This window comes from Plantactinospora sp. B5E13 (genome assembly GCF_039871775.1).
Taxonomy (GTDB): Bacteria; Actinomycetota; Actinomycetes; order Mycobacteriales; family Micromonosporaceae; genus Plantactinospora.
On the sequence record NZ_JBDPLT010000054.1, the window covers coordinates 1 to 57297 of the forward strand.

The 57297-nt window shown below is 71.1% G+C and carries 45 protein-coding genes, 1 pseudogene and 1 riboswitch; of the genes and pseudogenes, 24 read left to right on the top strand and 22 right to left on the bottom strand.

Features of this window, described 5'->3' with window-relative positions:
* Nucleotides 1-363 precede the first annotated feature (363 nt).
* The 6 genes from ABGB05_RS31495 to ABGB05_RS31520 all read left to right on the top strand — a co-directional run bounded on the left by ABGB05_RS31495 (nucleotide 364) and on the right by ABGB05_RS31520 (nucleotide 6006).
* Entirely contained in the window at nucleotides 364-1452 is a 1089-nt protein-coding gene (locus tag ABGB05_RS31495; protein WP_347657584.1) for an S-(hydroxymethyl)mycothiol dehydrogenase, read from the top strand.
* Entirely contained in the window at nucleotides 1452-2081 is a 630-nt protein-coding gene (locus ABGB05_RS31500) for an MBL fold metallo-hydrolase (RefSeq protein ID WP_347657585.1), read from the top strand. The genes ABGB05_RS31495 and ABGB05_RS31500 overlap by 1 nt, the downstream gene beginning before the upstream one ends.
* 158 nt (nucleotides 2082-2239) lie before the next feature.
* The gene (locus tag ABGB05_RS31505) at nucleotides 2240-3235 is read left to right on the top strand and encodes an ABC transporter ATP-binding protein (protein WP_347657586.1); all 996 of its coding nucleotides are present in this window, start codon (nucleotides 2240-2242) and stop codon (nucleotides 3233-3235) included.
* A complete protein-coding gene (locus ABGB05_RS31510; RefSeq protein WP_347657587.1) occupies nucleotides 3232-4008 on the top strand; it encodes an ABC transporter permease in 777 nt (258 codons plus the stop codon). The genes ABGB05_RS31505 and ABGB05_RS31510 overlap by 4 nt, the downstream gene beginning before the upstream one ends.
* Before the next feature lie 125 nt (nucleotides 4009-4133).
* On the top strand, nucleotides 4134-5333 hold the full coding sequence (locus ABGB05_RS31515; protein ID WP_347657588.1) for a histidine kinase: 1200 nt from the start codon (nucleotides 4134-4136) through the stop codon (nucleotides 5331-5333).
* A gap of 43 nt (nucleotides 5334-5376) precedes the next feature.
* A complete protein-coding gene (locus ABGB05_RS31520) occupies nucleotides 5377-6006 on the top strand; it encodes a response regulator transcription factor (protein WP_347657589.1) in 630 nt (209 codons plus the stop codon).
* Between the two features lie 132 nt (nucleotides 6007-6138).
* Here the strand turns inward: ABGB05_RS31520 and ABGB05_RS31525 are convergent.
* Both ABGB05_RS31525 and ABGB05_RS31530 read right to left on the bottom strand, forming a co-directional pair.
* A pseudogene (locus tag ABGB05_RS31525) lies at nucleotides 6139-6369 on the bottom strand (SLC13 family permease); the annotation flags it as partial.
* A gap of 288 nt (nucleotides 6370-6657) precedes the next feature.
* Nucleotides 6658-8487: a copper resistance protein CopC gene (locus ABGB05_RS31530; RefSeq protein WP_347657590.1), complete on the bottom strand. Its 1830-nt coding sequence runs from the start codon at nucleotides 8485-8487 to the stop codon at nucleotides 6658-6660.
* 91 nt (nucleotides 8488-8578) lie between these two features.
* Between ABGB05_RS31530 and ABGB05_RS31535 the strand changes: the two genes are divergently transcribed.
* A complete protein-coding gene (locus ABGB05_RS31535; RefSeq protein WP_347657591.1) occupies nucleotides 8579-10669 on the top strand; it encodes a prolyl oligopeptidase family serine peptidase in 2091 nt (696 codons plus the stop codon).
* A gap of 65 nt (nucleotides 10670-10734) precedes the next feature.
* Here the strand turns inward: ABGB05_RS31535 and ABGB05_RS31540 are convergent, their stop codons facing one another.
* From ABGB05_RS31540 to ABGB05_RS31550, 3 genes are all read right to left on the bottom strand, one after another.
* Nucleotides 10735-11376: a GNAT family N-acetyltransferase gene (locus ABGB05_RS31540; RefSeq protein ID WP_347657592.1), complete on the bottom strand. Its 642-nt coding sequence runs from the start codon at nucleotides 11374-11376 to the stop codon at nucleotides 10735-10737.
* Nucleotides 11377-11487: 111 nt separating this feature from the next.
* Nucleotides 11488-11874 (bottom strand): VOC family protein, encoded by a 387-nt coding sequence (locus ABGB05_RS31545; protein WP_347657593.1) that lies wholly within the window; start codon nucleotides 11872-11874, stop codon nucleotides 11488-11490.
* 152 nt (nucleotides 11875-12026) lie between these two features.
* Nucleotides 12027-12560: a hypothetical protein gene (locus ABGB05_RS31550; protein ID WP_347657594.1), complete on the bottom strand. Its 534-nt coding sequence runs from the start codon at nucleotides 12558-12560 to the stop codon at nucleotides 12027-12029.
* A 366-nt stretch (nucleotides 12561-12926) separates the two neighbouring features.
* Here ABGB05_RS31550 and ABGB05_RS31555 point away from each other — a divergent pair, with 366 nt between their 5' ends.
* The 3 genes from ABGB05_RS31555 to ABGB05_RS31565 all read left to right on the top strand — a co-directional run bounded on the left by ABGB05_RS31555 (nucleotide 12927) and on the right by ABGB05_RS31565 (nucleotide 14579).
* A complete protein-coding gene (locus tag ABGB05_RS31555; RefSeq protein WP_347657595.1) occupies nucleotides 12927-13454 on the top strand; it encodes a DUF6244 family protein in 528 nt (175 codons plus the stop codon).
* Between the two features lie 47 nt (nucleotides 13455-13501).
* Nucleotides 13502-13948, top strand: coding sequence for a SitI3 family protein (locus ABGB05_RS31560; RefSeq protein WP_347657596.1), 447 nt, complete (start codon nucleotides 13502-13504; stop codon nucleotides 13946-13948).
* A gap of 121 nt (nucleotides 13949-14069) precedes the next feature.
* Nucleotides 14070-14579 (top strand): FBP domain-containing protein, encoded by a 510-nt coding sequence (locus tag ABGB05_RS31565; protein WP_347657597.1) that lies wholly within the window; start codon nucleotides 14070-14072, stop codon nucleotides 14577-14579.
* Nucleotides 14580-14685: 106 nt separating this feature from the next.
* On the opposite strand, the gene ABGB05_RS31570 is transcribed toward ABGB05_RS31565, so the two are convergent.
* Together ABGB05_RS31570 and ABGB05_RS31575 are read right to left on the bottom strand one after the other, a co-directional pair.
* Nucleotides 14686-14910 carry a DUF397 domain-containing protein gene (locus tag ABGB05_RS31570; protein ID WP_347657598.1) on the bottom strand — a complete coding sequence of 75 codons (225 nt, stop codon included), beginning with the start codon at nucleotides 14908-14910 and terminating at the stop codon, nucleotides 14686-14688.
* Complete coding sequence (locus tag ABGB05_RS31575) at nucleotides 14910-15770, bottom strand: helix-turn-helix transcriptional regulator (protein WP_347657599.1); 861 nt, start codon at nucleotides 15768-15770, stop codon at nucleotides 14910-14912. Before ABGB05_RS31575 ends, ABGB05_RS31570 begins: the two co-directional genes overlap by 1 nt.
* A gap of 370 nt (nucleotides 15771-16140) precedes the next feature.
* On the opposite strand from ABGB05_RS31575, the gene ABGB05_RS31580 reads away from it, so the two are divergent.
* The 4 genes from ABGB05_RS31580 to ABGB05_RS31595 all read left to right on the top strand — a co-directional run bounded on the left by ABGB05_RS31580 (nucleotide 16141) and on the right by ABGB05_RS31595 (nucleotide 18859).
* Entirely contained in the window at nucleotides 16141-16395 is a 255-nt protein-coding gene (locus ABGB05_RS31580) for a hypothetical protein (RefSeq protein WP_347657600.1), read from the top strand.
* Nucleotides 16392-17423 (top strand): hypothetical protein, encoded by a 1032-nt coding sequence (locus ABGB05_RS31585; protein WP_347657601.1) that lies wholly within the window; start codon nucleotides 16392-16394, stop codon nucleotides 17421-17423. Before ABGB05_RS31580 ends, ABGB05_RS31585 begins: the two co-directional genes overlap by 4 nt.
* A 67-nt stretch (nucleotides 17424-17490) precedes the next feature.
* Entirely contained in the window at nucleotides 17491-17931 is a 441-nt protein-coding gene (locus ABGB05_RS31590) for a hypothetical protein (RefSeq protein WP_347657602.1), read from the top strand.
* Nucleotides 17932-18010: 79 nt separating this feature from the next.
* A complete protein-coding gene (locus ABGB05_RS31595; protein WP_347657603.1) occupies nucleotides 18011-18859 on the top strand; it encodes an inositol monophosphatase family protein in 849 nt (282 codons plus the stop codon).
* Here ABGB05_RS31595 and ABGB05_RS31600 read toward each other — a convergent pair.
* The 3 genes from ABGB05_RS31600 to ABGB05_RS31610 all read right to left on the bottom strand — a co-directional run bounded on the left by ABGB05_RS31600 (nucleotide 18832) and on the right by ABGB05_RS31610 (nucleotide 22404).
* Nucleotides 18832-19578 (bottom strand): hypothetical protein, encoded by a 747-nt coding sequence (locus ABGB05_RS31600; protein ID WP_347657604.1) that lies wholly within the window; start codon nucleotides 19576-19578, stop codon nucleotides 18832-18834. The two genes, ABGB05_RS31595 and ABGB05_RS31600, sit on opposite strands and share 28 nt — an antisense overlap.
* A complete protein-coding gene (locus tag ABGB05_RS31605) occupies nucleotides 19505-21172 on the bottom strand; it encodes a hypothetical protein (protein WP_347657605.1) in 1668 nt (555 codons plus the stop codon). Before ABGB05_RS31605 ends, ABGB05_RS31600 begins: the two co-directional genes overlap by 74 nt.
* A gap of 275 nt (nucleotides 21173-21447) precedes the next feature.
* Nucleotides 21448-22404, bottom strand: coding sequence for a L,D-transpeptidase (locus ABGB05_RS31610; protein WP_347657606.1), 957 nt, complete (start codon nucleotides 22402-22404; stop codon nucleotides 21448-21450).
* Nucleotides 22405-22537: 133 nt separating this feature from the next.
* On the opposite strand from ABGB05_RS31610, the gene ABGB05_RS31615 reads away from it, so the two are divergent.
* The gene (locus ABGB05_RS31615) at nucleotides 22538-22951 is read left to right on the top strand and encodes a VOC family protein (protein ID WP_347657607.1); all 414 of its coding nucleotides are present in this window, start codon (nucleotides 22538-22540) and stop codon (nucleotides 22949-22951) included.
* Nucleotides 22952-22998: 47 nt separating this feature from the next.
* Here the strand turns inward: ABGB05_RS31615 and ABGB05_RS31620 are convergent, their stop codons facing one another.
* Nucleotides 22999-24213 (bottom strand): MerR family DNA-binding transcriptional regulator, encoded by a 1215-nt coding sequence (locus ABGB05_RS31620; RefSeq protein WP_347657608.1) that lies wholly within the window; start codon nucleotides 24211-24213, stop codon nucleotides 22999-23001.
* 804 nt (nucleotides 24214-25017) lie between these two features.
* Here ABGB05_RS31620 and ABGB05_RS31625 point away from each other — a divergent pair.
* The gene (locus ABGB05_RS31625; RefSeq protein ID WP_347657609.1) at nucleotides 25018-28176 is read left to right on the top strand and encodes a LuxR C-terminal-related transcriptional regulator; all 3159 of its coding nucleotides are present in this window, start codon (nucleotides 25018-25020) and stop codon (nucleotides 28174-28176) included.
* A gap of 61 nt (nucleotides 28177-28237) precedes the next feature.
* Here the strand turns inward: ABGB05_RS31625 and ABGB05_RS31630 are convergent, their stop codons facing one another.
* Together ABGB05_RS31630 and ABGB05_RS31635 are read right to left on the bottom strand one after the other, a co-directional pair.
* Nucleotides 28238-28795 carry a DsbA family protein gene (locus ABGB05_RS31630; RefSeq protein ID WP_347657610.1) on the bottom strand — a complete coding sequence of 186 codons (558 nt, stop codon included), beginning with the start codon at nucleotides 28793-28795 and terminating at the stop codon, nucleotides 28238-28240.
* A 114-nt stretch (nucleotides 28796-28909) separates the two neighbouring features.
* Nucleotides 28910-29587 (bottom strand): BON domain-containing protein, encoded by a 678-nt coding sequence (locus ABGB05_RS31635; RefSeq protein ID WP_347657611.1) that lies wholly within the window; start codon nucleotides 29585-29587, stop codon nucleotides 28910-28912.
* A 279-nt stretch (nucleotides 29588-29866) separates the two neighbouring features.
* Between ABGB05_RS31635 and ABGB05_RS31640 the strand changes: the two genes are divergently transcribed.
* The gene (locus ABGB05_RS31640) at nucleotides 29867-31945 is read left to right on the top strand and encodes a hypothetical protein (protein WP_347657612.1); all 2079 of its coding nucleotides are present in this window, start codon (nucleotides 29867-29869) and stop codon (nucleotides 31943-31945) included.
* Between the two features lie 126 nt (nucleotides 31946-32071).
* Here the strand turns inward: ABGB05_RS31640 and ABGB05_RS31645 are convergent, their stop codons facing one another.
* Together ABGB05_RS31645 and ABGB05_RS31650 are read right to left on the bottom strand one after the other, a co-directional pair.
* Nucleotides 32072-32506, bottom strand: a complete 435-nt coding sequence (locus tag ABGB05_RS31645) for a hypothetical protein (protein WP_347657613.1) — start codon at nucleotides 32504-32506, stop codon at nucleotides 32072-32074.
* Between the two features lie 273 nt (nucleotides 32507-32779).
* On the bottom strand, nucleotides 32780-32923 hold the full coding sequence (locus ABGB05_RS31650) for a hypothetical protein (RefSeq protein WP_347657614.1): 144 nt from the start codon (nucleotides 32921-32923) through the stop codon (nucleotides 32780-32782).
* Between the two features lie 505 nt (nucleotides 32924-33428).
* Between ABGB05_RS31650 and ABGB05_RS31655 the strand changes: the two genes are divergently transcribed.
* Complete coding sequence (locus ABGB05_RS31655) at nucleotides 33429-33797, top strand: STAS domain-containing protein (RefSeq protein ID WP_347657615.1); 369 nt, start codon at nucleotides 33429-33431, stop codon at nucleotides 33795-33797.
* 175 nt (nucleotides 33798-33972) lie between these two features.
* On the opposite strand, the gene ABGB05_RS31660 is transcribed toward ABGB05_RS31655, so the two are convergent.
* Entirely contained in the window at nucleotides 33973-34800 is an 828-nt protein-coding gene (locus ABGB05_RS31660) for a 5'/3'-nucleotidase SurE (protein ID WP_347657616.1), read from the bottom strand.
* Entirely contained in the window at nucleotides 34797-35774 is a 978-nt protein-coding gene (locus ABGB05_RS31665) for a PfkB family carbohydrate kinase (protein ID WP_347657617.1), read from the bottom strand. Before ABGB05_RS31665 ends, ABGB05_RS31660 begins: the two co-directional genes overlap by 4 nt.
* 293 nt (nucleotides 35775-36067) lie before the next feature.
* Between ABGB05_RS31665 and ABGB05_RS31670 the strand changes: the two genes are divergently transcribed.
* A complete protein-coding gene (locus tag ABGB05_RS31670; RefSeq protein WP_347657618.1) occupies nucleotides 36068-36214 on the top strand; it encodes a hypothetical protein in 147 nt (48 codons plus the stop codon).
* A 74-nt stretch (nucleotides 36215-36288) separates the two neighbouring features.
* Here ABGB05_RS31670 and ABGB05_RS31675 read toward each other — a convergent pair whose 3' ends face one another.
* A complete protein-coding gene (locus tag ABGB05_RS31675; RefSeq protein WP_347657619.1) occupies nucleotides 36289-36621 on the bottom strand; it encodes a YnfA family protein in 333 nt (110 codons plus the stop codon).
* Nucleotides 36622-36945: 324 nt separating this feature from the next.
* On the opposite strand from ABGB05_RS31675, the gene ABGB05_RS31680 reads away from it, so the two are divergent.
* Nucleotides 36946-38205: a cellulose-binding domain-containing protein gene (locus tag ABGB05_RS31680; RefSeq protein ID WP_347657620.1), complete on the top strand. Its 1260-nt coding sequence runs from the start codon at nucleotides 36946-36948 to the stop codon at nucleotides 38203-38205.
* Between the two features lie 120 nt (nucleotides 38206-38325).
* Here the strand turns inward: ABGB05_RS31680 and ABGB05_RS31685 are convergent, their stop codons facing one another.
* From ABGB05_RS31685 to ABGB05_RS31695, 3 genes are all read right to left on the bottom strand, one after another.
* A complete protein-coding gene (locus tag ABGB05_RS31685; protein WP_347657628.1) occupies nucleotides 38326-39333 on the bottom strand; it encodes a hypothetical protein in 1008 nt (335 codons plus the stop codon).
* 100 nt (nucleotides 39334-39433) lie between these two features.
* A riboswitch (cyclic di-AMP (ydaO/yuaA leader) is annotated at nucleotides 39434-39562 on the bottom strand.
* Between the two features lie 243 nt (nucleotides 39563-39805).
* Nucleotides 39806-40720 carry a cation diffusion facilitator family transporter gene (locus ABGB05_RS31690; RefSeq protein WP_347657621.1) on the bottom strand — a complete coding sequence of 305 codons (915 nt, stop codon included), beginning with the start codon at nucleotides 40718-40720 and terminating at the stop codon, nucleotides 39806-39808.
* Between the two features lie 143 nt (nucleotides 40721-40863).
* Nucleotides 40864-43380: an FtsX-like permease family protein gene (locus ABGB05_RS31695; protein WP_347657622.1), complete on the bottom strand. Its 2517-nt coding sequence runs from the start codon at nucleotides 43378-43380 to the stop codon at nucleotides 40864-40866.
* A 337-nt stretch (nucleotides 43381-43717) separates the two neighbouring features.
* Between ABGB05_RS31695 and ABGB05_RS31700 the strand changes: the two genes are divergently transcribed.
* From ABGB05_RS31700 to ABGB05_RS31715, 4 genes are all read left to right on the top strand, one after another.
* Nucleotides 43718-44698, top strand: coding sequence for a superoxide dismutase (locus tag ABGB05_RS31700; RefSeq protein WP_347657623.1), 981 nt, complete (start codon nucleotides 43718-43720; stop codon nucleotides 44696-44698).
* A gap of 219 nt (nucleotides 44699-44917) precedes the next feature.
* Entirely contained in the window at nucleotides 44918-46816 is a 1899-nt protein-coding gene (locus tag ABGB05_RS31705; protein ID WP_347657624.1) for a BTAD domain-containing putative transcriptional regulator, read from the top strand.
* Nucleotides 46817-47036: 220 nt separating this feature from the next.
* Nucleotides 47037-55649 carry a DNRLRE domain-containing protein gene (locus tag ABGB05_RS31710; RefSeq protein WP_347657625.1) on the top strand — a complete coding sequence of 2871 codons (8613 nt, stop codon included), beginning with the start codon at nucleotides 47037-47039 and terminating at the stop codon, nucleotides 55647-55649.
* Between the two features lie 36 nt (nucleotides 55650-55685).
* Nucleotides 55686-56270, top strand: coding sequence for a hypothetical protein (locus tag ABGB05_RS31715; protein WP_347657626.1), 585 nt, complete (start codon nucleotides 55686-55688; stop codon nucleotides 56268-56270).
* Between the two features lie 68 nt (nucleotides 56271-56338).
* On the opposite strand, the gene lepB is transcribed toward ABGB05_RS31715, so the two are convergent.
* A complete protein-coding gene (lepB, locus tag ABGB05_RS31720; RefSeq protein ID WP_347657627.1) occupies nucleotides 56339-56833 on the bottom strand; it encodes a signal peptidase I in 495 nt (164 codons plus the stop codon).
* Between the last annotated feature and the right edge of the window lie 464 nt (nucleotides 56834-57297).

Here is a 57297-nt window from a genome sequence, read left to right on the forward strand (position 1 = left end):
TGATCACGACCGAAAACCGGACACCACACCCAGCCGGGCGCAACGGCCCCACCGGTCAACCTGGTGTCGCCTGCTGCTGCGGTCGTACGGGGGATACAACCGGGCCGGCCCGCGAGATGTTCCCCCGCACCGGCACCGGCGGTCCGCCTTTCGCCTCCGGTCGGGAGTGTTCCGTCGGACAGAACGGAGGTTGTGGTCGGCCGGATTTCCTGGTGCGCTTTCGGCTGATCGGTCGCGGCCGGGCGCAGACCGGTCGGACGGCGTCGCCCGGTGCCGGCGGTACGTACGGCGTGGCCCCGGCGCCGGTCGGGACGAGCGTGACAAGCTACGACGGATCTTGATCCAGGATCGTGAGGAGGCAGCGTGAGCCAGGAAGTGCGCGGGGTTGTCGCCCGGGCCAAGGGCGCTCCGGTCGAGGTGACCACGGTTGTCGTACCGGACCCGGGTCCGGGCGAGGCCGTGGTACGGGTGCAGGCGTGCGGCGTCTGCCACACGGACCTGCACTACCGCGAGGGAGGCATCAACGACGACTTCCCGTTCCTGCTCGGTCACGAGGCCGCCGGCATCGTGGAGCAGGTCGGGGCGGGAGTCACCGACGTCGAGCCGGGTGACTTCGTGGTGCTCAACTGGCGGGCGGTCTGCGGCACCTGTCGGGCCTGCCGCAGGGGCAAACCGTGGTACTGCTTCGCCACCCACAACGCCACGCAGAAGATGACCCTGGCCGACGGCACACAACTCTCTCCGGCGCTCGGCATCGGCGCCTTCGTGGAGAAGACCCTCGTCCACGCCGGGCAGTGCACCAAGGTGGATCCGGCGGCCCGACCGGCCGCCGTCGGGCTGCTCGGCTGTGGGGTGATGGCCGGGCTCGGCGCGGCGGTGAACACCGGCGGGGTGACCCGGGGCGACTCGGTCGCGGTCATCGGCTGCGGCGGTGTCGGCGACGGCGCGGTCGCCGGTGCGGCGCTGGCCGGGGCGACCACGATCATCGCCGTCGACACCGACCCCCGGAAGCTGGAGTGGGCGAAGGGCTTCGGCGCCACCCACACGGTCAACGCCAGGGAAACCGATCCGGTCGAGGCGATCCGGGATCTCACCGGCGGGTTCGGCGCCGACGTGGTGATCGAGGCGGTCGGTCGACCGGAGACCTGGAAGCAGGCCTTCTACGCCCGCGACCTGGCCGGCACCGTGGTCCTGGTCGGCGTGCCGACCCCGGAGATGAAGGTGCCCGACCTGCCGCTGATCGACGTCTTCGGCCGCGGCGGCGCGCTCAAGTCCAGCTGGTACGGCGACTGCCTGCCGAGCCGCGACTTCCCGATGCTGACCTCGCTCTACCTGCAGGGCCGGCTCGACCTCGACGCGTTCGTCAGCGAGGAGATCAGCCTCGACCAGGTGGAGGACGCGTTCGGCAAGATGCACCACGGCGACGTACTCCGGTCTGTGGTGATCTTCTGATGGCGGCCCGGATCGACCACGGGGTCACCTCGGGCACCTTCTCGCTCGACGGGCAGACCTTCGACGTCGACAACAACGTCTGGCTGGTCGGGGACGACGCCGAGTGCGTCATCATCGACGCGCCGCACGACGTCGACACGATCGTCACGCTGGTCGGCGGCCGGCGGGTACGCGCGATCCTGGCGACCCACGCGCACGACGACCACGTACGGGCGGCGCCGGACCTGGCCAGGGCGACCGGAGCGGAGGTGCTGCTGCACCCGGCCGACCGGGTGCTCTGGGACATGGTGCACCCGCAGACCCCGCCCGGTGGCGAGCTGCGCGACGGGCAGTTGATCGACGTCGCCGGGACGGTGCTGCGGGTGCTGCACACGCCCGGGCACAGCCCCGGCGCCTGCTCCTTCCACGTCGCGGACCTCGGTGCGGTCTTCACCGGTGACACTCTCTTCCAGGGCGGACCGGGCGCCACCGGCCGGTCGTTCAGTGACTTCGGCACCATCGTCGGGTCGATCCGGGACCGGCTGTTGACCCTGCCTCCCGAGACGGTGGTGCACACCGGGCACGGCGCGGACACCACCATCGGCGCCGAGGCGCCGCACCTGGACGAGTGGCTGGCCCGGGGACACTGAGCTGTCCGGGGTGACCAGGGGGCCGGCCGGGTCGCTGCCGGGCCGGCCCGCTGCCCGGCCCCGCCCCGGCCGCTGCTGATCATGGCTGACAATTGTCATGGTCAGGACGTGACGCGCGAGCCGGTCACACCATCCGCTCGGCCGGCAGCATTGCCGGCATGCAGACACGTACACCAGCGGTCGAACTGACCGGACTGACCAAGAGGTACGGCGCGGTGACCGCCGTCGACGGACTGAGTCTGCGCATCGAACCCGGCGAGGTGGTGGCCTTCCTCGGCCCGAACGGTGCGGGCAAGACCACCACGGTCGACATGCTGCTCGGGCTCGCCCGGCCGACCGCCGGCACCGTACGGGTCTTCGGGCAGGCGCCGACCGACGCGGTGGCGTACGGCCGGGTCGCCGCCGTGATGCAGACCGGCGGCCTGTTGAAGGACATGACCGTCGCCGAGACGGTCCAGATGACCGCCAACTTCTACCCGCACTCCCGCCCGGTCGCCGAGGTGCTGGACCGGGCCGGGATCACCGACATCGCCGGCCGTCGGGTGGGGAAGTGCTCCGGCGGCCAGCAGCAGCGACTGCGGTTCGCGATGGCGCTGCTGCCCGATCCGGACCTGATGGTGCTCGACGAGCCGACGACCGGGATGGACGTCGAGGGACGCCGGGACTTCTGGACCGCGATCCGCCGGGACGCCCGGGACGGCCGTACCGTCCTGTTCGCCACCCACTACCTGGAGGAGGCCGACGCGTACGCCGACCGGATCGTGCTGATCCGGCAGGGGCGGATCGTCGCCGACGGCACCACCGCGCAGGTGAAGAACCTGGCCTCCGGTCGCCAGGTCCGGGCCACCCTGCCCGGCGCCGACCAGGTGGTGCTGGCCGGGCTGCCCGGCGTGGAGTCGGTCGAGGTGCGCGGCGACACCGTGCTGGTGCAGGCCGGGGACTCCGACGTGGTGGCCCGTTACCTGCTGACCCAGACGGCGGCACGGGATCTGGAGATCACCGCCCGCAACCTCGAGGACGCCTTCCTGGCCCTCACCACCGACGCCGGCACCGCGGGCGCCGACGCCGGCAACACGACCGGCAACCACACCACGACCGGCACCGGCACCACGGCCGGTGCGGTGAGCGACGGCCTGCAGGGGAGTCTGCGATGACCACGACCGCGATCGACCGGCGCCGTCCGCCGCTCGGCGGGTTCAGCACCGCGAATCTGATCATGGAGATCCGCCGGGTGCTGCGGAACCGCCGTACCCTCGTCTTCACCCTGATCATGCCGGCGGTCTTCTTCCTGCTCTTCGGCCTGCCGAACAAGGGACAGCTGCTGGACAACGGTGCCCAGGTCACCGCGTACATCATGATCAGCCTTGCGGTGTACGGCGCCATGGTCGCCACCACCAGCGGCGGCGGCATGGTCGCGGTGGAACGGGCCCAGGGGTGGAGCCGGCAACTCCGGCTGACCCCGCTGCGCCCCGCCGCGTACGTCGCCACCAAGGTCCTCACCGCGATGGCGCTCGGGCTGCTCGCGGTGCTTGTCGAGTTTGTCGTCGGTGCCGCGTCCGGGGTACGGATGCCGGCCCACGTCTGGCTGCTCGCCGGACTGGCCGCCTGGCTCGGCTCGCTGGTCTTCGCCGCCTTCGGCCTCTTCGTCGGCTATCTCGCCCCGGCCGAGAACGTGATGCAGTTCCTCGGACCGATCCTGGCCATCCTGGCGATGTTCGGCGGCCTCTTCGTTCCGCTGGAGGTCCTGCCGCACGTCATGCAGGAGATCGCCAGGTTCACCCCGGTGTATGGGGTGGGCGAACTGGCCCGGGCCCCGCTGACCGGCGACGGGGTCAGCGCCGGTGCCGTACTCAACCTGGTGCTCTGGACGGTCGCCTTCGGGTTCGGGGCCAGCCGGCTGTTCCGCCGGGACACCACCCGGGTATGACCGCCGATCCCGGCGACCCGACCGGTCCGACGGCCTCGTCGGGCCGGTCGGGCACGGTGGTGACCGGAGCCACCCCGACACCGATTCGACCGGCCGCTCGGAAGCACCCGGATAGCGTGACCGGTGTGACCCAGCAGGCGGCCGACGGCGACACCGGCACCGGCACCGGTCGGGGACGCCGCCGGTCCGGAGCCGAACTCCGGGCCAGCCTGGGGATCGGCGCGGGTCGCGGCCGGCTCGGATGGCTGGTCGCCGTGGTGTGGCTGGTCTACCTGGGGCAGCCGTTCGGCACCGTCTGGGCGCACCCGCCCGGGCCGGCGCGGGTCCTCGGGCTCGTCGCGCTGGTCGTCTTCGGTGCCGGCTACGTGGCCCTGTTCGGCTGGCTCCGCCGGGCGGTCTGGCAACGGGAGCGCATCCCGCTGCGCCAGGCGGTGGCGGCCCTGGTCGGGCTCTTCGTCGTCGGCACCCTGACCATCCCGGCGGCCGGCGGCGACTGGCTGGTCACCCTGGTCTACCTCTCGGCCGCGGCGACCCTGCTGCTGCCGACCAGCGCGGCCCTGGCCCTGGTCGCCGTCCTGGCCGCGGTGCCGATCGTCGCGCCACACTTCGTCCCCGCCTGGGAACCGGAGACCGGGGTGGCACTCTCCGTACTGCTCGCCGGGGTCGCGGTCTTCGGCTTCAGTCGACTGGTGGACCGGCAGGCCCGGCTGCTCGACGCCCAGCAGGAGATCCGCCGGCTGGCGGTCGCCGAGGAACGGGCCCGGACCGCCCGGGACCTGCACGACATCCTCGGCCACTCGCTGACCGTCATCACGGTCAAGGCGGAACTCGCCGGACGGCTGCTCGAGGTCAACCCTGCCCGGGCCGGTGCCGAGGTGGCGGACCTCGAACGGCTGGCCCGGCAGGCACTCGCCGACGTCCGGTCCACCGTCGGGGCGTACCGTGAGATCACCCTCGCCACCGAACTGGCCAGCGCCGGAACGGCGCTACGGGCCGCGGGCATCGCGGCCGAGTTGCCGGACGCCGTACCCACGCTGCGGCCCGGCCGGGGCGAACTCTTCGCCTGGGCGGTGCGGGAAGGGGTGACCAACGTGGTACGACACAGTTGCGCGCGACGCTGCGTCGTCCGGATCCGGCCCGACGAGATCGAGGTACGCGACGACGGTCGCGGCCCGGTCGCGGCGTGCTCCGACGGTGCCTCCGGCCACGGACTGCTCGGACTCCGGGAACGGGCCGAACAGGCCGGCGCCCGGCTGGTCGTCGGCCGGGGCGTCAATCGCGAGGGGTTCCGGCTGCTGCTCAGCTTCCGGGAGCCGGCGTCGTGACGGCGCCGATCCGGCTGTTGCCGGCGGTCCGGAGGTGGGCGTCGTGACGGCGCCGATCCGACTGTTGCTCGCCGACGACCAGGCGCTGGTCCGGGGTGCGTTGGCCGCGCTGCTCTCGCTGGAGCCGGACCTGACCGTGGTCGCCGAGGTCGGTCGGGGTGACGAGGTGCTGGCGGCGGCCCACCGTGCCCGGCCCGACGTCGCACTGCTCGACGTCGAGATGCCCGGTCTGGACGGGATAGCCGTCACCGCCCTGCTCCGGGCCGAGCTGCCCGGGTGCCGGGTGCTGGTGGTCACCACCTTCGGCCGCCCCGGCTACCTGCGGTTGGCGATGGAGGCCGGCGCGGGCGGTTTTGTCGTCAAGGACACCCCGGCCCGGCAGCTCGCCGACGCGGTTCGTCGGGTGTATGCCGGGCTGCGGGTGGTCGACCCGACCCTGGCGGCGGAGACCCTGGCCAGTGGGGAGAGCCCGCTGACCGGCCGGGAGACCGAGGTGCTCCGGGCGGCCCGGGGCGGAGGTACCGCCGCCGACCTCGCCCGCCGGCTGCACCTGTCCGAGGGCACGGTCCGCAACCATCTCTCCGCCGCGATCGGCAAGACCGGGGCACGGACCCGGGCCGAGGCGGTCCGGGTCGCCGAGGAGCGTGGCTGGCTCCTCGGCGACCCGCACTGACCCTGCTCGGCCCACCCCGCGTCGCACCGACGCCGCTCGACCCGCCCCGGCCGGGTCGTCGATCGCCCAGGTGCCGATCGCCCAGGTGCCGATCGCCCCGATGACGCCGGTGTGCACCAGGCCGCCGACCATCACGAACAGGCCCATGAAGAAGACCAGCGCCGGCCACTCCACCTCCTCCAGCACGTCCGACACGTCGAGTCTGGAGACCAGCAGCATCACCCCGGCGCCGACCATGGCGATGACCGACGGGTCGATGTGCACCAGGAAGTCGGTGAAGGTCAGCCCGGCCCGCGCCCCGATGATGATGTTCGGCGGGTCACCGATCAGCGTCGCCGCGCCACCGATGTTGCTGGCCAGCACCTCGGCGATCAGGTACGGCTGCGCCGGGGAGGCGCTGCGGGCCGGCGCCTCCGGGTACGTGCTCAAGCCGGTCGCCGACCGTGACCTGCTGGAGGCGTGCCGGGCCGCGATGCGCGGCGAGCCGTTTCGCTATCCGGGCGCGGTCACCGCGCTGATCCGCGACTACCTGCACCGCGACCGGCAGGGGGAGCGGCTGCCGGACAGCATCCTGACCCCCGGATGCGGGACCGGATCGACCTGACCCGGTACGCGATCCGGGCCGGCCTGGTCGAACCCTGAGTACCGCCGTCAGCGCACCGGTACGACGGTCCGCACCGTCGCCTGGTCGACCTCGGAGAGCCGTACGGTGAACCGCAGTTCCCAGTCGCCGGGGACCGGGAAGCTCAGCGCCCCGACCGCGTGGTGCGGGCTGATCCCGAGCATCGGTGTCTCGGTCGGTTCGATACCCCGCGCGGGCAGGGCGGTGCTGACCGTCCACTCCACCACCGGTAACGGGGCGCCGTCCGGGGTGTAGACGTACGCGTGCACGGTGTTGGCGTCGCCGAGCTGCACCGGATAGACGTCGAACTGCAGCGTGTAGAGCGGGGAGTCGAGGGTCTGGGCGAAACCGTCCGAGGCCGCCACCGTCGCCTCGATCCCGGCGTTGCGGGCCGGGGTGGTGTGCACCAGCACCGCGCTGACCCCGAGCACCACCAGCCCGAGCGTCACCTCGACCGCGACCATCCGGCGCATCACGGTGAGGCTTCCGGTGGCGGAAAAGCCCCGGCCCCACCGTCGGACCGCGCGGCGGGCGTACCCGGCGGCGATCAGCAGCAGGATCAGCAGGCCCAGCTTCACCAGCAGCAGCCGCCCGTAGTCCGTACCGGTCAGCTGGCCCACGGCACCGACCTCGACCACCGCCAACACGCCACCGCCGATGACGAGCCAGAGTACGGCGAGCGTCGCCCACCGGGACCAGACCGGCAGGATCACGCCCAGGACGCGGGGGTGGGCCGCCGGCAGCAGGGCTGCGCAGATCGCCACCAGACCGCCGAGCCAGACCGACATGGCGGCCAGGTGCACGACGTTCGCCAGTCCGCTGGCCAGCGGCACCGGTGCGGCGGCGGCGTGCCCGGCCAGCGGCCAGGTGGCCAGTCCGGCCAGGGTGAACAGGAGCAGCAGAAGGCCCCGCCACCGCCCGACGTCCCGCCCGGACGGGGTGGTGGGCTGCGGCGAGGTGTCGGTGGGGCCGCCGGGCGTGGTGGGCTGCGGCCGCGTGCCGAGGCGGAGTACCGGGGCCAGCAGGATCGCGACCAGGAGCAGGATGCCGAGTCGGGCGGTCGTCGCCAGGCCGAAGTCGGAGCTCAGCACCTGGGTGAGTTCGGTGGTGGAGACGTCGAACAGTCCGGCGCCACTGGTGTACGGCGCCTGCACCCAGAGCCCGGTCAGGGTACCGGCGCCGAGCAGGACGAGTCCGGCCCGGACCAGCCGGGACACCCGGCGTCGGCTGAGCCGGCGGGGCCAGAGCCGGGCCAGTAGCAGGGTCGGACCGATGGCCAGGACCAGTCCGGCGTACCCGAGGTATCTGCTGACCGGGACGGCGACCCGGACGACCGGCTGCACCCCGACGTCGGCCGGTTCCGGCGGGCCGGCGGAGGCGGCCCCGACGGAGAAGGTCCAGCTGCCGGCGACGGGGTGACTGTCGGCGGAGATGACCCGGTAGCTGACCAGGTAGGTGCCGAGCGGGCGGTCGGCGACCCGGATCGGGATCCGCAGCGTGGCGCCCCGGACGCTGGCCTCTCCGGCGTTGATCCGTTTACCGTCCGGGGCGAGGACCTGGGAGCGGCCGGGCAGCAGGGCGACCGGCTCGCTGAAGGTGACCGTGACCTCGGTGGGGGAGTAGCCCAGGACGGACCGCTGCTGCGGCACCGTGGCGACCACGGCGGCATGCGCCGACGCCGGCTCCGCCGGGCCGATCAGCACGGCCAGGCCGGCGAGCCCGGCGACCAACGCCATCACCAGTCCGCCGACCAGTCCACCGAGCAGGCCGTCCGCCGGTGCGGCCGGCCGGGGGTGTCGGGTCCCGGAGCGGGGTACGCGGTGACGGGTGGAAGAACGGTTGATCCGGAGCGCTGCCACCTTGGATAGTTCGGGCGACCGGCCCGAGAGGTTCAATCTGTTCTCCGGCGGATCGGTAACATTGTTGACGCCGTGTGGTAGTAATCGGCCCGTGCCTCCGAATTCCGACGACGATTTTCGATGGCTTGAGGACCTGGCCGGTCCGGCGGCAACCGACTGGGTCCGGGCGCGTAACGCCGAGACTCTCGCCGGCGTGGCCGACGCCCCCTCGTTCGACGAACTGCGTACCGCGCTCCGGCAGGTGCTCGACGCCGCCGACCGGGTGCCGTACGTGTACTGGGACGGCGGACACCTCTACAACCTCTGGAAGGACGAGGCCCACCCCCGTGGGTTGTGGCGTCGCACCACGCTGGAGCAGTACCGCCGGGCGGAACCGCAGTGGCAGGTGCTGCTCGACGTCGACGCGCTGGCCGAGGCGGAGGGCGAACCCTGGACCTGGCAGGGGGCCGTCGTACAGCACCCGGAGCACCGACGGTGTCTGGTCCGGCTCGCCCGGGGCGGTGCCGACGCCCGGGTGGTACGGGAGTTCGACCTGGAGAGCCGGACCTTCGTCACCGACGGTTTTGTGCTGCCGGAGGCGAAGAGTGACGTCGGCTGGATCGACGCGGACCACATCTACGTCGGCACCGACTTCGGTCCCGGCTCGCTGACCGCCTCCGGATATCCCCGGGTGGTGAAACGCTGGCGGCGGGGCACCCCGCTGGCCGAGGCCACCGTCGTGCACCAGGGCCGGGACGGGGACGTCGCGGTGTACGCCGTACATGACCCCACTCCCGGCTTCGTCCGGGACTTCCTCGGGCGTCGGCTCGACTTCTTCCGTCGGGAGGAGTTCCTCCGCACCGGTGACGGCGGACTGGTCCGGATCGACGTACCGGAGGACGCCGAGACCGACGTACACCGGGAGTGGCTGCTGATCCAGCTCCGCTCGGACTGGTCGGTGGCCGGTCGGACGTACCCAGCGGGCGCCCTGCTGGTCACCCACCTGGACCGGTTTCTCGCCGGGGAGCGGGATCTCACCGTGGTCTTCGCCCCCACTGCGGACACCGCGCTGAGCGGGCACGCGTGGACACGTAACCACCTGATCGTGAGCAGCCTGGTCGACGTCCGCAGCCGGATCGAGGTACTCAGCCCGAGCCCGGACGGCTGGCGGCGGGCGCCGCTACCGGTCGACGAGGCCGACCGGCCCGCAGGAGCCGCCGCCGCTGCCGCTGGCGAGGCCGGCGGGCTGGCCGAGGCGGCGGGGGAGCGGCGTCACGTCGCGGTCGTCGACACCAACCCGGAGTACAACGACGAATACCTGCTGGCCAGCACCGGCTTTCTGGAGCCGACGGCGCTGCACCACGGCACGGTCGGCGCAGGGGTGGAGACGCTGAAGCGGGAGCCGACGTTCTTCGACGCGGCCGGCATGGAGGTACGGCAACTCTTCGCCCGGTCCGCCGACGGGACCCGGGTGCCGTACTTCGTGGTCAGCCCGCCCGGGCACGACGGCGGTCCGACGCTGCTGACCGGGTACGGCGGCTTCGAGGCCTCCTGGACCCCCGCCTACAGCGGCATCATCGGGCGGGGTTGGCTGGCCCGGGGCGGCTGCTACGTGGTGGCGAACATCCGGGGCGGTGGCGAGTACGGCCCGCGCTGGCACCGGGCCGCGCTGCGGGAGAACCGACCCCGGGCGTACGAGGACTTCGCCGCCGTGGCGACCGACCTGGTCGCGCGCGGTTTCACCGTGCCGGCGCGGCTCGGCATCGAGGGCGGCAGCAACGGCGGGCTGCTGATGGGGGTGATGCTGACCCGCTGTCCGGAGCTGTTCGGCGCGGTGGTGGCCCGGGTGCCGCTGCTGGACATGCGCCGCTACCACCGGTTGCTGGCCGGCGCCTCGTGGATGGCCGAGTACGGTGACCCGGACGATCCGGCCGACTGGGAGTTCCTCCGCCGGTACTCGCCGTACCACAACGTCCGGGCCGACCGGCGCTATCCGCCGGTCCTGCTGGTCACCTCGACCCGCGACGACCGGGTCCATCCCGGGCACGCCCGGAAGATGGCGGCCCGGTTGCGCCGGTACGGCCACGACGTCTCCTACTACGAGAACGTCGAGGGCGGGCACGGGGCCGCCGCCGACAACGCCCAGTTGGCGTTCAAGTGGGCGTTGATGCTGACCTTCCTCTGGCGGCGCCTGACCGGCTGACGCCGTCGTCACCCGGCGGTCCGTCCCGTGCTGTCCCTTACCGTCCCGGTCGCCCGGTCACGGGGTCAGGGGTTCCACACCATCGTCTGCTGGTGGAGTCGCCGGCCGCCGCTGCGGGTGCCGGGGACCGGCGGAGTCGGGCCGTGCCTGACAAAACCCATCCGTTCGAAGAACCGCACCGCGCGGGTGTTCTCGACCAGGGTCTGCAGGTGGCAGCCGGGGGTGCCGGTCTCGCTGAGCCGGTCGAACCACCTGGTCATCAGCCCGGCGGCGGCGCCGGTGCCCCGGGCCGCCGGGGCCAGGTTGATGTGCAGGTGCGCCGGCCACCGGGGATCCTCGAAACTGCCGGCGGTCGACTCTCTCCGGGCGGTGGCCACCACGAGGTCGACCATGGCCCGGGCGAGGAAGGCCGCGGGCCGGGGGCGGAGCACCAGCCGGTGCCTCCGGATGGCCTGCTCCATCCGTTTGCCCTCGCTGGGAAGCGTCGAGCTGTCGAGACAGCCGGCGAGGTAACCCACCAGCGCCCCGTCGGCCACGGCGACGAAGAGCGAGCCCGGGTGCAGCCGCAGGTACGGGTCCAGGTAGATGGCGGCTTCCGATTCCTCGTGCCCCCACAGGGAGGCGGACGGAGCGTCGGCGCAGGCCCGACCGAACAGCCCACGGAGCTCAGCTTGATCACCGTCGGCGATCGCGCGAATCGTCACCATCTCGGTCAACTTCCCGGTCGACGCCCTCTGGGCCGACATTCTTGCAGGTCAACGGCCTGATTGCCCATCATGATCTCGTCAATCGACGCTGGTCGGCGCCCCGGATCACGATCACAGCGACTGGACGATCTGGATCGGGTTGCCGTCCGGATCGGCGGTCCAGGCGATCAACAGCCGGTCGAGCCACCTGTGCGGTGCCGCCAGGGCGGGTGCCCCGTCGGCGGTGACCGAGGCGTACGCGGCAGGGGTGTCGTCGGTCCAGAGGATGACGGCCGCCCGCTGGCCCTCCGGCACCGGGTCCAGGCCGTGGTCGGTGCGGCTGGAGTCGACCGAGGCGATGCCGATCCGGTAACCGTCGAGGACAAGGTCCACGTGAATCGGCTCGCCCCTGGTGGGCACCCGGAACGTCTCGGTGAAGCCGAGCCGGCGGTAGAAGTCGGCCGCCCGGGAGACGTTCTGGCTGAACAGGATGACCTGCGGTGATCGGAACCTGGACACGGTGCGACCGTACCAACGGGGCCGGACAGTGCACCGCGTGCCGGATGGCTCGCGCCACCATCCGGTGACGGGCCGCTGTCCGGCGGCCGCCGATCAGCCGCCAATCAGTCGCCGTCGGTCAGCCGCTGTCGGTCAGCCGGGGCGCCGCCGGGTCAGCCCCGGGTCAGCGGACACTCGAAGTCGAGGCTGAAATCGACCTCGGAGCCGGTGATGGCGTGCTTCGCCGTACCCTTCAGCGAACCCGACGTCCGGTCGCCGCTCTCGCTCCGCTCACCGGTGAACGCCACCGTCTGGTAGGTCTCGTCCGCGCCGCCGAGCGTCAGCGGCACCGTCGCCCCGTCGCTGTCCTGGTCGAACGGGCCGGGCGCGAACGGCAGGGACATTTCGATGCTGGCATCCTCGGTGCTCAGCGAGAAGAGTTTCGTCGGCACCTCGATGGTCGAGCAGTCGTCGGTGACGAAGCGGTACTTCCTGCCGTCGGCGGTGATGCTCAGGCTGCCGGTACCGCCGGCCGGTGCTCCCGGTTCGGCCCGGTCGCCGCTCGGCGTGGCGCCGCCGTTGCTGGTGCCGCCGTCGGAGCCGACGGTCGGGGCCGGGTCGTCACCGCACGCCGTCACCCCGCCCAGCAGGGTGAGGCCGAGCACCGCGCCGAGCAGCACCGGCCGCCTCCCAGTCCAGGTACGCATCTGTCCTCCCCGATTTCGGTGATCGCAACCGATTCATCCTGGTCGGCCGGCTTCGGGTCCGGTTCAGGAAACGTTCGGGTACGGCGGATCGGCCGGGGATCACGGCTGACCTGCGGGTCCGATCGGCTCAGCAGTCCGGTACGTCCAGCGGCCGTCTGGCAGCGTGACGGCCCGACGTACGTCCAGGGACCGGTGCGGGTGATCGGCCGCGACATCTACGACCTGGACCGGGCCGGTGACGGCTGAGGCTGTGACGACTGACCTGATTCGACACCGAAGTCCGCGTTGATCGCATACCGGAGCCGACCGGCCCATGCCGTAGCGTTGGATCACCCATCTGCAACGGATTCGAGTGAGGTCGGTCAGGTGTCTCAGGTCGAGGAGATCGCTACTGAGCTGGGTGCGCTCACCGCAGGGGTGGAGCAGGCGCAGGGTCAGGCCGCTGCGGCGGGCCGGCAGGCGGAGGAGGTGGCCCGCCAGGCGGCCGGCGCCGGTTTTGTCGCGGTGGCGACCGGCATGCTGGCTGTGCAGCAGGCGATCGCCGAGATCCAGGGCAGGCTCGGCAACCTCGGTGGTCTGATCGGCGAGGCGGCCAAGGCGACGGCGGCGGTCCCGCAGGAGGGTTCGCCGCAGGAGTCGATCGCCGGACTGACGCCCGTGCAGGAACGGTTGGACCGGGCCCGGGAGGCGGCGTCCGCCACGATCGAGCAGGTCGACAAGACGCAGCGGCTGGTCACCGTGACCCTGCAGGGTGGACAGCCGGGGCCGATGCTCTCGTCGTTGCAGAACATCACCCAAGTCCTGGTGCCGTTGACGCAGCGGATGAGCAGTGCCCGACAGTCCACCGACGTGGCGATCGTCCGGGCCCGACAGCTGGGCGCCTCGGGAAACTGACCGGGCCCGGCGGATCCGTCAGGCGAGACCGAGGATGGGTGGTGTGGGTGTCGATTGATTATCGACTGACGCTGTCCGGGGACATTCCACTGGACGAGGTGGCGGCCCTTGCTGCGCCGGAGGCGGTCGAGACGTCGACGTCGCGGGGTGAACGGATGTTGACGGCGGCGCTCTACGACGAGCGCGGATACGTTGTCGACATAACATCCGGAAGCTCCGGCTACTACGACGCCGAAGACGATGGTGCCTTATGGGTCTGGGAACCGGACTCGTACGTCGACGTCGACTTCCATATGCGGAAAGATTCTCTGATGGACCTGGGGGTGCCCAACATGTTGGCGGCCGTCGCCCGGGTGCTGAACGGCCGGACAGAGGATGCCGCGCTGGTGCTTAACGGCAACTGGCTGCTGCTCAGCCGCGTCAACGGCAGTATCCACAAGAGCAAGGCCGGTGAGGGCTACGACGAGAGGTACGGCAAGGTTCTGCCCGGGTAGGTGGTCAGGCGTCCGGGGCAGGTCGACGGCGGTGATCACGGTCACGTGCGGCGGGTGAGCCGCTCCCAGGGCGCCGGAAATGAGGGTGACCTGCGGTGACGGGTCGGCTAGCTTCGCGCCCATGGAGCCAATCGATGAACGGACGATCCGGTCATCCTTCGTGAACTGCAGCAAGGGCGAGGCGAGCCGGATCCGGATGCCGGCCGGCTTCGCCGACGGCGGCGTTCCCTGGGCTGACCTGGACTTCCTCGGCTGGACCGACCCGGGTGCCGAGTTGCGGGCGCTGCTGGTCGTACCCGGCGACGACGGTCCGACCGGTCTGGTCCTGCGTCGGCCGGAGACCCGCAAGGTCAATTCGATGCGGTCGAGCATGTGCCGGATCTGTCTGACCGACCACGGCGGGTCGGGGGTGTCGCTGTTCGTGGCACCGCTGGCCGGCGCCGCCGGACGGCAGGGCAACACCGTCGGCGAGTACGTCTGCGCGGACCTGGCCTGTTCGCTCTACCTGAGGGGCAGGCGCAAACCGAAGATGCGTCTGGTCCGCCGGGAGGAAACGCTCACCCTGGACGAGCGGGTGGACCGGACGATGGCCAACCTGAACGCCTTCGTCGGCCGGGTCATCGCAGGCTGATGAAGGCGACAGCCGCGAGATGCGGCCTCGGACAGGCCGGCAGAAGATCACGCCCCGTCGTTCCCAGCGAGAACGACGGGGCTTTTCCGTTTCTGCCCGAGGTCCGTCAGGCCGGATCGGTGAAGTCGAACTCGCCGTCCTTGACCCCGGCGACAAAGGCGTCCCACTCGGCGCGGGTGTAGACGATGGTCGCGGCCTCCGGCGTCTTGCTGTGCCGCAGCGCCACCCGCCCCGACCCGTCGAGCAGTGGCCCAGCCTCGACACAGCTGCCACCGGTGTCGGCACTTCGGGTGCTGATGTGCCAGGCCACCGGCGGAAGGGCTTCATCCATCACAGTTCCTCTGCGATCGTCATGATTAACTTCGCTGACTCCTGGGAGTCGAGTGCGACCTTGCGAAGGCGATCGTACGCGTCGAGGTAGCCGCCGGACTTGGGCTGCTCGAAGTACATCTGGCCGGCACGACTCTCCAGGTAGGCCACCTCCGGATAGGGCCGGGGCATCCTGAACAGCCAGAAGGACCCGTCGAGCCCAGGATGCAGCCAGATCTTGGTGGGCAGGACCCTCACCTCGACCTTCGAGCGCTGTGCGATCTCAAGGACATGGGCGAGCTGTGCGCGTTGGAGTGCCCGGCCTCCGACGAGGCGGCGCAGGGCCGCCTCGTCAATGATCGTTTCGAATCGGGGACCGTTCGGATCATCGAGCACCCGTTTCCGCTCCATCCGAAGGTCCAGCCATCGCGTCATTTTCTCCTCGGTGGCATTGGCCCCTTCGATACACCGGATGACGAGATCGGCGTACTCGCGGAGTTGGAAGAGGCCCGGGACGACCATCGCGTGGTACGAGCAGACGACGTTCGCCCGGGATTCCAGCCAGGGAAAGTCGATGAAGGACGCGTCGACCACGTCGCCGTAGTTCTCGGTCCAGCGGTCGGTGCGCCAGACCTCCTCGGCGAGTGCGAGCAGCTGGGCGCGTTCCGAGGCGCGGTGGAAGCCGTAGAGGTCGAGCAGGGCGAGCACGTCGTGCCGTTGGATCGGCCACTCGGCCCGTTCGTACCGGCCGAGTGCCGAGCGGTCCCGGTCCAGGTGTTCGGCGACCAGTTCCAGGGGCATGCCGCGCTGCTCACGTAACTCACGGAGTCGCTGACCAAGCCACTGGGCCCGCAGCGTACGAATGAACGGCCGGTGAGCCATCGTCACGTCCCCTTCACACGGGATCGGAAAGGCGACCGGGAACGGTTACTCCCGCCCGGTGTCGCCTGACAACCTGTCGGCAGGAGAAGTGATCGAAAGGGGGTTGTCGCCAGCTGTGCCGTTATGCCGATAACCGTCGTACCACAGGTGTTTAGCACGGCGGGACCATCCGCGCGACCCCGCAATACAACGGATTTCTCGATCGGCCGGCGAACCGGCCGATCTGCCCCGACGCGTGCTCAAAACCAGGTGTCCCTGCTGCCGTACCCGCCGATCGAGGCTGCGGTGGCAGGGCGGGGCGGCCTGTCCGACCGACGCCCTCCGGACGGGCCGCCCCTTCCACATTCAGCGACAGGAAAGAGGTCGACGCATGAGTGAGCCGCAGCGGTTTGTGCTCCACCTGCCGTTCACCGCCGCCGGTCTGGACGCCGCCAAGCTCTTCGCCCGGACCGCCGGCCGGTCCCTGGAGTTCCTCACCCAGCTCGACATCCCGGAGACCACCGTCTCCGAGGAGGACAACCAGGGCGTCCGGCACCGGATCTTCTGCGACCGGCTGCTCGGCGACCGGCGGCGCTGCGTACTCCGGGCCGAGCACTCGGGCGACTGCGCAGCGGTGCGGCGATGACCGGGACACCGACGGCCACCGTCGCCTGCCCGGCCTGCCAGGGCAGCACGCTCCGGCTGCTGCCCTGCCGCTGCCGCGACAATCGTGGCCCGTTCCCGATCGCCGGTGGGCGGGTGCCGGCTCCGCGCCGCGACTGCCAGCTCTGCGACGGTACGGGCAGCAAGGCGCTCGCCTGCCTGACCTGTTGCGGATACGGTCGCAGCCGCGCCCAACTCGTGCTCACCGTGGCGAACGTCGACACCGGCACGGTCGCCTCCCGCGAGGTCGTACCGGGATCGGTGGCCCCGTGCCGGAACCCGGACGGTGGCTGGGTGCTGCCCCTGACCGACCTGCTCCGCGACCTGGCCGCCACGGTCGGCGTCGACAGCGTCGACCACGGTGCCGCAGCGGGACGGCGGCCGGTCGGGCAGGACCTACCGCTTCCGTCTTGGTGGCGGCCCGAGCTGCCGCTGGCACGCCGTCGCGAGCTGGAGGCGGCAGTGCTCGCCGGCTGGCCGCGTATCCCGTGGCAGGTGTACCTCGGCGGCTCGTCCGCCGCCGAACCGGCGGCGGTGCCGCCGCTGGCGAACCTGGTCCGGCTCGGTCTCGGGCTCGGCCTCACCGTCTCGGTGACGATGCTGCGCCGTCGACCCGACGCCCCCACCGGATCGGCGCCGCGACCGGCCGAGGGGTGGGGCGTCACTTTCTCCGCCGGCACCGCGCCGGCCCTGCTGCCGATCCACCCCACGGTGCAGGTGGCGGTCGCCGACTGTCTCGCACAGCTGGACCTGGTCCTGGCCGAGACGGTGCCGGTCGACCCGGACATCCCGGTCGTCGTACCGGTCACTCCGGTGCCGTACCAGGTCACCGACCCGGTGCCGGTCCTGGCCCGGCTCGCCGCCCAGCAGGCCGGTCATCCCATCCTGCTCCGGTACGCCCCGACCGACCGCCAGCCGCACCTGCCAGAGCGGTTCGACCCCGACCCCACGCCATTGCGGCCGATTTCGACCCGGTCGTGCGTTTTGTCGACGAGATCCGGTGACGGATAGTCGATCCTGGACTTGCCAACGCTTCGCATCACCGGCACCGTCGCGTCGGAAGTAGGGAGGCGCGGTCATGCTCGAATGGTTGACGCCGCTGGTGTCGCTTGCCGGTCCGACACTCGTGAACCTGGCCACCACCGAAGCCTGGCAGTCCGCCCGGGGCGGACTGGTGCGGTTGTTCGGACGCGGCGGAGAACGCCGCCAGGCAGCCGCCGAACGATGGGTGAGCCAGACCGTTGCCGAAATCGAGCAGGCACCGGAGGAACGGCGGGCGGAGGTCCGCGAGCGGCTGGCGGTGGCCTGGCAGCAGCGGCTGACCGACCTCCTCGACGAGTACCCGGAGGCGGCCGAGGAGCTGCGCGTCTGGGTCGACCAGGCGCGAACCCAGCTGCCTGCCACGCAGCAGGTCCAGGTGAACACCTTCGTCGCCCGGGACAGTGCGACCCAGTACAACTCACCAGGCGGATCGATCACCGTCACACACCACCACGACCCAGCCCGCCGGACGGCCTGACCTCCCAGGTGCCGCTGCGGCCGGCGGGTCGACACGTCACGGCCGGTCAGGTCGGAGCGCTGCCCGTATGATCCCCAGAGTGGACGCCGGAAGACTGTGGGACGAACTGGCAGAGTCCCTGCCACCGCTGCTTCTCGGCTACCGGTCCCGACTCGACACTCTTGTCGTCTCCGCAAAGGCCGACCAGACGCTGCTCTCGGAGGCGGACATCGCGGTCCAGGAGCACATCGTGGCCCGTATCCGGGCCCATGACCCCGACGCGGTCATCGTGGCCGAGGAAAGCGACAAGCCGCCGGGGAACAGCCGGGTCGACGCGAGACGCGTGTGGATCGTCGACCCCATCGACGGCACCGCCGAATTTGTCCGACCGGATCGGCGTGAGTATTGCAGCGTCGTCTGCCTGTTGGAGCAACGGCGACCGGTGGCGGCGCTGGTGGTCGCGCCACAGATCGGGGTCGGTGGCTCCACTGTCTGCGTACGGGTGGCCGGTCGAGGAGCGCCGATCGAGGTGAATGGTCGAGCCGGTCGGGTCGTTCCGTCGCCGGGTCCACGGCGGGCCTCGGTCACCCGGAGTTCCAGCCTCCCCCCGCGACCCTGGGAGCGGTTCATGTCCGGGGCCGGCTTCGAACTCAAGACCCGTACCACGTCGCAGACGCTGGACATGGTGCGGACCTGTGTCGACCTCTCCGCAGAGACCGGCGCCCAGCTGTCGCCGTTCGCGCTCTTTTATCGGGAGGCGCAGAAGGTGTGGGACGGTGCGGCGGGCATGTGTCTGGCGCAGACCGCCCAACTGAGGGTCTGTGACGGCCAGGGGCGGGACCGGCCGATCGTCGATCTGGACCTCGGCACCGCCGAACCCACGTTTCCCAGTACCCTCGTGGCCACCCCGGCGCTCGTCGATCAGTTCCTCACCTGGTCGTCCGGTTGACTCTCCGGGGCGGTCCCGGTGGCGGCGTCGCCGATCAGGCGGGCCGTGGCAGCGAGCCGCACGAGGCTGTCGCCGACGAGTTCCACATCGTGCGGCTGCGTGACGAGGAGCTCTCTGGCCCTGGTGAGTGACGCCTGTGCCTCGGCGAGCGCCAGGCGCGCCCCCTCCCGGTCGCCGGCTGACCTGAGCGTCTGGCAATGATCGGTCAGCACCTGACCACGATGGAGCAGGGTCCGGCCCTGACTGATGAGATCACTGGCCGCGTCGAAGGTGGCGATCGCCTCGTCGAAGCAGGAAAGCGCGTTCGGCAGGTCTCCCTTCCGAAGATGCAGGTCGCCGAGATGACGTAGCGCGTAGCCCTTCAGGCGGGGATGGCGAGGACGTCCATGCTGGTTGGGCTCGCGGCTGTAGAGGAGGCTGGCGCGGGTGTACGATTCCGCCCGTTCCAGCGCGATGACATCCCCTTTCTGGGCGTACGACATACCGAGTGCCAACCGCAGCGAGGCGAGACCGTTGTTGTTGCCGAGCTGCGTATAGGCGTCTTCGGCCGCCCGATAGGCCTCGATGGCCTTTTCGATCATGTCAGCCGCTCCGGTGTCGGCCCGCAACCGGTAAAGGTCGGCAAGTTCGCGTAGCGTCGTGGCCTTACCGGCCAGATCGCGCCGTTGACCATGCTCGGCGTACCCGGCCTGGTAGAGGTCCCGGCTGCGCTCCAACATGTCGATGGCGTCGAGGTAGGTGCCCGCTGGCTGCCGGACCGGTGACGGCGGCCTCGTCCCGTCGGTGCCGATCGTGCTGCATTTCTACCAGGTTGATCCGGCCTCTGTTCCGGAGAGACCGCGCCTGGTCATGACGGTCACCATGGTCGAAGGCGACGCGCGCCGCGATCTTCTCCACCTCGATCCAGTCGGCGATGTGCCCGCCCGTCTCCAGGAAGTAGAAGAGTGCGCAGGCCAGCCGTGGCGTCATCGGCAGCGGTGGCTCGATGGCGTTCAGTGAGCGAACGAGCGCGAGGAGGTTGGGGCGCTCCTCCGCGAACCAGACGGCCGGGTTCGCGGCGGTCTCGACCGAGGCAACCCCCGCCGGGTCCCGGTCGCGCCACTGCGCGAGGAATTCGGAGTCCACCATCGGATTTGCCTGGTTGACCTGGTCGAAGGCATGGTTGACGCAGCCGTGGTAGGCGACGGTGAGCCGGTCGAACGCCGCCCGTCGTTCGGCCGCGTGTTCGGGCTGGTCGACCAGGTGCCTGGCGTACAACTGGAGCAGGTCGTGCCGGCTGTGGTAGCGGTCGCCGGTTCTGCCGATCAGGTTCTCGCGCAGCAGGAGTTCGAGGAGATCCTCCGCCGTGTCGAGATCCACCCCGGCGAGCCGGGAGATCGAGTAGATCCCGGCAGTTTCGCCGGCTGCCGGATGTAGGCCCAACAGCCGGAACAGTCGCTGGGCTGCCGGAGGCAGGGTCTGATACGACACCGAGAACACCGCTTCCACGTTGGTCTTCCGGTCGTCGGGATGGCCCAGACGGTGTAGTCGTCGTTGTTCGTCAGCCAGCCGACGCACCTGACCGGCTATCGAGCTGCGGGGTTCGTTGACAAGACGTGCGGCGGTGGTGTGCAGGGTCAGGGGCAGGTATGCACAGTAGCGGGCGAGCAGTTCGGCCGCGGCCGGCTCCTCGTCGACCCGCACGCCGACCCGGGCGCGCAACAGTTGGATGGCGTTCTCGCGGGAGAGTTCGTCGACGGGTATGGACTCGGCGCCGTCACTGAGCAGACCGTGCAACTGGTTGCGGCTGGTTACGAGCACCAGGCTGGATCCGGTTGCCGGAATGAGCGGACGCACCTGGTCGGCGTCCGTGACATTGTCGAGGACCACCAGGACGCGTCGACCCGTGGTTCTGCTGCGGAACAGTCCCGCTCTGCCGGGCAGTGACGCGGGGATGTCGACGCTCCGCAACCCCCAGCCGTCGTAGAGCCAGTCCGCCAGCACCTCTTCCGGCGGAACCGGACTGTCGCCCGGGCCGGGTCCGTGACCACGTAGGTCGCGAAAGAAGTGGCCATCCGGGTAACTGTTGGCAACCTGGTGTGCCCAGTGCAACGCGAGACCGGTCTTGCCGGTACCGGCGGGGCCTGACAGCACGGCCACGACGGCGGGTCGGGGCGCGGGGCGGCCCCCGGCCACTCGACGGAGGGCATCCAGTTCGGCGTCCCGGTTGACGAAGTAGAGCGGCGGATTCGGCAGCTGGCGCGGTGCCGGCAGGTCCCGGGAGGCGGGATCAAGCTGGTTGACCGTGATCGAGCCGCCTGGCGCGTTGTACATGGCGGATCTGTCGCGGGAGACGTACGAGGAAGGACCGTCGGGGCCCACCTGTGCCATGGTCGCTACTCGCCAACGGGCGACCGGGACAAGAGCCATCCTGTAGAGATCGGCGTGAGCATATCTGGCACCACCCTCGGCGTCGGTGGACATGCTGTGCGTGACGACGATATGGCGTAACCCGCCAGCGGCGCCACGGCCCGACGTGACGAACAGGCCGCAGCGACCTCGGCATGACGATCACCGCACGGAGCACGGGCGCCAGGGGCGGCGGACGCTCAGACGGCGGGTGGTCCGGGCAGCCGGGCGGGGGCGGTGAACCGGTCGAGCACCAGCAGTTCGGTGCCGGGATCCAGCTCCGCGAGCAGTCGCTGCTGCGCCCGCCGGCTGATCCGGACGCAGCCGTTGCTGTTCGCCCGGCCCAGGTCGGCGTCGCGGTACCAGGCGTGCAGTCCGATGTGCGCGCCGCGCAGCCCGGTCGGCACCGACTCCGGGTCGTCCGGTACGGCACCGAGCGCGAACACCTCGGTGTCCGCGTACACCCGGCCGGGCAGGGATGATCGGCCGAGGATGAAGGTACGACCCAGCGGGGTCGGGGTGGCCCCGGCGCCGACGCTGACCGGCCACGATTTGACCAGTCGGTTGTCCCGGTACCAGTGCAGCCGCCGACCGCCCCGGTCGACGACGACCAGGTCGGGCAGGGCCGTGGTGGTCCAGGTGCCGGGCGGCACCCAACCGATGGTCCGGTTCGCCGACGGCAGGAGCACCGCGACCCAGCCGGAGCGGCGTTCGACGATCGGCATGGTGACCGGGACGCCGCTGATCGTCGGGGCGAGCCAGGCGCGGGGACGGCCACCGGGCGCGTCGTACGCGGCGACCCGCCGGATCGGCCGCAAACCCTCACCGAGCCGGACCGTCGACATCGGATCCGGGTCGGCCGGAAACCCGCGCGGCGCCGGCCCGTAGTCGATCACCGGCAGGTTGGCCGGGGGCGGAGGTGCCGGCAGCGGCGGTGGGTCGGCGGGGAGTACGGCGCCGGCCGTCGAACTCGGACCCACCGTGGGCGGTCCCGGTTCGCCGCCGCCGGGCGTGGGCCCGGCCGTCCGTCGGGGATCTGGCACGCCGCCCAGCACCAGCGCGGTGGCGAGCAGCCCACCGAGTACGGCGAGCGCCACGACACCGATCCGGCGGCGTACCCGACCGGGAGCAAACGGATTGAACCGGACAGAGCCCATGTGGTTACTCTAGGTGTCCTGGCCGTCTCGACCTGTCAATCGTCCGTAGGTGTGTCCCCGACTCCCCGGTGGCCGGGCGGATGTGGCGCCGTACGGTCCGGGCACGGCCCGGTACGGCTGGCAGACTGGGACGATGACCGATCGACCTGCCGTCCGCCAACTCCGGCTCGTGGTCACCGCGACCGACTACGACGAGGCGGTCCGGTTCTACCGGGACGTTCTCGGCCTGCCCGAGCGCGGCGCCTTCTCGTCACCGGACGGCCGGGTGGTCATCCTCGACGCGGGCCGGGCCACCCTGGAGATCACGGATCCCGGCCACGCCGAGTACATCGACGAGGTGGAGGTGGGGCGGCGGGTCGCCGGACACCTCCGGGTCGCGATCGAGGTCGACGACGCGGCGACCACGACCGCGACCCTGGCCGACGCCGGGGCGACGGTGCTCGCCGAGCCGCGACGGACGCCGTGGAACTCGCTGAACTCCCGGTTGACCACACCCGGACACCTGCAGCTGACGCTCTTCACCGAACTGGGCGAACTGGGGGAGTGATCGCCGCCGTCATGCCATCCGGAAGCCCGACGGTGTGCGACGGCGGCTCAGAGTTGGACCGGCATCAGGATCGAGAAGGCGCGATCGTTGCCGGCCCGGCGTACCGCCAGCGGACGGATCGGCCCGTTCAGGTCGAGCAGCAGTTGTCCGCCGCCGGTGGCGTCCCCGGCCTCCAGCGCGTCGAGGGCGTCGAGCAGGAACTCCCGGTTCACCCCGATCCGTAGCACGTCCGGCTCGGCGACCCGTTCGGCCGGACCGTCGCCGACGGTGAGTTCGCCGGTGGAGTCGACGGAGAGGACACTGACCGCGCACCGGGCGCCGTCGCCCGGGCGTACCACCGTCCGGGCCGGCGCGGTGGCCAGCCAGGATCGCAGCCGGGACGCGTCGACGGCGACCCGCCGGCCTGCCGGGTCGTCGGCCGCCTCCCGGAGCAGTCGCCGGTAGTCCGGGACCTCGTCGTCGAGTGGGGTGGCGGTGATCCGGCGTCCCCGGGCGTGCAGGCTGATCCGGTCGGTACCGAGGCTGACGGTCGTCGGTCCACCGGTGGTCGGATCGTCCGACTCAGCCAGCAACGCGCGGGCCTCGTCGACAAAACCGACCGGGGCGATCACCGCCCGTCGGGGGCCGTCGCGGGTCGGCACGCCGTCGAGTTCGGCGACCGCCATCCGGTACCGGTCGGTGGCGATCAGCCGCAGCACGTGCCCGTCGGCCTCGAACCAGACACCGCCGAGCACCGGCAGGGCCGGATTCAGCCGGGCGGCGAACCGGACCGCGTCGACCGCCGCCGCCAGCTCCGCGCCCGGCACGGTGAGCCCGACCCGGAAGCCCACCCGCCGGGGTTCCGCCGGAGGGTGCGGCGTGCCGTCCGGCACCGGGTCGAGCAGGAGCGTACGCAGTCGGGTGATCTCCCGACGGGCGTCGGCGAGTCCGTCCTCGAGGCGGCGCAGGTGGGCGTCGAGCAGGGTCGACGCGGCGATCGGGTCCGATCCGCGCAGGTCGAGCAGTCGGCCCAGGTCGGCGAGCGGCATGCCGATCCGGCGCAGTCCGGCCAGCAGGCGGGCATCCGGAAGTTGGCGGGTGGCGTACCAGCGGTAGCCGGTGGCCGGGTCGACCAGGGCGGGTGCCAGCACACCGGCGCTGTCGTAGAACCGCAGGGCGCTGACCGTCAGGCCGCTGGCCCGGGCCATCTCGCCGATGCTCAGCAGTTCGTCTCCGGCCTCCACATCCGGCGATTCTGCCCCCTCGACCAGGTCGAGGGTCAACCGCCGGTCCGGCCGGTGACGATCCGAGCGGTACGTCCCCCAATGCGCCAGGGTAAGGGCCGTACCGCTCAGATCATGGTCAGCCCCGGGCGGGGCACCGCCTCCGTCCGCGTGACGTTTCGGGTAATGGCCCGCCCCCACCCGCCTCGGCCAGTTGTTTGGCCTGCCAGAGGGCGGACCGGACCGCCGTGTGCCGGTCTTCACCGGTGAGCCAGGCCGACAGTACGGCGAACACGCCCGGTTCGCCCTCGCGAAGCCGGACCCGCAGCTCGGTGCTCCGGCCGTCCGCCGCCGGTCGTACGGTGACCGCCACCCCGGCGCCCAGACTCGCGACAGCTGGGGGAAGCCGGCCGTTCGGTGCCAGCTCCGACGGCGGTCGATCTATCGTGATCGCGTACGACCTGGGTCGTGACCGGCGGCGGGTCAAGATTCCGACGGCTACCGCCGCCACCGTCAGCACACCCCCGGTCAGCCAGGCCATCCAGGTGACCTCCCCACTCGACACCAGTGCCGTCGCCCATCCGGCGGACCAACCTCGCCCGGCCCAGCCGGCCCCACCTGGCACGGCCCTACCCGGTCGAGCCCCACGCAGCCCAGCCGGCTCAGCCCAGCCGGCTCAGCCCAGCCGGCCCTGTCCGGTACACCGCTTGGCCGACGCCGTCCGTTCGAGGCCGGCGGGGTGGTTGTCCGGGCCGTCAGCTTCCGCCGCGACCGAGTGAATCCGGCTCGTCCGCAAGGGGTGAACACCGGCGGGCGGGGTATCCGCCGCCGCAGAGGGCGCGGCGAGCTGCGGAAGGAGGGGCCGTGTCGAGGGAACCACTGCTCAGTGCCAAGTTGGCGGTCGTGCCGACACCCGGCGCGGTGGTACTGCCCCGCCCGCGGCTGTTCCGCCTGCTCGACGCCGGAACGGCCGGCCCGGTGACGCTGGTCTCCGCCTCGGCGGGCTGGGGCAAGACGATGCTGCTCAGCTCCTGGTACCAGGCGCGGAGCGGAGCAGCGGGCCGGTCCGGCGGCGGAGCGGCAGGTCACCGGTCGACCAGCGGGGCGGTGGCTGACCAGCCCAACGGCGGCGCGGACGGCCACGGGACCACCGGTGCCGGCCGGACCCAGCTGGGATGGCTCTCGGTGGAGCCGGGCGACGGGGGAGCGCGACTCTGGACGTACCTCTCCGCCGCACTACGCCCACCGCACAGCGAGGACGTGGGGGACGGCCGGGACGATCGGGGCACCGGGTATGGGCTGCCGCATCTCGCCGAGGAACTCGCCGGACGCGACGTACCGGTCACTCTCGTCCTGGACGACCTGCACCAGGTCGACGACCCCGAGGTGGTCGAGGGACTGGAGTTCCTGCTGCGGCACGCGGCGGGCCGACTGCGCCTGGTGATCGGTTGCCGGACCGATCCCGGGCTCGCTCTGCACCGTTGGCGACTCAGCGGTGAACTGACCGAGATCCGTGCCGCCGACCTGGCGTTCCGCCCGGACGAGGTGGCCGAACTGTTCGCCGCGTACGGCGTACCGCTGTCGGCGGACGAGACTCACGGACTCTGGGGTCGTACCGAGGGATGGGCGGCCGGCCTGCGGTTCGCCGCCCTGGCCCGATCCGGGCACCCCGATCCTGAACGGTTCGTCGAGGAGTTCACCGGAGAGCATCCGGATGTCGCCGGCTATCTGACCGAGGAACTGCTCGCCAGCCTCTCCGTCGAAGCTCGGGAGGCACTGTGCCGGGCGTCCTTGACGACGGCTTTCTCCGCCGACCTGATCAGCGCGTTGGCCGACCCGGCCAGCGACGACCGGGCTGATGGTGGTCGGGCTGATGGTGGTCGGGTCGACGGCGGTCGGCTGCTCGGCGAACTCGACCGGCACGGCGGGTTCGTGGTGCCGCTCGGCGGACGGCCGCCGACGTACCGGATCCATCCGATGGTCGCCCAACTGCTCCGTGCCGAGCTGGCCCGCCGGCCCGCCGCCGAACGCGCCGGACTGCACCGACGGGCGGCGGTCTGGTCCGCCGCGCACGACCTGCCCGGCGAGGCACTCCGGCACGCGCTCGCCGGCGCCGACTGGCGGTACGCCTCGACGATCCTGCTCCGGCACTGGCCGGACCTGATCCCGTACGGGCAGACCGGGCCCGCCCGGACGACTCCGCCACCACCGGCGCCGGAGGTTCTCCGCGCGACTCCCGAACTCGCCCTGGCCTGTGCGGCGGACCGGCTGGACGCCCGGGATCCGGTCTCCACGAGCGGTTACCTGGACCTCGCCGCCGACCTGACCGGCCGGCTCGACGACGAGGCCCGTCGGTACCGCCTGGGCCGGATCGGTGTCGCGCTGCGGCTCGCGTCGGCCCAGGCGACCGGAGACCTCGCCACCGTCGAAGCGGAGACCGCCGGTCTGCTCGACCTGCACCGGATCGACCCCGACCGACCGGGCGGCGCCGGACTCACCGCCGACGACCCGGGTGCCGACCCGAACCGCGTCGCCACGGGTGCCGACCCGAACCGCGTCGCCACGGGTGCCGACCCGGGCCGCGCGGCCACGGGTGACGGCCGGATCGGCGTCGCCACGATCGACGTCCCGGGAGTTGCTCCGGAGCGGTTCGCGCTGGACCGGGCGGAGGTGGCGGTCGCCCGGCTCGTCCGGGCCGGAACCCGGCTCGGCACGGGCGACCTCGACATCGAGGCGGAACTCGTCGACGGACTCGCCGACGCCGAGGCGGCCGGACTGTCCCGGGCCGGGCGGCTCTGCCTGGGTCGGCTGGCCCTGGTCCAGGCCCTACGGGGGGAGTTGCGTGCCGCGGACCAGACGGCGCGGACGGCGATGGCCGGCGGGCCCTTCGGCGTACCGACGCGACCGGCCGACGGCGTGCATGCCCATCTTGCCCAGGCGCTGGTCGCGCTGCAACGGGACCGGACCGACGAGGCGGACCTCAAACTGTCCCTCGCCGCCCGGGCGGCCGAGTACGTCGACGAACCACTGGTTGTCGTACTGCTCGGGTTGCTCCGGTCACGGGTCCTGCGGGACCGGGGCGACCTCGGTCGCGCCCACCAGATGCTGGACGGTGCCCGTCGACAGCTGACCGAGTGGCGACCCGACCTGCGACGCCCAGGAAGCCGCCGGGACTGCCGGCCGGCTCCGGCACACGCCGACGACGGGGTGACGTTCGTCCGCCCCGGTGCTCGGGGAGCTGTCGAACGCCCCGACGGTCGGGCAACAGCAGCGGCAGCGGCAGGGGTGGGGGTGGGGGCACGGGCGGCGGCAGCGGCCGGGCCCGGCGGGGAACGGCTGCTGGCGTACTGGCTGCTGGCCGGTGAGGCCGAGCTGCGTACCGCACACGGTGATCTCGAGTCGGCCCGGAACCTGCTGCTGCCGGCGGTCGAGGCGGGCGTCGAACCGGTGGCGCCGCTGGCGGTCGTGTTGTCCCGGACATACCTGCGCGCAGGTGATCCGCAGGCTGCCCTCCGTACTCTCCCGGACTGGGACGCCGAGACGGCGACCGACTGGCCGTTGGCGCTGCGGCTGGAGGCCGGCCTGCTCGATGCCGGCGCGGCCCGGCTGGCCGGTGACCGTCGTCGGGCCACCCGGGTCCTGGAACGGGTGCTGGAGCTGGCCGAACCCGAAGGCTTCCGGCGGGTCTTCACCCGGGCGGACCCGTCGGTCCGGGAACTGCTCAGCACCCACCTCGACTCCGGTACCGGCTACTGGGCGACGGTGAGCGAGCTGATCGGCGCCAGCGGTACGGTGACCGGCCGGCCGTCCCCGGCGGTGCCGGCGATGGGGGAGCCGCTGACGGATCGGGAGCTGACGGTCCTCCGCTACCTGCAGAGCATCCTGTCCAACGTGGAGATCGCCGCCGAGATGTCCCTGTCGGTCAACACCGTGAAGACCCACGTCCGCAACATCTACCGCAAGCTGGACGCCACCCGGCGCCGCGACGCCGTACGCCGGGCCCGCGAACTCCGCCTGCTCTGAGCCGCCCGCCAGCCGGCGTCAGCCGCCCGCCGCCTTGGTGGTCAGCCGCCCGGTTGGTCAGTCAGCTTGGTTGGTCAGCCGCCTTATCGATCGCGGCCAGCAGGTCGGCAACCGCGTACGAGCCGTCGTGCGGGAAGTCGTTCAGGAAGAAGGTCGGGGTGGCGTTGACCCCACTGCGGATGGCGCCGACGAAGTCACCCCGGATGCGGTCCAGGTAGGCGTGCCCGCCGACCTCCTCGCCGATCTCGTCCGCCGGCAGCCCGAGCTGCTGCATGCCGAGCGAGAGGTGCACCGGGTCGAGCTGGTCCTGGTGCTCGAAGAGCCAGTCGTGCATCTCCCAGAAGCTGCCCCGAGCCGCCGCCGCCTCGGCGACCTCGGCCGCGTCCTCGGCGTACGGGTGCACGTTGACCAGCGGAAAGTGTCGGAAGACCAGCCGGACGGTCTCGGGTCGCTGGCGCAGCACCTCCCCGAGGACGGCGTGCGCCCGGCCGCAGTGCACACACTGGTAGTCGCCGTACTGGACGAGGGTGGCCGGGGCGTCCGCCGGCCCCCGGATGTGGTCGGCCTCGGTGACGGGCACCCGGAGCCGGCTGACCGTGACCTGCAGGGGAGTGCTCACTCATGCTCCTCGTGGCCCCGGCGCGAACAGCGCGGTGTGGTGTCCGGAGGTTCGCACCGGACGGGGTGAGTTGCCCTCACCCGGAGTGGGTGAGCCCGCCGCGGGCCGGCGCGGTCACAGCCGTACCGTGATGTGGTTGTCGACCCGGGTCACCCCCGGGGCTGACCAGGCGACCCGCTCGGCCTCCTCCCGCTCCAGCCAGGACCGGACGGTGCCGACCAGGACCACCACCCCGCCCCGGGTCTGCACACCGATCCCCTCCGCGTCGGTCTCCACGCTGCGGACCAGGGCACTCTGCAGCCGGTCGGAGATCTCGTCGGAGACCGGCGTCTCGTGCGGTCGTACCGAGATGCCGTTGGTCACTCCACGGATCCCGGACAGCCGGCCGACCGCCTGCTCGGCGGCGCGCCGCTGGTACTCCCACTCGACCTCGCCACGAAGCACGATCCAGCCGTTGGCGACGGTGACATCGAGGTCCTGCACCGGTACGAAGGCGTCCCACTCCAGGGCCCGGACCGCGGCGACGGCGAGTTCGGGGTCGGGTCGTTCGACGGAGCTCGGCAGCCGTACCTCGACGTCGTTGGCGACGGACCGGACCCGGGTCACCCGGTGCGCGGCCCGTTCAGCCGACCACTTCTTCGCGTAGTTGTCGACCCAGCCGGTGAGGGTCACCACGCCGTCCCGTACCGACACACCGATCTCGTTGGGCTGCACCCGGGGCTCCCAGGCCAGTTCGGCGAGTACGTCGTGCTGGATCTCCTCGTCGCTGCGGATCGTCGTCCGGGTGGCCATGATCGTTCCTCCCCGTGTCGGGTCCAGGTAGCTGACAGCGCCGGACCGGTCGGCGTCCAGGCCGTGGCGGCGGGCGGTAGGCTGCGCCCCGTCGGTGCCCCTGCCGGCCGCAGCACACCCGTCGACCTCAAGCCTCACGCGCGTGCGGGTGAGACCTCCTCACCCCGTACGGGCGAGCCGAGCACCGGCCGTGTGGCGTGACAGAGCCGACGACCATCAGGGATCATCGATGCGGACATGGCGTCGGCGAGGGTACCGGCCGGAGAGGCGGGGCGAGGAATGACCACGGAGCAGGAGACGGCCGGGGCAGCGTCGGATCGCCCGGGGCTGGACGTGTCGGACGGGCCGGGGGCGGACCCGACCGCCACCGCCTCCACCGGTGGGGCCGGCGGTGCCGCCGACGGAGCCATTGGACAGTCGCTCCCGGCGGGCACCCTCTTCGCCCGTGCCGGCCTCGCGCTGCGGCGGTTGCTGCGCCACGAGTGGACCCTGGCGGTCCTCGGTGGGCTGCTGCTCGCGATCATCCTGACCTGGCCGACCCTGCGCGACCTCACCCGCACCATTCCGCAGGACATCGGCGACCCCACACTGCAGGCCTGGCAGATCGCCTGGGGCGGGCACGCGTTACTGCACGACCCGCTGCAACTGTGGCACTCGAACACGTTCTATCCGGAGCCGTACACCTACGCCTACTCCGACACCCTGCTCGGCTACGCCCCGGCCGGCATGATCGGGGAGGGCCCGGTCGCCGCCGTCGTGCGCTACAACATCCTGTACGTCCTGGTGCACGCGCTCGCCTTCGTCGGAGCGTACGCCCTGGTCCGGCAGCTCGGTGCGGCCCGGATCGGGGCCGCGGTGGCCGGGGTCGCCTTCGCGTACGCCCCGTGGCGGCTCGCCCAGGCCGGCCACCTGCACGTGCTTTCGATCGGCGGCATCGCGCTCGCCCTGGCCATGCTGGCCCGGGGACACGGCTGGTCGCTGCGGGACGGCTACCGACCAGAGCGGGCCCGTCCCGGCTGGGCGTTCGCCGGCTGGTTGGTGGCGGCCTGGCAGATCACCCTCGGCTTCGGCATCGGCCTGCCGTTCGGCTACGTACTGGCGTTGACCTGCCTGGCGGTCGGGGTCGGCTACCTCTGGTCCTGGTGGCGGCGCGGGCGTCGCCCGGTTTTCGGGCGGAAACTGTTCGCCGCCGATCTGGCCGGTGGTGGCGCCTTCCTCGGGATCACCCTCTTCATGGTCATGCCGTACCTGGAGGTGGTGGCCCGGCATCCGGCCGGTCGCCGGACCCTGGAGCAGGTGGAGATGTTCTCCCCGCCGTGGCGCGGTTTCCTGACGGCCCCAGGGGAGAACTGGCTGTGGGGGGAGCGGCACGCTGCCGCCCGGGAGACCCTCTCCTTCGCCGGGGAGATGACGCTGCTGCCCGGGGTGGTGCTGATCGGCCTCGCCTTCGCCGGGCTGTTCTACTCGGCGTGGCGGGTACGGCACCGGGTCCTGCTGGCGCTCGGCGTGCTCGTCACTGTCGTGCTGGCCAGCGGCACCACGTTCGGCGGCGACGGCAGTCCGGGGTACGCCACCCTGGTGCTGCACGTTCCCGGCTGGGACGCGATCCGTACCTCGGGTCGGCTGGTCCTCTGGACCACGCTGCTGCTCGGCATCCTGGCTGCCGGAGCGCTCACCGCGTTGACCCGTCAGACGGAGCCGGCACCGGCGGAGCCGCCGGAGCGGTCGGCGGAGCCGGTAGCGGCGACCGATGGCGCGACGACGGCCGGGCCGGAGGCGTCGACGCCGGCTGGAGCGACGACCGGGTCGACGGTGGCGGCGGCCGGGACCGGCCTGCCGGTGCTGCGTTCGGCGAGCTATCCGGTTGCGTCCGGTGGGGCGGACGAGTCGGCCCGGTCGAGGCGGGACAGCCGGGGCGGTACCCGGCTGGCGGCCCGGCTCGCCGCGCTGGTCCCGCTGGCGTTGGTCGTCCTGGAAGGGGTCAACACGACCCCGCACGCGCCGGTGATTCCACAGCCGGCCGCGATGCACGGGGCGGAGGGGCCGATGCTGGTGCTGCCGGCCAACGGCACGCTCGAGTTCAGCGTGATGCTCTGGTCCACCGACGGATTCCCGCGGATCGTCAACGGGTTGGCCGCCTTCACCCCGGAGTCCCAGGCCCGGACCCATGCGGTGACGACCAGCTTCCCCGACCAGGTCAGCGTCGGTTACCTGCGCGACCTCGGGGTCCGCACCGTTGTGGTGCTACCCGAGTACCTGCCCGGTACGCCCTGGCAGGACGTGCTGCTCCGACCGGTGGACGGGCTCGGTGTCACCCGCGAGGACGTCGGCGGCCACGTGGTCTTCCGGCTGAACTGACCGGGTTGGCCGCGTTCGCGGCTGAACTGACCCGTACCGGCAGGAACCCGGCGCGAGACCCTCGCGCCGGGTTCCTGCCGGTGGTGGTTCGCCCGGCGTCAGCCGGGCCGGTGGGCAGCCGCAGATTCAGTTGGTGCTGTCGAGCCGGACCGGTGAGTTGGGCCGGTCGACGTCCACCAGTTCCAGGCGGTCGGTGGCGGGCAGTTCCCGTTCCGCCCGGGCCAACGCGGCCCGGGTCGCACTGGTGGCGGCCCAGGCGACCGCGGCGCCGACCAGTCCGGCCACGGCGAGCCAGCCCCAGGGCAGGCCCGGACGGCGTCCGGCGAGGGCGTCGTAGGCCCGACTGGCCCGGTGCATCGCCTCGTCGGCGACCGCACCGACCCGGTCCCCGGCCTGTTCGGTGAACTGCGCACCGGACCGGCGCGCCGAACGGGCGGTGTCCCGGGCGGCGTGTCGCACCGACTCGCCGGCCGAGTTGACCGTGCTGGTCAGGTACTCCCACGCCTGGTCGGTGACCCGCTCGGGCTTACGCTGATGTTTCAGCAGATTCGTTCCGAGCATCAGTGCTACCTCCTCGGTTGCCGAACGGAAACGGCCACTTCGGACAGAGGCTCTGTTCGGCGCGGTTGCGGGTTGCTAACTCGGAGGTGCCCCGGTCGCTTTCGTGGCAAACCCGGAATCATGTCCCGGAGTCTGCCTGAATCGAGCCGCTCTCGACGCCGGTACCGCCCAACCGGCCCCGGTCGGGTACCGCCCAACCGGCCCCGGCCCCGGCCGGCGGCCGGTGCGGCCAGGGATTGCGCCGGCGGCAGGTCAGTGGAGCGCAGCGGCAGGTCAGTGGATCAGGACGACCGCAGCGGGCCGGGCGAAATCGTCGTCGCCATCGTCGTCGTCATCACCCGCACCGCCGAACCCGCAGGCCAGCACCAGGGCCAGCAGGGCGCCGACGCCGGCCAGTCCAAGCAACTTCCTCAGCATTCCGGTCCTCTCCGAGCCGGGACCGCCCGGGTCCGCGCCCGCCCGTCTCGGCGAGCCGGGTCTGCGGCGCGGGGCGGTCGGGATCGAATCCTCATGGTAGGTGGTGCGGGACGCGCCCGCAGGGTTCGGCACCGCGGCCGGCGGGCTGGCGGGGCGGTGCTACGGCTCACGAACGCGCGGGCTGCGGCTGGCGGGGGCGGCGCCGCGGCTGACGAGCCGGCAGGCTGGCGGAGCTGGTGGGATCCGGGTCGGGTCCCCGACACAGCGGGCTGGTGACGTCGTACGGCTGTGCGGAGGGCTACGCTGAGGATCGTGCGCACTGGTGTGAATCGGCTCGACCGCCGGAAAATTTGGCGCGGTTTGCCCCGTTACCGGGTAGGTTTGTCGGCTCGTTGAATAGATTGCCCGGCCGGAAGGGTGGCGATCGGGGCCGTAAGAGGAATACTCTCGGTCGCGGCCCGCGTACTGATTAGGCGCCCGGACATGGGCGAGTGGAGGTGCTCGCGTGAGCCTGTCGATCGTCAAGTCGGTCCTGCCCGCTGGAGTTGTGGAGATCGCCCCTCGTGGAGAAATCGACGTCGATACGGCGTACGAGGTCCGGGAGGCGATCGCCGAGGTCCTGACCAAGGGGCAGCCGTCCAGGATCGAGCTCAACATGCGACTGGTCAGCTTCATCGACTCCGTCGGCATCAGCGCCATGGTCGCCGGCTTCCAGACCGCGGAGGTCAGCGGCGTCAAGCTTGTGGTCACCGAGCCGAGTCGGTTCGTCCACCGGCAACTCTGGGTCACCGGGCTTCTCGGCCTGTTCGGCGCGCCGGAGCCCTACTTCGCGGGCTCGGCGTCGGCCGAGGAGGTCAAGGTTCCCGGCGTCTGACCGCGACCCGGGACGCGATCCCGGCCGCGTTCCGGACACTCCCATCCCTCATCCCGGTCCGGCCCGAACCTGTGCCGGACCGGCTCACCCCACCACCCGTACCGGCGGCCCTGTCGGACGGTGACGCGTGCCGTGGTGACCACCACGATGGTCGGCGCCGTTGCCGGGCCGCTGGTCAGCTCGGCACGGCCAGGTCGGAAAGGTCCACATCGGACGTCTCGGTGATCGCCCGGATCGCCGTCACCGAGGCGTAACCCTCGGCCAGCCAGGCCACGTCGGTACCCGGCTCCACCCGCTGGCCGGACTCCTCCAACGCGGTACGGACGAAGCCCCGACCCGCCTCCGCGACGGTCATCTGCACCTGCCCGAAGCCGGCCAGGGAGCCCCGGCGGACCCCGCGTAGCCGTTCGTAGGGCAGGTCCGGACTGTTGACGTTCAGCACGCTGTGTCGCGGCCCGGAGGTCAACCGGGGCAGCAGGTCCAGTGCCACCCGGGCCGCGGTCGCCCAGTGCCGCCGCTCGTCCCGGTCCGGATGGGTGACCGCCATCGCCGCACCGCCGCTGCCCGCGGTCGCCTCGTGCGCGGCCAGTACGTCGAGCGACACCGCCATGCCGTGGCAGCCGTTCGCCGCCGCGGTGAACGCCGCGCCGACCGTGCCCGAGTGGAGCACCGCCCGGCCGGCGTTGGCGCCCCGGTTGACCCCGGAGAGCACCACCGCCGGTGCCGGCCCGAAGGCGCCGTGGATGGCGATCAGGGTGATCAGACCGGGCGAGCCGGCGACCGCGTACGCCTCGATGCCCGGCAGGTCCTCGAGGTGGTGCTCCTCGACCAGCACCCGGCCGTCCCGCTCCACGGCGCTCATCGCCGCACTGGCGCCGCTGGCCTCCTCCCGGGGTGCGGCGATCACCACGTCGTGGCCCCGGGCCGCCGCCGTACGGGCCAGCCAGTGCAGTCCCGGGGCGGCGATGCCGTCGTCGTTCGTGATCAGAACCCGGAGTGTCATGACGTCGTCGTCCGGTGGGCCAGCTCGTCCGGGGTCAGCCGGTCGTGCCGATCGGTGCCCACCGGCGCCAGTCGTACCCGGTCGACGAGGCCGGCGATCGCGTCCGGCCGCCCGGTGCCGAGACCGTGTCGGGTGACGTTCAGGGCACCGGCCGCGGCGCCGGTCCGGACGGCCAGTTCCAGGTCGCCGCCCTGGGCCAGTACCGCGGCGACCCCGGCGGTCATCGAGTCGCCCGCACCGCGGGCGTCGGCGACCTCGAGCCGGGGCATGGCGATCTCGTAGACCTCGCCGTCGATCAGTACCAGGGCAGGTTTCTCGGCCCGGCTGACCACCACCGACTCGGCACCGTTGGCGTGCAGCGCCCGCAGCATCCGGACGAGCTCGTCCTCGCTGTCGTCGGCCGCCCAGCCGTCCCGGAGCAGTTCCTCGTGGCTGACCTTCAGCAGGTGCAGGCCGCTGTCCAGCACGGCGGCCAGGTGCGGACCGGAGAGGTCGGCGACCACCCGGCTGCCGTTGCGTCCCAGGTCGGCGGCGAGCCGGCGGTAGATGTCGGGGGCCACCAGGGCGGGGTGGCCGGGGCCGCTGAGTACGCTGACCGGACTGCCCAGCCCTTCGCCGAGCGCCAGGTTGTAGAGCTCGTCCAGCTCGTGCCGGCTGAGTGGGTGCCCGGGTACGGAGGCGATCTCGTCCCGGCTGCCGTTGCGTCGGTCGTGCACGTACCCGCCGCTGCTGGACTCCCGGTGGATCACCCGAAGATCGACGCCCTCGCTCGCCAGCAGCGGTTCGAGCACCTGGCCGATCTCGCCGCCGAGGCCGGCGCAGAGCACCACGGGAGTGCCGAGGCACTTGATCATGCGGGCCTGCCAGACGCCCTGACCGCCGGGGTGGAGGTGGATCTCGGTCTCGTCCGCCGGTTGGTCGATGGTGACCGTGAGCTGCGGCGCCGGCGCGAAGACCATGACGTGTCCGTTCATGCCCGTTAGATACCCTCTTCGACAGTTTTAATCCATCTGGTGCCTCTGGTGATCCCCGGACATCGTCGACACGGATTGCCCCGCCGCCGCGCGGCCTGGCAGGATCGACGGGTCCCACGATCGATACGTCGGGAGGCGAGCGGTGGCGCGGACAGGCTCGTTCCGGTACACCGCCCGGGCCCGCTGCGAGCTGGCCCACGCCCGGGACCTGCTCGCCGACGTGGAGCGTCAGGCGGTGCTGCACCCGCTGATCGTCCGGGTCCGCCACCGCCACGGTGCACAACCACACCCGGTTGAGCCGGGAACCCGACGGCCAGGTGCGGATCGACGTCGAGATCACCCTCACCGCGCCCACCCCGCTCTTCGGGTACGCGTTTCGCCAGGCCCGGGCCGCGCACCTGGCCCTCGCCGAGCGCCTGCCTGCCGCCCTGCAGGCGTGACGGCGTCCGTCCGCCGCCCTGCGGTCGTAGGGGTTCCGCCCCTGCCTGGTTGCCGAGAAGCGGCGCGGACGGGGTCAGCCGCGCGGGGCGTACATGATGATCGCGACGCCGACCAGGCAGACGGCCGCGCCGACGAGGTCGTAGCGATCCGGTCGGAACCCGTCCAGCAGGACCGCCCAGCCGAGTGAGCCGGCCACGAAGACGCCCCCGTACGCGGCGAGCACCCGGCCGAAGTGCGGATCGGGCTGGAAGGCGGCGACGAAGCCGTACCCGGCCAGGGCGAGCACCCCGGCGGCGGCGAAGAGCAGACCACGCTGCTCGCGTACGCCCTGCCAGACCAGCCAGGCCCCGCCGATCTCGGCGACGGCGGCGAGCAGGAAGAGCAGGAGCGAACGGGTCACGGTCATGCCGGGCATTGTCCCGCCGCTTCCGGCCCGGCGCTGAGGTGTCCTGGGGTCGGGGGTCGTCCCGGTCGGGTACACCCCGGTTGCATATATAGATATCCGTCTCTAAGCTGAGCCGGGCCCGGCACCCGGGCAGCGTCGGCGGGCGACCAGGTACGGGCTGACCGGGACCGCCCGCCGGAGCCGCCGGAACCCGGCCGATCGCGGGGAGCCGATCGCGGGAGGCGTCGGACGGCCGCACCCGACGAGGTGTGTCGACCGTCGTCGTAGCAGCAGCATCGCCGGCGCGCTGTCGTGCGCGTCCGGCAGCCCCTGAGAGGAATCCCCATGAGGATCTCCGTACCGCATCGTCGTGCGTCCGTGGCCGGGGCGGTGGTGACCGCGCTCGCGCTCGGCACCGTCGCGGTGGCCAGCGTGCTCCCCGGCTCCACCGCCCGGGCCGCCGCCGGCTGCCTGGTCGACTACCAGGTCAACCAGTGGACCGGTGGCTTCACCGCCGCCGTCCGGGTCACCGCCGGGGACACCGCGGTCAACGGCTGGACCGTGACCTGGACCTACGGTGGCGACCAGCGGATCACCAACAGCTGGAACGCGCAGGTCACCCAGAGCGGGGCGAGCGTGACCGCCCGGAACGCGGCCTGGAACGGATCGCTTCCGGCCGGCGGCTCGACCGAGTTCGGCGTGCAGGGCACGTACTCGGCGAGCTCCGCGGCGCCGACCGGGTTCGCCCTGAACGGCGTACCGTGCAACGGCGCCGAGCCGACCACGCCGCCGACAGGCACACCCACGCCCCCACCGACCGTGACTCCACCACCGACCACGCCACCACCGACCACCCCGCCGCCGACCACCCCGCCGCCGACGACACCACCACCGACCACCCCGCCGCCGACGACCGGCTGCGGCGCCGCCGTGCTCTGTGACGGTTTCGAGAACCAGACGGGTACGACACCGTCGGGCGACTGGAGCCTGAACTATCCCGACTGTCAGGGCGGCGGCACCGCCTCGATCGACGGCACGACCGCGCACCAGGGCGGCCGGTCGGTACGGATCAGCGGTACCGCCGGCTACTGCAACCACGTCTTCGTCCGGTCCAACCGGGACCTGAGCGGCGCCGGACAAGTCCGGTACGCCCGGTTCTGGGTCCGGCACACCACCGCACTGCCGACCCAGCACGTGACGTTCCTGGCCATGCGCGACGCCAACGACGGCAACCGTGACCTGCGGATGGGCGGCCAGAACGGCGCCCTGCAGTGGAACCGCGCCTCCGACGACGCCACGCTGCCCGAGCAGAGTCCGAACGGCGTAGCGCTCAGCCTGCCGCTGCCGGTCAACCGGTGGACCTGCGTCGAGTTCCTGGTCGACGGCACCCAGGGCCGGCTGCAGACCTGGGTCGACGGTACGGCGGTGACCGGCCTGACCGCGGACGGCACGCCCACCCACGACATCGACGGGCAGTGGCACAACCGGGCCAACTGGCGGCCGAACCTGACCGATCTGCGGCTCGGTTGGGAGAGCTACGGCGAGGGTGCCGACACGCTCTGGTTCGACGACGTGGCGCTCGGCTCGGCCCGGATCGGCTGCTGACCGACCGGGCAACCTCGTCGTATTCCGGCGCCTGCGCTCTGGCGCCCGCGAAAACGACCCGCCGGCACTGCCCAGGGGTGGCGGGCGGTGCCGGCGGGTGGTTTCGTGGACGTGCGGTCGTCAGTTCATGGACAGGTGTACGTGGTTGGTGTGGTCACTCGACGGGTCACCACCCCCGTTGTAGGCCCGCCAACCACTGCTCGGCAGCCAGATCTGTTTGAACCAGATCACGTACAGCACCCCGAGCCGGTCGGCGTTGCGGACGAAGTACGCCGCCAGGTTGTTGCCGTACGTCCGGTCGCCCCCGGTGGCGACGCCGCCGAATCCGTTCTTCTGGGCGGCGAAGTCGCACGCCCGGCCCTTCGGATGCTCGCCGCTGCCACCACTGCGGTAGCAGGAGACGTACCGGGTGAAGCCGGCCGCTTTGGCCTGGTTGAGCGCGTGCAGGGTGCGTGGTGTGATGCACCCGTCGGCCGGCGTCGGGTCGTCGACGCTGCACGACTCCGGCGGCCAGGAGCCGTCGGAGTTGCGGGGCGCCGGCCGCGCCGAGGCGGAGTTGCCACCGCTGACCCCCGAACCGGGCCCGCCGCTGTTCGCCGCGGCGAGCGCCCGCTCGGCCTGCTTCTTGCGGGTCTCCATCACCTCGACCTGTTTGCGCTGCTCGCGCACCTCCCGGTCGAGTTCGGCCTTGGCCTCGACCTCGGCGTCGAGGGTCGCCCGCAGGTCGCGCAGGGCGCGGTTCTCGTTGGCGGCCACCTTGTCCAGTGCGGCGGCCCGGTCCAGCAGGCTGGCCGGGGAACCGCTGCTGAGCAGGGCGGACACCTGGCCGAGTCGGCCTGTCCGGTACGCCATGCCGGCCATCTCGGCGACCTGCTGGCTGCGGGCCGTCACCTCGGTCCGCAGTCTGCCGAGCTGCTCGTTCAGCTCCTTCTGCCGCTTGACCGAGCGGTCCAGTTTGGCCTTGGCGTCGACGTACCCCTTGCTTGCCTTCTCGAGCTGGTCGCGGAGGTCGTCGCTGCCCCCCTCGTCGATGTCACCGGGTGCGTAACCGAGTGGGGCGGGGGCCGCGGTGGCGGGGGAGCCGCCGAGCGTCACGACGAGTGCGCCCAGGGCGACCAGCGCGGTCATGACGACGGCCAGTCGGGCGGCCGATCGGCGGCCGGATCCCGGAACCGCCCGGTTGGCCGGGCGGGTGGTGCTGCTGGCGGATGCCAGGAACGGCATGACAGTGTCCTTCCGTCAGTCGCCGACCGGGTTAGCTGACGGGTTCGGGACGGAAGATCCCTACCGCTGGCGCGGATGCACCCCTGGTACCTGGTTCCCCGGCTCGCGCATGGCGATTAGGCGGCGGTCTCCACGGTCCGGTGGGTACTCCTCCGGCGGAGGCCGGGGCTGAGCCTACCGGCAGTTGCTGTCGGGTGACACATGCCGTTGCCGAAGTGGTCGCCCCGATTGTGCGGTTTCTGGGTGAACTAATCGGACATACTCGGCCGATTGTCGGACCAGATTTAAGGTCCCGCTAACTACTCCCGGTAGGCGTGTCGCGCGCCATGGCGTGGTACCCGGAGGGCCGCACCACCGGGCGCCGGGCCAGCAGCGTTCACCAGTCGGTGGGCCCGCAGGCGCCGGGCGCGGTGCGGGGCTCCACCTGCAGCGTGGCGTGTGAGATGTGAAAGTCCTCGTCCAGCGCCGAGTGGGCGGCGGCGAGCACGCTGGCGACCTCCGCCCCCGCGTCCAGGGTCAGGTGGGCGGAGGCGACCTCCATCCCCGAGGTGAGCGTCCACACGTGCAGATCGTGGACGTCGCAGACCCCGGGCACGGCCGCCAGCCGGGCCCGCACCGCCGCGACGTCGAGGTGTTCGGGAGCGGCCTGGACCAGGATGCGGACCGCCGTACGGCCGAGTCGCCAGGTGCGGGGCAGGATGAAGAGCCCGACCGCCAGCGCCACGATCGGGTCGGCCCACCGCCAGCCGGTGGTGATGATCAGCACTGCGGCGACGATCACGCCCGCCGAGTTGAGCAGGTCGGCAAGCACCTCCAGGTACGCGCCCCGCAGGTTGATGCTCTCCCGCGCCCCGGCCCGCAACAGGCCGAACGCGGCGAGGTTGGCCAGCAGGCCGAGTACCGCCACCGCCAGCATCGGACCGGCCGCGACCTCGGGCGGGTCGCCGAACCGGCGTACCGCCTCGACCAGGACGTAGAGCGCGACGCCGGCGAGCAGGACCGCGTTGGCGAGCGCGGCCAGCACCTCCAGGCGGTAGAGCCCGAAGGTCCGTTGCGGGTCGGCCGCCGCCCGGCCGGCCGCGGTGATCGCGGCCAGTGCCATCCCGATCCCGAGTACGTCGGTGAACATGTGTCCGGCGTCGGAGAGCAGCGCGAGCGACCCGGTCAGCAGCGCGGTCGCCGCCTCGATCGCCATCAGCACGGCGAGCAGTGCGAAGGCGGCCCACAGCCGCCCCCGGTGCCGCTGCGCCGCGCGGGTCAGCGCACCGCCGTGGTCATGTCCTGCTCCCACGTCCACACCTTCCCCGCTGTGCCCGGCATGATCTGACATATGCTGACATTGCGATATGTCTGGCTGGCCGGCCAGGCCGTGGACGCCGGCTCGACCGGTGCCCGGCGGCGGCGAGGCCGGCGGGTGTCAGAAGGGGACCACCCTCACCGCCGGGTGGCGTGCCGGGCGGACGGCAGGCTGGCCAGGATCGCCGCCGCGCCGGCGAGGGCGACGCAGAGGGCGAGCTGACCGACCGGGACGACCGGCCGGCCGTGCCCGTACGCGTTGATCAGCCCGAGCGCCGCCGCCCAGCCGAGGGCGACCCCGAGGACGAGCCCGGCCAGCGCGCCGACCGCGGTGATCAGCGACGCCTCGACCAGCAGCAGGGCGGTCAGCTGCCGGCGGGCCAGGCCGAGCGCCCGGAGCAGGGCCGACTCGTGTCGACGCTCGAAGACCGACAGCGCGAGGGTGTTGCCGATGCCGAGCACCGCGATCAACACCGACATGCCGAGCAGGGCGGCGAAGATCCCGAGCAGTTCGTCGAGGGTGGTGGCGAGCGCGTCGGCCTGCTCGGCGAGCGCCCGGACCCGGACCGCCGGATGATCGTGCAGCAGCGTGTCCAGGGTCTGCCGGCCGGTCGCCGTCGACACCCCGGGGGCGAGGTCGACGAGCAGCCGGTCCGGTGCCGCCACCCCGAGGCCGGCGGTGTACGTCGCCCAGTCGAGCAGGGCGGCGCCGTCGGTCGGGGCGTCGTCGTAGAGCGCGACCACGGTCAGCGGGTCCGCCGGTCCCAGGCCCAGCCCGATCCGGTCACCCAGGCCGAGACGCCGCTCGGTCGCCAGTTGGCGGCTGAGCGCCACCGTACCGGGGCCGAGCCGGTCCAGGTCGCCGGCGGTCACCTCCGGCCGGATCGGTCCCACCAACTGCCCCGGCGGCACCGCCCAGACCCGGATCCGGGCGTCCAGCGGCGCCGGCGCCTGCCGTAGCTCGGCCACCGTGGCGAACGCCGGATCGGCCCGGAGCCGCTGCGCCAGCCCGGCCGGCAACGGGCCGCGTACCGCCGTCGGGTCGCCGTCCAACCGGACCGTGTCCAGCACGAACTCCACCGGGAAGTTCTCGGTCAGCTCCCGGCCGGCCTGCTGCCGCGCGGTGGCCAGCAGGACGCCGAACATCGCCATCAGCGCCACGCCGATCATCAGCGCGCTGCTGGTCGCCGCCGTCCGGCGAGGGTTACGGCGGGCGTTGGCGACGGCCAGCCGTGCCACCGGGCCGAAGAGCCGGGCCGGCAGCCAGCCGACCAGCCGGACCGCCCGGGTGACCAGCAGCGGCGCCGCCAGCACCGTGCCGAGCAGGGCGACCATGCCGCCGCCGAGGACCAGCGGCAGGCCGGGGAAGCCCAGCGGCAGCCCGGCCAGCACCGTCAGCACCCCGCCCGCGCCGACGATCGCGGAGACCACGACCCGGGTACGCCGACGTCGGGCCGACCCGGCACCGGCCTCGACGGCGTCGGAGTCCCGCAACGCGGCCAGTGGGGTCACCCGACCGGCTTCCACCGCCGGTACGAGCGCGGCCAGCACCGACACCAGCACACCGAAGCCGAGCGCGACCGCGACCGTGGGCCAGCGGACCACCGGCGCGTGCAGCGGGATGTCCGAGGCGACCAGTTCCCGCCCCCGGATCAGTCCGTAGCCGACCAGCAGGCTCGCCAGCAGCCCGCCGACCGAGGCGAGCAGGCCGAGGGCGGTCGCCTCCAGGAGTACGGCGCCGGTCACCTGCCGGCGGGACGCGCCGACACAGCGCAGCAGGCTCGACTCCCGGACCCGCTGCGCGGCCAGCATCGCGAAGGTGTTGTAGATGACAAACGCCGACACGGTGAGCGAGACCAGCCCGAACCCGAGGAGGACGGCGAGGAAGCCGTCGACGTACTTGGCCGCCTGCCGGGCCAGCCGGTCGCGGAAGGCGGCCCCGGACAGCACCTGGTGGCCGGGGCCGACCACGGCGGTGACCCGGTCCCGCAGGGTCGCCGGATCGACACCGTCGGCGGCCCGGACCACCACCTGCGCGTAGTCGACGGTGCCGGTGAGGGTGGCGAGGTCGGCGTCGGTCAGCGCGGCGACCGGGGAGCCGCCGAAGAGCCGGTTCACCCCCAGGTCGAGGACGCCGACCAGACGTAGCCGGTGCGGGGTGCCGGCCCGGTCCAGCACGGCGACCGGGCCGTCGACCTCGAAGTCGGCCCCCGCCACGGTGGACCGGTCCAGGGCGACCTCACCCGGGGTACGGGGCAGCCGGCCGGCCGCCACGTCGTACGGGGCCAGGGCCGGGGCGGTCGGCACCGAGAGGGCGTACCCGATGTGTTCCCGACTGGTCAGCAGCCGGCCGTTGCGGTCGAGTACGCCGAGCCAGGCGACCACCCGCCCGTCCGCCTCGGCCACCCCGTCGACGGCCCGGACCCGGTCCAGGGTCGCCGGGGCGACGAGTCCGGTGGCCGGCTCGACCAGCACGTCCACGTTCCGGGCCGACCGCGCCAGGTCGGTGTAGAACGCCGACCGGGCGGTGTCGCCGTACACCAGGCTGCCGGCCAGGAACCCGACCGCCACGACCACCGCGAACCCGGTCAGCGTGAGCCGTACCGCGTGCGTCCGCAGCCCGGCCAGGGCCAGCAGCGGCAGTGGACGTCTCACCGCCACCCCGTCTGACCGGGGCGGCGGCGGAGCAACCGGGCCGGACCCACCCTCGGCGGTGGCTCGGCGCGCGACGGCGTCCGCACCATCCCTGCCGTGGGGACGGGGTACGACGGTGTCGGGCCGACGCCCGGCGGCGGGCAGACGGGACGCATCCGGCCAGTGTGGCGGGGGCCGGGTGGCCGGGGGAGCGCCCTGTCGAGATGCGGACAGCCGGACACCTGGCATCATCGAACCCGATCTCAGTGGAGGATTGTCGATGCCTGGCGGGTCTCGGTCGCCTCGGCCGGTTCCGGTGGTCGGTGACCGTCGTCGGGCAGTGGAGGGAGCCGAAGACATGCGTCGCCGCCGCCGTACCCCCGTCCTGTTCGCCGTCACCCTGACCCTGACCACGGCGCTGGTCGCCACCGCAGCTCCGGCGGCCACGGCCGCGCCCGCCGACCGGGCCGGCGCCACCCCGACCCGGTGGGGACCACTCGCGCCGCGCACCCTCGACCTGCCGGCCGGTTTCCAGCCCGAGGGGATCGCGATCGGTGCCGTGCCGTTCGCCTACCTCGGCTCCCGGGCCACCGGGGCGATCTACCGGGCCAACCTGCTCACCGGTCGCGGCGAGGTGATCAACCCCGGCCCGGGTACCCCCTCGCTGGGTATGAAGGTGGACAACCGGGGACGGCTCTTCGTCGCCGGTGGCAGTGGTGGGGACGGTCGGGTGATCGACACCCGTACCGGACGCGTGTTGGCCAGCTACCGCTTCACCGACCAGGCCAGCTTCGTCAACGACGTGGTGCTGACCGGCGGGTCGGCCTGGTTCACCGACTCCACCAACCCGGTGCTGTACCGGGTGCCGTTGGGCCGGGGCGGAGAACTGCCCGCCGCCGACCAGGTAAGCCGGGTACCGCTCGGCGGGGACATCGTCTACGGGACCGGGATCAACGCCAACGGCATCGCCCCGACCCCGGACGGAAAGGCGCTGCTCGTCGTCCAGTCCGGCACCGGGCTGCTGTTCCGGGTCGACCCGGTGACCGGGGTGGGTCGTACCGTCGACCTCGGCGGTGAACTGCTCACCAACGGCGACGGACTGTTGCTCGACGGCCGGACGCTCCACGTGGTGCAGAATCGGCTGAACACCCTCACCGTGCTGCGGCTGGACCGGAGCGGACGGAGCGGGCGGGTGGTCGAGCGGGTGACCGACCCCGGGTTCGACGTACCGACCACGGTGGCCGCGTACGGCAACCGGCTCTACCTGCCGAACGCCCGGTTCACCACCACCCCGACCCCGGAGACGCCGTACGCCGTGGTGGCGGTCCCGCGTCCCTGAACCGGTAACGGTACGGGTACGCCGGTCGACCGCCGGCGTGCCCGTACCGGGTCGGTGCCCGGGCCGCCGGCCCCGTGGGGAGCGGTGCGGCACGCTGCGGCGTTACGCGACTCGCCGTCGTATCTGGAAGACATTCATCACTGCGACAAACGTGGATGGGTATCTTGAAACCATGATCACTGTCACTTAGCGTCGGCGAGTGATCACCATTCGGCGGGGATGCTGAGCATGCGGGTCGAGGTCCGGTTGCTCGGCGCGGTACAGCTGTACGGTGACGGTCGGCCCGCGGCCCTGGGCGCGGCGAAGCGGCAGGTCATGCTCGTGGCGCTGGCGCTGGAGGCCAACCGCTCCGTCTCGCTCGGCCGGCTCTCCGAGATGGTCTGGGCGGGTCCGCCACCCCGCTCGGCGATCGCCAATCTGCGCAGCCATGCCGCAGCGCTGCGGCAGATCCTCGGCGACCGCCTCGTCGCGGAGCGCGGCGGGTACCGGCTACGGCTGGCGCCGGGAGAGCTGGACGTCGACGAGTTCCGGCGGTTGGCCGAAGCGGGCCGCGACGCGCTCGCGGCGGACGACCCGCAGCTGGCCGTGTCCTGCCTCACCTCGGCGCTGCAGTTGTGGCGGGGCCGGGCCGGTGACGGGTTGCCCGGTGGTACCGCCGTCGAGGCCCGGCTGGCCAGCCTCGACGAGCAGCGTCTGCCCGTGGTCGAGGATCTGGTGGAGGCGCGGCTGCGGCAGGGTGAACACCTCGAGGTCGTTCCGGTACTACGGCAACACCTGCACCACGATCCGTTGCGGGAACGCGCCTGGGGCCAGTTGATGCTCGCTCTCTATCGGAGCGGGGACGCGGCGGCGGCGCTGGGCGCGTACCAGGAGGTTCGGCGGGTCCTGGACGAGCAGCTCGGGGTGGCGCCCGGTCCGGAGCTGTCGGCGCTGCACCGGGCGGTGCTCGACCGGGCGCCGAGCCTGAACCTGACCCGGGACCGGATCGTGACCACGTTCGGTGGGCCGGAGCTTCGCCTGGCAGTCGAGGCGCCGCGGGAGCTGCCTCCGGACGGGGTGGAACTGGTCGGCCGGGACGCCGAGGTCGCCGAACTGCTCACGGCCGTACGGGGGGCGGGGCGGGTGCCCACCACCGTGGCGCTGTCCGGTCCTGGCGGCAGCGGAAGGTCCGCGTTGGTGGTCCGGGTGGCGCGGCTCACGGCGGCCGAGTTTCCCGACGGCCAGGTCTTCATCGACCTACGGCGGCACCAGGCCGCTGCTGCGGCCATTACGCCCGTCGAGGTGGTGGCGAGAGCGCTCCGGGCGCTCGACGTGCCGGCTGCGGAGCCGTTCGACGGGCTCGACGAGTTGACCGGCCGGTACCGATCCGTGCTGGCCCGGCGTCGGGTGCTGCTGGTCGTCGACGATGCCGAGCATGCCGCCCAGGTGCGTCCGCTGGTGCCGGCCGAACCGGGCTGCGCGGTGATCGTCACCTGCCGGGGTCGGCTGCACACCCTGGACGGCGTACGACATGTGTCGGTGCGGCCGCTGGCCCCGCCCGAGGGGTACGCGCTGCTCGCCAGCCTTGTCGGGGCGGCCCGGCTGGACGCCGAACCCGAGGCCACCGCCGAACTGGTCCGGCGCTGTGCCGGGCTGCCACTGGCGTTGCGGGTGGCCGGGGCGCAGCTCGCCGGCCGACCCGAGTGGGCAGTCGCACTGCTGACCGAGCAGCTCGCCGACGAACGGCACCGGCTCGACGTGCTGATGTACGGGGATCTGTCGGTCCGGGACAGTGTCGCTGCTGGCTACCACGCGGTACGGGCGGCCGACGAGCTGACCGGGCAGGTGTTCCGGCTGCTCGGCGAGCTGCCATCCCCGGTGCTGCCGGCGCAGGTCGCGGCGCGGCTCGACGTACCGGCGTTCCGGGCCTGGCGGGCACTGGAGGGTCTGGTCGACGCGCAGTTGGCCCGGGGCGAGGCGCGGGGCGGGTACCGGTTGCTGCCGTTCGTCGCGGAGTACGCCGTGGAGCTGGCGGCGCGATCCGGCCCGGTGACGCAACCTGCGGTGGTACCCCGTCCCCGGTCCGGTCGGGACCCCTCGATCCGGTCCGCCGCCGTCCGCACCCTGCAGGCCGGCTGAGCCTTCGCGCGCCCCCCGGTACGGCCGGGGAACCGGGCCGCCTTGCCCGGCCGTGTCGTGCCCGGCCCTGTCCTACCTGGTCACGCCCGGGAGCGACGAGCGCCGGCGGGCGCGATCGGGTCGATACGTCCCGGCGAGTATGTCGGCGATAGCGGCGAAGGTATCTCCGGCTTCTACCGTCGGCCCGACGTGTCTGCGTCGGTGCGGAGGGTGAGGGCTGATGGGAAAGCTGCGCGGGGTGCTGGCCACCGTCCTGGTGCTGGCCCTGGTGGTCACGCTCGGCGGGGTGGAGTCCGTGCCGTCGGGGCAGGCAGCGCGGACCGGGGCCGCCGGTACCGGCGGTGATGACAGCGGCTGGCTTTCGCGGCTGGGTGATGTGGCGCGGAGTCTGGTCGGCGCCGGGCCGCGCCGGGAGCGCCCAGAGCCGGTGAGCCCGGGCCTGGCGGTGGATCAGGCGGCGCCGGCCGGCCGCGAGGTGAAGCCGGCGAAGCGGGTTCGCGAGTTGACCGATCGGCGGTCGGCGACGACGCGGTTCTTCGAGATGTCCGACGGGCAGATCCAGGCGGAGGTGTCGACGGCGGCCCGGTTCTACCAGGGCGGGTCGGGCCGCTTTCTGCCGATCGACACGAACCTCCGTCCGGCCGACGACGGCGGGTACGCGAACACCAGCAACACCTTCGCCAGCCGGTTCGGTGGGCGCAGCGACGACCTGGTCCGGTTCGAGTTGGGTGGTGAGCGGATCCGGCTCGGCCTGGCCGGTGCCGGACGTAAGGTCACGCCCACGGTGGACGGTGACACGGTCACCTACCGCGATCTGGTCGACGGGGTCGACGTCTCCTACCAGGTGCTGGGAGAGGCGCTGAAGGAGTCGATCATTCTGAACCGCCCCTCGGCGGCCACCTCGATGACGTTCCGGTTGGACCCGGGGCGGTTGTCGGTGTCACAGCGCGACGACCAGGCGATCGAGTTCCGGGACCCGGACAGCGGTCAGGTGCTGCTGGTGATGCCGGCGCCGTTCATGTTCGACTCCCGAGATGACGCGGAATCGCCGTACGGGAAGGCGTGGAGCGACCGGGTCACCCAGCGGCTGGACACCTCGGGGACGGCGCCGACGCTGACGGTCTCGGCCGACCCGGCATGGTTGGCCGACCCGGCCCGGGTCTTCCCGGTGACGGTCGACCCGACGATCAAGATTCAGCCGACCCCGTCGGAGTCGGCGGATGCGATGATCACCTCGGACGATCCGACCGGCAACTACGACGGCAACTGGCGGCTGTCGGTGGGGACCACGACGTCGTCCCGGGCCCGCAGCCTGGTCAGGTTCGACCTGACCGGTATCCCGCAGAACACCACCATCGCCTCCGCGTCGCTGGAGATGTACTTCGACCAAGAGCACACCACCAACGCGTACGACGTGCCGATGGAGGCGCGGCAGGTGACGGCGCCGTGGACCGAGTCGACGGTGAACTGGAACTCGGTCAACACGAGTATGGGGACCGGGGCGGCGACGGTGGTCACGGTCGATGACCAGGACACCACGAAGACGGCGATCGGCGGGGACTGGCCGGCGTCGGGTAACACCGACTACACCCGGTATGCCGTCAACGGCACGTACAAATACAACAAGAACACGGTCTCCGGTGAGACGTTCACCTGGATCCCGACCTTGCCGGAAGCCGGAACGTACACGGTGGACGCGCACTACGTAACGGCGACGGACCGGTCGACCGCGGCGCCGTACCAGGTCGTGCACAGCGCCGGCACCACCCCGAAGAGCGTCAACCAGCAGGTGCCGGGGGTCGCGCACTGGGCAACCCTGGGCACGTTCGGATTCACCGCCGGCACCACCGGCCGGGTGATCCTGGGCGACGCCGGAGTCTCCAACTCGGTCGCGGTGATCGCCGACGCGGTGCGGTTCACCAAGGCCGGCGCGGTGAAGAAGGCCGACGAGTCGAGCGTCTGGCACCGGTTCCCGGTGACCAACGTGGTGCAGTCCTGGTTGACCGGCACCGCCAACCACGGGTTCATGCTCAAGGCGGCGGACGAGGCGACCCTGGGCCGGGGCGGCCCGCGGTACGAGGCGGCGGAGTACGCCTACAACGGCGAGAACGAGAACAGCCCCAAGCTGATCGTTAACTACGGCCGGCCCGGGGTGACCCTGGAGTCGCCGACGACGATCCATTCCACCGGGGCGGAGCTGAGCTGGTCGGACTACGCCGGTAGCGACATCGTCGAGTACCAGGTGCACCGCTCGGTGTTCCAGACCTACACGCCGTCGGCGGCGACCCTGGTGGCGCCGGTCCCGGACGGGACGACGACGTTCACCGACACCACCGCGACGCCGACCCCGGTCGACTCGGAGGACCCGTTCGGGCAGGTCTACTACTACATGGTCGCGGTGAAGACCCGGGACGGCACGCTGATCCCGGCGCCGACCCAGATCGTCCGGCTGCCCCGGGCGGGTCGGACCGTACAGGTGCTCCAGGGCGACGCCCCGGACACCACGCTGACCTCGGCCCAGCCGTCGACCGGGCACGACGTACTGGCCGGCAACCCGTGGCTGATGGTGGGGAACAACTCCGGCACCTACGGCACGGCCCGCAGCGTCGTCCGGTTCCCCGGAGTGTCCTCGATCCCGGACAACGCCCAGGTGCTGGAGGCCGAGTTCGACCTGTGGTCGGTGACCACGCCGAACCCGGCGAACGCGACGTACCAGGTGCACGCGCTCAACCAGGCGTTCGACGAGGCGAGCGCCTCCTGGGACAACGCCGCCACCGGCGTCCCATGGACCAAGGGCGGGAACTACGACCCGGCGGTGCCGGACACGGTCACCGGCAACACCGACGACCCGGCGTGGCGGATCTGGTACGTCAAGGACGTCGTGCAGCGCTGGGTCTCCGGTACCACGACCAACCACGGCTTCCTGGTAAGGCTGGCGAACGAGACCAGCCCGGCGGAGCGGACGCTGTTCCTGTCCAGCGAGGCGGCGGAGCCGCAGTTGCGGCCGAAGCTGGTGGTCACCTACATCACGCCGACCGCGGCGCAGACGTACCACGCCCCGGAGACGCCACGGGAGCTGGCGCCGGCCAGCACCTACACGGTGCCGGTGACGGTGTCGAACCCGACCACCGGGACCTGGTCGGCGGCGCAGTGGGAGTTGTCGTACCGGTGGGCCCGGGCCGACGGCATTCCGCTGGACGACCCGGTCAACCAGGCGGTGACCCCGCTCGGCAAGGACGTCGGTGCCGGGGAGGCGGTAACGGTGTCGGCGCAGGTGAAGACGCCGCCGCCGAGCACCGAGGGGAACAAACGCACCGACTACGTCCTGAAGTGGGAGCTGCACAAGAAGGGCACCACCGAGTGGCTCTCGGACACGGTGCCGATCGATTCGCTGGACCAGATCGTGGCGGTGGCGGAGCCGACCTCGAACCAGCTCGGGCTGGAGAAGTTCTACTCGTACGTCGGGAAGAACACCGGCGCCGGCGGCACCCTGATGAACAACCTGTACGCCGGCAACACGGTGTGGTCGTACGACGCGTTCAGCAACCCGTCCCGGGGCCTGTCGACCTTCGTCCGGCTGGCGTACAACTCGCTGGACACCACCGACACGGTCGCCGGGTATGGCTGGTCGTTGCAGGCGTCCTCGCTGATGCGGCTGGGCACGCCGCTGGAATTCCACCCGAACCCGAACCCGACCAAGGTCACCCTGACCGACGGCGACGGGACGAGTCACTGGTTCACCTGGGACCCGACCGCCGGGCAGTGGGTGAGCCCGAAGGGCGTGCACCTGTACCTGCAACGGCTGGTGACCTGCGGCAACAAGACGGAGGAGTCGCGGGCCTGGCAGCTGACCCGGCCGGACCGGACGAAGTTCTTCTACGACTGCGACGGCTACCTGTCGGCGGTGGTCGACAACAACCTCAACGAGCTGCTGTTCACGTACGAGGAGCGGAAGTCGAACAACAAGCCGACCAAGTTCCTCAAGTACCTGACCGACCCGACCGGCCGGCGCACGCTGACCATCGACTACTACGCCAAGGGTGACGACTACTTCCACATCGACGACACCAACTGGACGAAAGAGTCGGCGTCGAACCTGACCAACCCGCACATCATCGACCACGTCTCGCAGATCACCGACATCTCGGGCCGCAAACTCACGTTCACGTACACGGACAAGGGCCTGCTGGGTGAGCTGATCGACGGCGCCGGCTCGACCAACGGCGACCCGAAGGTGTTCAAGTTCGTCTACGACATGACCCAGGGCAACAAGAACGTCAAGCTGGTCAAGGTCACCGATCCCCGGGACAACGCCACCGAGCTGGCGTACTACTCGCCGCCGCAGGACGACCCGAAGTTCCACTGGCGGACGAAGACGTACACCGACCGGCTCGACCACCCGACCGACTTCGCCTACACCGATCCGGACGGGCCGCAGGAAGACACCGTCCAGACGGTGGTGACCGACGCGGAGAACCGCGCGACGACGTACCTGATGGACGCCTACGGCCGGGCACACCAGACCACCAACGCAAAAGACCAGACGATGACCCTGACCTGGGACGACGATCACAACGTCACCCAGTTGCGCGAGGACAACGGTGCGGTCTCGAGCTGGAGCTTCGATCCGAAGACCGGTTATCCGACCGAGATCAAGGACGCCGAGGCGGTCGCCAACGGCACCTCAGGGATGGTGCTGACCTACCAGCGTCAGCTCAACGGATACGTCGCCGACCTGATCGAAAAAACCAGCCCCGAGGGCCGAAAGTGGACCTTCGGCTACGAGACCGACGGTGACCTGTCCTGGGTTGTCGACCCGATGGGCAACACCACCGCAGACCCCACCGACTACCGGACGTCCTACGGTTACGACGACTGGGGGCAGCTGCTCACCGTCGCGGACGCCAACGGCAACATCACGGCCAACAGCCGCTTCGACCCGAACGGCTATCCGCAGACCATCACCGACGCGGAGACCCGGGCCACCGAGTTCGTCTACGACGAGCGCGGCAACGTGCTCAAGGTCACCGACGCGCTGGACCACGACACCACCCAGACGTACGACACCTTCGGTCGTCCGCTCGAGCGGAAGGTGGCCAAGAACCAGGACGCCGACGAGTGGATCACGACACCCGCTCCGCTGTACGACGAGAACGACAACGTCTACGAGTCGTACGCCCCGAACGGTGCCGTGCTGAAGGCGTCGTACGACGAGGCCGACCAGCTCGAGCACTCGCTGGCCCCGGTCAACGTCGCGGGTGATCCGGAGCGGAAGACCTCCTACACCTACGACAAGGCCGGGCACCTGCTGACCGTGACCGAGCCGAAGGGCAACCTCACCCCTGACGAGGGCGACTACACCACCACGAACGGCTACGACGAGATCTACCAGCTCACCAGCGTCACCAACGCCAAGGGCGAGACGATCACGTACGAGTACGACAACGTGGGCAACGTCCGGAAGGTGGTCGACCGGCGGAAGAACGCCACGGCTGACCCGCTCGACTACACCACGCTGCGCGAGTACGACAAGGCGCACCGGCTCATCAAGACCACGGACGCCGCTGGCAAGTCGACCCGCCAGACCTACGACCGGGACGGCCTCGTCACCACCACCACCGACCAGCTCGGCAACATCACCGAGGCAGAGCTCGACCCCCGGGGCAAGCCGAGTCGGGTGAAGGTCCCGCACAAGAACGAGGCGGGCACCATCACCTACCGCATCACGGAGTACCGGTACGACGAGGTCGGCAACCAGACCAAGGTGATCAGCCCGCGGGGTGTGGACACCACGGACGACCCGGACGACTTCACCACGGTCAAGGTCTACGACAAGCTGAACCGGGTCAAGGAAAGCCGTACCGCGTACGACGAGCAGGACTCGCGCTACAAGACGGCGGACGTCACCACCTACGAGTACGACGAGGTGGGCCGGCTCAAGGTCCTGTCGGCGCCGCCGTCGGCAGGGGAGTCCACCCGCAACAACACCACCTACACGTACTTCGACAACGGCTGGACGAAGACCAGCAGCGACCCCTGGGGCATCGTCACCTCGTACGCCTACAACGAACTCGGCGCCCAGACCAGCCGGACCCTGACGCCGGCCGGTGAGGACCCTTCGAACTCGTCGGCGAACCGCACGATGACCTGGACTTACTACCCGGACGGCAAGCTGAGGTCCCGGGCGGACGACGGCGTGCCGGTCGGCAAGCAGGTGGTGCTGGTCGACAATTCCGATTTCCACAACACCACCGCCGTCGGCACCTGGACCGCGGCCACCACGGCCGGCAACAAGTACGGCACGAACTACGTCACCCGGCCGGCGGGGACCGGCGCGAACACCTTCACCTGGCAGTTGAACGTGCCGCAGCCGGGCACGTACGAGGTCTTCGCCCGCTATCCGACGGTGCCGGGTGCGGCCACGGACGCGAAGTACACGGTCAGCCACGGCGGTGGTGACGCGGCGCGGACGGTCAACCAGACCGTCAACGCTGGCGCCTGGGTCAGCCTCGGCTCGTACAGCTTCGCCGAAGGTAACAGCCACAAGGTGTCGCTGTCCGACCAGGCTGGCGGGACGGTCGTCGCCGACGCGGTCAAGCTGGTCCGGAACAACGCCGGCGAGGCGGACGACGAAAAGCAGGACTACCGCTACGAGTACGACCCGAACGGCAACCTGACCACGATCAGCGACGCCAGCCCCGGCTCCCGGGTGGACGAGTACGCGGTCACCTACAACGGACTCAACCAGGTCGAAAAGGTCGAGGAGTTCCTGGACGGGACCGTAAAGAACACCACGTCGTTCGAGTACAACGAGAACGGCGCGCCGTTGACGGTCGAGCACGACAAGCAGTACGCCGCGTACGGATACGACCCGCGGGATCTGGTGTCGACGGTCACCAACGGGAAGTTCGACGGCGACCCGGACGCGAAGGTGACCAGGTACACGTACACCGACCGCGGCGAGAAGCTGAGGGAGACCAAGGGCAACGGCAACACCGTCGATTACTCGTACTACCTCGACGGTAAGCTCAAATATCAGGTCGAGAAGAAGCCGAACGGGGTGGTCGTCTCCGAGCACTCCATGTACTACGACCTGAACGGCAACCGCACCAGGGACGTCAACAAGAAAATGCGCGCGGACAATGCGTCCGCCTACATCTTCAACACCACCGAGCACACGTACGACCCACGTGACCGGCTGGTGTCGGTGACCAAGACCGGTGACACGCCGGGCACCGAGAGCTACGTCCACGACGCCAACAACAACGTCATCAGCCAGACCGTCAGCGGCACCACGACGGCGTACAACTACGACCGGAACCGTCTCCTCACGGCGGAGACCGGCGGGGTGAAGTCGTCGTACAACTACGACCCGTTCGGTCGGTTGGACACGGTCACGTCCGCCGGCACCGTGATCGAACGCAACGTCTACGACGGCTTCGACCACACGGTCGAGAAGCGGACGAAGAATTCCACAGGTACGTCGGTCACGAAATACACCTTCGACCCGCTGGACCGGACGACCACCAAGACCACGGACGCCGGCGGTGCCAAGGAGAAGACCACCACGTTCAACTACCTCGGGCTCTCCACCGAGGTGCTGGACGAGGAGGTCGCCGGCAAGCTCGCGAAGTCGTACCAGCACTCCCCGTGGGGAGAACGGCTGTCCCAGGTCACGCACAAGGACGACGGGACCGAGGAGGATGCCTACTACGGGTACAACCCGCACACCGACGTCGAGCAGTTGACCGACGAGACCGGTGACACCAAGGCCACGTACGGCTACACGGCGTACGGCAAGAACAACGAGGCCGAGTTCACCGGTATCGACAAGCCGGACGCGGCGGACCCGACGAAGGAGCCGTACAACGCCTACCGCTTCAACGGGAAGCGCTGGGACCAGGCGTCCGGCGACTACGACATGGGCTTCCGTGACTACAGTCCGGACCTGAACCGGTTCCTGTCTCGCGACAGTTACAACGGCGCGTTGTCCGACCTGAACCTCGGCTTCGACCCCTGGAACGCCAACCGGTACGCCTTCGGCGGTGGCAACCCGATCGGCAGCGTCGAGATCGATGGCCACCTCGGAATCATCGACGACATCGTCGACGCCGTTAAGGGGGTCGGCAAGAGCATCACGAAGTCGCGGGGCAACCCGGCCCTGACCTTCATCCGGATTTTCGCCGACATCTTCCTGGATGCCAAACCTGCGGGGAGCACCCAGAGCGAAAGCCCGGTCGGCGACAAGCCCAACTACGAACTGGGCCTGCTCACCACCCCCGAACGGCAGGTCGAGTGGAATCCGGGCGATGTGGCCGTCCCCAGAACGCGGCACGACTGTGACGAGGGCGGGCAGAACTGGACCTACTATCTGCCACTCGACGCCCACGGTAGGGCGAGGGGAGCCATGGCGTGCCTCAGCCACACCGGATTCAACTACGTCGACCAGAATGGGAACCTACAGAAGCCGGGCATTCCTGACACTATGATCATCGGCTCGCCCGCGCCCTGGCCTTCAGACAAGCCGGGCTTCGCGGACACCTTCCCGAAGGGCAGCAGGAAGGGCCTCGACCGAGGCCATCTGCTCGGTCGCCAGCTCGGTGGCAGCGGGTACGACCTTCGCAATCTGGTGCCAATGTATCCCGACGCCAACCGAAGGGTCATGCAAGGATACGAGAGCCAGATCGCGGCTGCTACCGAGAACAACACAGTGTTCTACATGTCGATACCCAACTACACGGGTAGCAACCCGATCCCCGATAGCATCACGATGAAGGCTTGGACAGCCAGCGGCCAGGTGATCGTCGACACCGTCGTCCTAAATGTGCCGTGACTTTCGAAGGCAGAGGAACAAAACAAGATGAGTTGGGTGGACCGGATCATCGAGGTGACCGGCTGGCGCCACGATCCCGAGGGTTCCGGATGGGAGCAGGTGGAGACGGAACTCGGCGTCGCGCTGCCTGCCGACTTCAAGGAGTTGACCCGGCGGTTCGTGCCGGGGTCGTTCTCGGGGTATCTGAGCCTGATGCGGCTGACGGACGGGCACGACGAACGCCCACTGCTTCGTACCTGGGCCAGGGACAGGCAGCGGGAAGGCGAGAATGCGATTTTCGCTGAAATGTTCGCCCCCTATGGGGTCTATGCGCCTGACAAGGGGTCGGGACTGATTCAGTGGGGTTCCGACGTAACCGAGGGGGAGTATTTCTGGCTCGCTGGCAGTTCCGTGGATTCGGACCGGTGGCCGGTGGTCGCCCGGAAGGAGGGCGGCGAGCCGTGGCACCGGTTCGACATGTCGACGACCGAGTTCGTCTACCGGATGCTCGCGGACCCGGAGTTCAAACCCTTCACGGTCGCGGATCCCCCGCGACGGGCCTTCTACCTGCCGTACTGGGCGCCGTGGCCGCCGAGTCCTGAGGAGTGGGAGGCTTACACCAGCCCGAACCGCGAGAGCTGACGTACGTACCGCCAACGGCCGGCCCCCTTCGGGCCGGCCGTTGGCGTCGGATCGTGATGCCTTCCTGCTCAGAGCTTGACGACGCCGATCACGTTTGCTGTCGGCAGTGGCCCGTTCTGCGAGGAGTCGTTGGCTACGCCTCGGTTGTCGCCGAGGAGGTAGACCGTTCCCGGCGGCACGGTGACGGCCTGGAAGTCCGGCGGCAGGCCGTCCCCTGTCCTGATGTAGGGCTCGTCCTGCGGCGTGCCGTTACGGATGATCCGGTCCTGATCGTCGCAGCAGCTGACGGTGTCGCCGGGCACCGCCACCACTCGGTAGATCCGTGGCGGCTCCTGCTCGGCGGGTCTCCAGGTGTCCGGTACTTCGAACACCACGACGTCACCGGTGCGCGGTTGGTACGCGCCGGGCTTCACCACCTCGGCGGTGACGGTCGAACCCTCCGCGATCGTCGGCTCCATCGAGGGGGAACTTAGCCGGTAGCGCTCGTTCTGGGTGCCAACGCTGCACGAGGCGCAGGCAGTCAACGAGGCTACGAGTCCGATCAGGACGAGGGTCCTCCGCACGTCTGGATCATGCCAGCCCTGCCTGCCGCAATCCATGCCTGCCTGTCGGGTTTCGGAAGCGGGACTACAGATCGACGCGGGGCCTATGGCCCGAGATCGTGGAACCGGACTGATATGAAGGATCGGATAATCAGACGCCGTGCGAGGCAGGCGAACACCCGCAGAAGAGTCCGAGGGGCGATCTTGCCCGGGTACATCCGGAACACCTTCTCGAAGGCGAAGGTCACCTGGTCTGCGGATCGGGGCATTGAGCGGGATGACATTGGCGGGTCGTGCTCTGGTGGGTGTTGAGCCAGGCCCTGGTCGTACCAACTGGGGCCATGGATTGATCGCCGAGCTGAGCCTCGATCCACCGATGAAGATCGGCCCGGCAGGACCCCGGAGATAGAAAGTGCCCTCTGAACTGGAAGGATAGGAGTGCTTCAGGCTTCTATCGCTCGGTTCGAGAGGGCACCTCGCAGGTG

What these genes read in the sequence shown, in the direction of transcription:
- ABGB05_RS31705 (WP_347657624.1), top strand. Translation starts at nt 44,918, where the DNA reads ATGCTGAGCATGCGGGTCGAGGTCCGGTTGCTCGGCGCGGTACAGCTG.
- ABGB05_RS31605 (WP_347657605.1), bottom strand. Translation starts at nt 21,172, where the DNA reads ATGTACAACGCGCCAGGCGGCTCGATCACGGTCAACCAGCTTGATCCC.
- ABGB05_RS31675 (WP_347657619.1), bottom strand. Translation starts at nt 36,621, where the DNA reads ATGACCGTGACCCGTTCGCTCCTGCTCTTCCTGCTCGCCGCCGTCGCC.
- ABGB05_RS31680 (WP_347657620.1), top strand. Translation starts at nt 36,946, where the DNA reads ATGAGGATCTCCGTACCGCATCGTCGTGCGTCCGTGGCCGGGGCGGTG.
- ABGB05_RS31500 (WP_347657585.1), top strand. Translation starts at nt 1,452, where the DNA reads ATGGCGGCCCGGATCGACCACGGGGTCACCTCGGGCACCTTCTCGCTC.
- ABGB05_RS31570 (WP_347657598.1), bottom strand. Translation starts at nt 14,910, where the DNA reads ATGGATGAAGCCCTTCCGCCGGTGGCCTGGCACATCAGCACCCGAAGT.
- ABGB05_RS31665 (WP_347657617.1), bottom strand. Translation starts at nt 35,774, where the DNA reads ATGAACGGACACGTCATGGTCTTCGCGCCGGCGCCGCAGCTCACGGTC.
- ABGB05_RS31660 (WP_347657616.1), bottom strand. Translation starts at nt 34,800, where the DNA reads ATGACACTCCGGGTTCTGATCACGAACGACGACGGCATCGCCGCCCCG.
- ABGB05_RS31650 (WP_347657614.1), bottom strand. Translation starts at nt 32,923, where the DNA reads ATGCTGAGGAAGTTGCTTGGACTGGCCGGCGTCGGCGCCCTGCTGGCC.
- ABGB05_RS31685 (WP_347657628.1), bottom strand. Translation starts at nt 39,333, where the DNA reads ATGACCGCGCTGGTCGCCCTGGGCGCACTCGTCGTGACGCTCGGCGGC.
- ABGB05_RS31575 (WP_347657599.1), bottom strand. Translation starts at nt 15,770, where the DNA reads ATGGCTCACCGGCCGTTCATTCGTACGCTGCGGGCCCAGTGGCTTGGT.
- ABGB05_RS31610 (WP_347657606.1), bottom strand. Translation starts at nt 22,404, where the DNA reads ATGGGCTCTGTCCGGTTCAATCCGTTTGCTCCCGGTCGGGTACGCCGC.
- ABGB05_RS31615 (WP_347657607.1), top strand. Translation starts at nt 22,538, where the DNA reads ATGACCGATCGACCTGCCGTCCGCCAACTCCGGCTCGTGGTCACCGCG.
- ABGB05_RS31585 (WP_347657601.1), top strand. Translation starts at nt 16,392, where the DNA reads ATGACCGGGACACCGACGGCCACCGTCGCCTGCCCGGCCTGCCAGGGC.
- ABGB05_RS31635 (WP_347657611.1), bottom strand. Translation starts at nt 29,587, where the DNA reads ATGGCCACCCGGACGACGATCCGCAGCGACGAGGAGATCCAGCACGAC.
- ABGB05_RS31505 (WP_347657586.1), top strand. Translation starts at nt 2,240, where the DNA reads ATGCAGACACGTACACCAGCGGTCGAACTGACCGGACTGACCAAGAGG.
- ABGB05_RS31580 (WP_347657600.1), top strand. Translation starts at nt 16,141, where the DNA reads ATGAGTGAGCCGCAGCGGTTTGTGCTCCACCTGCCGTTCACCGCCGCC.
- ABGB05_RS31540 (WP_347657592.1), bottom strand. Translation starts at nt 11,376, where the DNA reads ATGGTGACGATTCGCGCGATCGCCGACGGTGATCAAGCTGAGCTCCGT.
- ABGB05_RS31590 (WP_347657602.1), top strand. Translation starts at nt 17,491, where the DNA reads ATGCTCGAATGGTTGACGCCGCTGGTGTCGCTTGCCGGTCCGACACTC.
- ABGB05_RS31550 (WP_347657594.1), bottom strand. Translation starts at nt 12,560, where the DNA reads ATGCGTACCTGGACTGGGAGGCGGCCGGTGCTGCTCGGCGCGGTGCTC.
- ABGB05_RS31710 (WP_347657625.1), top strand. Translation starts at nt 47,037, where the DNA reads ATGGGAAAGCTGCGCGGGGTGCTGGCCACCGTCCTGGTGCTGGCCCTG.
- ABGB05_RS31565 (WP_347657597.1), top strand. Translation starts at nt 14,070, where the DNA reads ATGGAGCCAATCGATGAACGGACGATCCGGTCATCCTTCGTGAACTGC.
- ABGB05_RS31510 (WP_347657587.1), top strand. Translation starts at nt 3,232, where the DNA reads ATGACCACGACCGCGATCGACCGGCGCCGTCCGCCGCTCGGCGGGTTC.
- ABGB05_RS31600 (WP_347657604.1), bottom strand. Translation starts at nt 19,578, where the DNA reads ATGTTGGAGCGCAGCCGGGACCTCTACCAGGCCGGGTACGCCGAGCAT.
- ABGB05_RS31700 (WP_347657623.1), top strand. Translation starts at nt 43,718, where the DNA reads ATGCGTCGCCGCCGCCGTACCCCCGTCCTGTTCGCCGTCACCCTGACC.
- ABGB05_RS31640 (WP_347657612.1), top strand. Translation starts at nt 29,867, where the DNA reads ATGACCACGGAGCAGGAGACGGCCGGGGCAGCGTCGGATCGCCCGGGG.
- ABGB05_RS31645 (WP_347657613.1), bottom strand. Translation starts at nt 32,506, where the DNA reads ATGCTCGGAACGAATCTGCTGAAACATCAGCGTAAGCCCGAGCGGGTC.